This is a genomic window from Variovorax guangxiensis (assembly GCF_003952165.1).
Taxonomy (GTDB): Bacteria; Pseudomonadota; Gammaproteobacteria; order Burkholderiales; family Burkholderiaceae_C; genus Variovorax; species Variovorax guangxiensis.
Map to the genome: position 1 here is coordinate 167967 of NZ_RXFT01000005.1, position 56980 is coordinate 224946.

Consider the following 56980-nt stretch of genomic DNA (forward strand, 5'->3'; position numbering starts at 1 on the left):
GCGATTCGAATTCCTGCAGCGGCAGGCTGTCCTGCGATGCCTCCGAGGGTTCGGCCAGCGGCAGCACGAGACGGAAGCGCGTGCCGCGCCCGGGGCGCGAGCGCAGTTCGACCCCGTGGCCGAGCAGGCGGCCGAGGCGCCGCACGATCGACAGCCCGATGCCCAGGCCGCGCGAGCGGTCGCGCCCCGGGTTGTTCACCTGGTAGAACTCCTCGAAGATGCGCTCCGCCTGCTCGGGGGCGATGCCGATGCCGGTGTCGCGCACCTCGATCCACACCTGCTCGCCGCGCCTGCGCGCCATCACGGTCACGCCGCCCTGGCGCGTGTACTTCAGCGCGTTGTCAACGAGGTTGGAGAGCATGCGGTACAGCAGCTGCGGGTCGCTGCGCACCCACAGGCCGCTGGCGCGCACGCGCAGCTGCAGCCGCTTGCGCTCGGCCTGCACGGAAAAGGTGTTGTGCAGAGGCAGCAGCAGCTCGTCGAGCCCCAGCGCGATCGGCACGGGCTGCACCACGCCGGCGTCGAGCCGGGAGATGTCGAGCATGGTGTCCAGCGATGCGCCGAGCGCGTTCACCGCGCGCATCAGCCGCTCGACGTTTCGCTCCTCGGGCCGGTGGCGCAGCGTGTTGCCCAAAGCGGCGCCGAACAGCGCGATGGCATGCATGGGCTGACGCAGGTCGTGGCTGGCGGCGGCGAGGAAGTGGGTCTTCTCGGCGCTGGCGCGCTCGGTGGCGGCGATCTGCTCGCGCAGCTGCGCGGCGAGCGCCTCGTTCTCGAACTGCAGGATCAGCGTGGCCGTCAGCCGCTTGTTCTGCTTGACGCCCTCGCTCAGCGTCAGCACGAGGTTGACGAAGGCGAAGCCGGCCAGGAACCAGTTGAGCGCGCCGCCATACCAGGCCAGCGAGATGATGAGCCCGCTCATCATCGGAATGCCGTAGCCGAACATCGCGGTGCGCAGCGGCCAGCGCGCCTGCACCGCGCGGGTCCAGCTGCCCATGATGACCACCGTGACGAAAGTGGTCAGCATCGAGTCCTGGATGCTCACGAGGAAGAGGCTGCTGGGCGCGGTCACGGTGCTGACCGCTGTGACGATGCGGGTGTACTTCTTCGCCCACGCGGGCGTTTCCGACAGCGGCACCTGCGGCGTCCAGCGCGGCGTGACGATGGCGTACAGGTCCACCAGCACGATCGCGGTGATCAGCGCCACGATCAGCAGCCTGAAGGCCGGATCGACGAAGAAGTAGCCGAAGCACCCGATGCCGATGGCGAAGCCCATGTGCGCGACGATGGCCGTGGTGTGGCCCGCGTACAGCGAGGCGACGTGCTCGCGCAGCACGCGCAACTCGAGCGTGGCGTCGACGGGCAAGCGCCCCGGGGCCGGATCGTTCTTCTTCATTTCCCTTGTCTCCCTTCGAGGCCTTCATCGCGCCCCGTTGCCTGCCGCGGCAGGGTCCGGCTCAGCGCAGGCTGCTGATCAACTGCGCGCGCGCGCGCATGCCGAACTGCAGCAGGATGCCCGCGACATAGTTCTTGACCGTGCCTTCGCTGATCTCGGCCAGCAAGGCGATCTCGTGGTTGCTCTTTCCCTCCAGCAGCCAGTTGAGCACCTGCAGCTGCCGCTTCGTGAGCTTGTGCCGGGCGTTGCTGGACGAAGGCGCCACGGCATCGGACGGCGCGGGCATGGCGGGAGGCTGGTAGTTCACCGCGTCGCCGCCCAGCAGGCCGCAGGCGCGGATGAAGCTCACGACTTCGCGCAGCGTGGCCGACTTCGGCAGGTACGCGAAGGCGCCCAGCGTCATCGCTCCCTGCGCGAGCGTGTCTTGCGCGAGCGTCGTGGTGCCGGTGCCCGAGAGCACCACGATGCGCGCCTCGGGATAGCGCGATCGGAATTCCATGAGCCCGCTCAGGCCCTGCGTGTCGGGCAGCGCCAGGTCGAGCAGCACCAGTTCGATCGCTTCCTGGTTGTCCTCGAAGACCGCCATGGCCTCGGCCAGGTTGCCGGCCTCTAGCACCTCGATGGGCGTGGCCGACACGTTGGCCTCCAGCAGCGCGCACACGCCCATGCGCACGAGGTCGTGATCGTCCACGACCAGGATGGCGCGCGGCCGCGCGGGGTCTCGCTGTCGCCGGGTCTCCTCGGCCGGGGATGCGGGCCTGTCGGTCTCTGTCATCCCCCGGATGCTATTTGCGACCCGTGGGGCACCGTAAGTGCCCAAAGTCATGGCCGCGCCCGGCAGGCTCAGAGCGGCTCCAGCCCCACCTTCTTCATCATGGCCTCGGTGAATACCATCTCTTTAGTGAAGCCGGTGGTGTAGGTCGAACCGTCCTGCATGTCGACCCTGCCGCCCTGCTCCTGCAGCGCCGCGACCACCCTGGGCTGCGCCAGCGCCTTTTCGAAGGCGGTGCGGATGCGCTGCACGATGGCGTCGGGTGTGCCAGCCGGCACCGAGATGCCGCCCCACGAGGTGAGCTCGGCCCCCTTCACGCCCTGCTCCGCCAGCGTGGGCACCTGCGGCAGCACGGGGTTGCGCTTCGCTCCCGCCACCGCCAGCGGACGCAGCTTGCCGGCCACGATCTGCGGATAGGCCACGCTGAAGATCGGCATGCCGAACGCGACCTGGTCGCCGAGCACCGCGTTGACCAGCTCGGAGGCGCCCTTGTAGGGCGCATGCAGCGCGGTGACGTTCTCGGCCGAGAGCAGCATCTCCACGCCCAGGTGCGAAGGCGTGCCCACGCCGCCCGAGGCATAGGCCAGCTGCCCGGGCTGCGCCTTGGCCCTGGCCACGAGGTCGGCCAGGCTGCGGACGTCGGAGCTGGCGTTCACGACCAGCACCACGTCGGAGCTGGCCAGCCGCATCACGTGGCGGAAGTCCTTCAGCGCGTCGTAGCCCGGGTTGCGGTACATGCGCATGTTGGCGGCCATGGGCGCGGCCGAGTAGATCCAGGTGTAGCCGTCCGCCGGAGACTTGGCGACGATGCGCGCGCCGATGTTGCCGGCCGCGCCGGCCTTGTTCTCGATCACCACCGGCTGGCCGATGACCGGCGCCACCGCCTCGGCGAGGATGCGCGCGGTGATGTCGGGGCCGGTGCCGGCCAGGTAGGGCAGCACCCACTTGATGGGACGGCTGGGGTAGGCCTCTTCGGCCCGCGCGAGGCCCGTGCCCAGGGGCAGCAGCATGGCGGCCAGGGCGTGCCCAAGCAGCTTGCGGCGATGCGGATCGGTCATTGTCTTGTCTCCTGTCGCTTGTCTCTTTGTGTGCTTCTTCGGAACGCGCAAGGCGTTCTCAACCCGCCTCGGACGCCAGCAGTTCCTTGGCGATGGTGTTGCGCTGGATCTCGCTGGTGCCGGTGAGCACGCGGTACATGCGCAGCAGGCGGAAGAGGAACTCCACGCGCCGGCCCTGCACGATGCCTTCGCCGCCGTGGATCTGTACCGCGCGGTCGGCCACGCGGAAGGCGGTCTCGGAGCAGAACAGCTTGGCCATCGAGGCCTCGGCGCGCGCGTCCGAGCCCGCGTCGATCTGGCGCGCGGTGTGGATCATCAGTGCGCGCGCGGCCGCCAGCTCCGTCGCCATGTCGGCCAGCATGTGCTGGATGGCCTGGAACTGGCCGATGGCGCGGCCGAACTGCCGGCGCCGCAGCGCGTAGTCGCGCGCGTCGCGCAGCGCCACCTGCGCGAGCCCGACCATCGCCGGGCAATGCAGCAGGCGGTTGACGGTGATGCGGCCCAGCGCCAGCGCCAGGCCCCGGCCCTGCTCGCCGATCAGGTTGGCGGCCGGCACGCGCGCGTTCTCGAACACGATGTTGCCGGTGCCCGACTGCCCGGCCATGGTCTTGTAGCCCGATTCCACGCGCACGCCCGGCGCCGCCAGGTCGACGAAGAAGGCCGACACCTCGCGCTGCGCGGGGTCGGTGGCGGTGGCGGTGGAGGCGACCAGCACCGCGAAATCGGCGAAGGGCGCGCCCGAGATGAAGCGCTTGCGGCCGTTGACGACGTACTCGTCGCCGTCGAGCACCGCGTGCGTCTGCACGGCGCCGGCATCGGAGCCGGCCTGCTCTTCCGTCAGCGCGAAGCAGATGGCCTTCTCGGCCTCGGCCACCGGCACGATGAAGTTCCGCATCTGCCACGGCGTCGCGAAGCGTGCCAGCGCGCCCACACGCGGCGGGCCGCTCAGCTCGCCGAACACATGCGGCGCGAAGGGCGAGCCGGTGGCGTAGATCGCTTCCTTGATGAGCGCGTGGTCGAGCACCGAGAGGCCCATGCCGCCCATCTTCTCGGGAAGAGTCATGCCGTAGAAGCCCAGCTCGCGCGAGCGCTTCCACACGCGCTGCAGCAGCTCGCGGGGCGCGCCGCGCTCGCTGTCGATGTCGTGCTCGCGCGCCAGGTCGGCCAGCTCGCCGTTCAGGAAGGCCTGCACGCGGCCGATGACTTCGGCGGCGCGCTCCGAGCCCTCGAAGGGCCCCGCGAAGATCGGTGCCATGTTGTTGATGGCGGGTGTCGTCGTCGCATCCATCTCAGTTCACCATCCTCTCCTGGCCTGCCCAGTACGGCGCCTGCACCGCCTTGCGCATCACCTTGCCGTTGGGGTTCTTCGGCAGCGAGGCCACGAACTCGATGTGGCGCGGGCGCTTGAAGCCCGCCAGCCGCTCGCCGCAGAAAGCGTCGATGGCCGTGCCCTCGGCCGCGCGGCCGGGCTTGAGCACCACGTGCGCCGCCACCGACTCGCCCCACTTGTCGTCGGGAATCGCGAACACGCAGGCTTCCTGCACCGCTTCGTGCTGGAACAGCACCGCCTCTACCTCGGAGGGATAGACGTTGAAGCCGCCGCTGATGACCATGTCCTTCTTGCGGTCGACGATGTAGACGTAGCCCTCCTCGTCCATGCGCGCGAGGTCGCCAGTGTGGTAGCGGCCGTTCTTCAGCACCTCGGCCGTGAGCTCGGGCGCGCGCCAGTAGCCGGCGAAGATGTCCTCGCCGCCGACCACGATCTCGCCGATCTCGCCGGTGGCCACCGGTTGGCCCTCGTCGTCGAGGATGCGCACGTCGCATTCGAGCAATGGGCGCCCGCACGAGGCCAGGCGCTCGGGCCGCGCGGCGCGGGCATGAAGGTGGTCGTGCGTGGTCAGCGCGCACACGCCAGAGGTGGTCTCGCCCGCGCCGTAGCCTTGCGACAGCACGGGGCCGAACACGTCCATGGCCTTGAGGATGCGCGCCGGCGCCATCGGCGCGGCGCCGTAGCCCAGGCGCTGCAGGTCGGGCAGCGGGCGGTATTGGCCCTCGAGCTCGCCCAGCAGCATGTTGATCATGGTCGGCACCATGAAGGTGTGCGTCACGCGGTCGGCGCGCATGTCGGCGATGAAGCGCGCCGGCTCGAAGCCCGAGAACAGGCGGATCGTCACGCCGCTGCACAGCGCCGGCACGATCTGCATGCCCGAGGCATGCGTGACCGGTCCCACCAGGCCGAGGATGTGCCCTTCGTGCATGCCCTCGGAGCGGATCAGGAACTTGCGCAGCTGCGCGAGCCGGTTGCCGAAGGTCTGCATCGCGGCCTTCAGCACGCCCGATGAGCCCGAGGTGTAGTGCAGCACCGCGAGCTCGTCGGCATGCACCTCCACCGGCGCGAAGACATCGCTGGCGCGAGCGAGCGCGGCCTCGTAGTTCGTCGCGGCATCGCCGTCCAGCAGCAGCAGGCGCGGCATCTCGCCGCGGATGTGCGCCCGGAAGCTCTCGGCGCGCTCGCTGGTGGTGACGATGATCGCGGCCTCGCTGTTGGCCGCGATCTCGCCCACCTCGCTCGGTGACAGGCGCGAGTTGAACGGCGCCTTCACCAGGCCGGCCTTGTAGCAGGCGATCTCGATCTCGACGATCTCGGCGCAGTTGGCCAGGTAGATGCCCACGCGGTCGCCGCGCGCGAGGCCGAGGCCCAGCAGCGCGTTGGCGAGGCGGTTGCTGCGCTGTTCCAGTTCGGCGTAGCTGAGCGTGCGCGCGGGGCTCATCACCGCGATGCGCCGGCCGTTGGCACGCGCGCTGCGCGCCACGAGAGCGCCGACATTGGCGACCACGCGCCTTGGGGAAATGGATGGGGGATTGATGCTTGTCTCCTGGGTGCCGCCCTTTGCGGTTCACGGCACTGTTCCAGAAGCGGCGCCGCAGGAGAAATACTGTTTGCTGATCCGCGGCCATCAACGGAATTGATGGCCCGTTGTGCCTCGGCGTGAGCTCAGCCGCGCATCATCCACTCGGCCATCCACTTGCGCTGCCTGATCAGGCTCCGTGCCTCGGAGGTCAGCGCATCCACCACCACCTGCGTGACGGCATCGAGCGGCCGCTCGGCGGTGACCAGCGTGTATGCGCGCGAAAGCTCCGGGTTCACCACGCGCGCGACCAGCCAGCCTTCGCGCGGCGCCGGGCTGTCGTTCAGCGCACAGGCCGGCACGAAGGTGAAGCCGGCGCCGCTGAGGTAGAGCGAGCGGATCACGCGCGCGGAATCGTGCTCGTGGACGATGTTCAGCGGCACGCCGCGAGCGCTCGCAGCGCCCTCCACCGCCTGCCGGATCGCGAAGCGGCGCGACTGCAGCACCAGCGGTTGAGCGGCGGCGTCGGCGAGGTCGATCAGCGGATAGGCGGGCGCACCGGCATCCGGCTTCGTCGCGGAGCGCCGACGGCCCGCGGGCGCCGCGCGCAGCAGCCGGGCGACGCGGCCATCGGTATCGCGTCCGCAGAAGTACATGCCCTCCTGCGCCATCGGCCTGCAGCGCAAGCCTTCGAGAGGCGGCGTGTCGACCAGGATGCCCACGTCGGCGCGGCGCTCGAGCACGGCCTTGCACACCGTCAGGCTCAGGCCGTCGAGCACGAAGACGCGCACGCGCGGGTGCGACTCCTTGAGCGCGGCCAGCACCGGCCCCATCAGCAGCGAGGCGAGCAGGAACGGAATGGCCAGCGTGACCGAGCCTTCGGGCCCCTGCGGCAGGCGCTGGATGCGCTCGCGCATGGCCTCGGCATCGCTCAGCAGGCGGCGGGCGTCGTCATACAGCCGCAGGCCGGCCGACGTGGGCGTGACGCCGGCATGCGAGCGTTCGAAGAGCTGCACGCCGAGCTCGCTTTCCAGCTTCTTGATCTGCGCCGTGAGCGCCGGCTGCGCCACGTAGAGCGCCCCGGCCGCACGGGAGAGGCTGCCGGCTTCGAGCACGGCGATGAAATAGCGGAGTGTGCGCAGGTCCATGCTGGCTACTATGCCTCGCGGCGCCGCAGCGGCTCCGGCGATGGACTTGCGGGCCTGGCAAACCCTGATCGGCCATCAGACATATGTTTGAAAATCAGACACGCCATTTGTCTGAATCGACGACACCATCCGATCAACGGATCGGGAAATCTCTTGTGGATCAACGCGCAGGCGCACTGGCATGCCCCATGCAAAGCACAGCCGATCCGATCCACAACACGCGCGGAATCATCGCGGGCCGCCGCTCTTCCCGTTTCGCGCCTGGAGACACCATGGACACCCTTCTTCAATCTCGCGCGGACGCGCCCCAGGCGCACGACAGCGTCGCCGCGTGGTTCGACCCGCTGCTGTCCGAAAGGCTCGCGCAGGCCGGCTTCGGCACGCTGGAGCAGCTGGCGCAACGCATCAACGATGCCGGCGTGACCTGGTGGTATCCGGTGCGGGGCATCGGCGTGAGACGGGCCGAGCGCGTCGTGCAATGGCTGCACGAGCAGCAGCAGAGCACGGGCATGGAGGTGAACCTGCGCGGCCTGCGCGAACACGGGCGGGCGCGGTCGTCGTCATGCGCAGGCGCGCAGGCTGCGGTGGAGTGCGGCTCGGATAATGCGGGCTTCGTGTCAGCAGCAACAAGGCAAGGATGAGCGCCGCGGATTTTCTTTTTTCTCCCGAAGTACAGAAGCTGCTCACGGTCTTGTACGCGGCACCGGCCGACGAGCAGTTCCCGACCGCCGAACTCGCGCGGCGCGCCAGGCTGGCGGAACCCGAAGCCACGGCCACCGTCGGGCACCTGGTCAGCAGCGGCATCGTGAAGCGCCAGGCAGCGAAGGCCGAGCAGCCCGAGACCATCCGGATCGACCGCTCCTTCGTCTTCCACGACCAGCTGCGCAGCATCGCGCTGCGCTCCTTCGCCGCGGCGGAGCCGATCCGCTCCATGCTGCGGTCCAGGTTCAAGGACTCCGTCGTGCGCGCCTTCGTGCTGGGCGAAGACGAGCAGGGCACCTTGGAACTGCTGGTCGCGCACGGCCAGTTGGTGCCCGACGAAGCCGCCATGACGGCGGCCTGCCAGAAACTGTCGAAATCCATGGGCAGGCATCTGAAGGTGCACGTCGTTCCGCTCACGCGGCTCAACGGCATGCAGCCGCGCGATCCGCTGGCGTCGAAGCTCGCCGCGGCCACGGTGCACGAGATCATCGCGCTGGGGGACACCAAGGCGGCGCTCCCCGTGGAACGTGGCGGGCTGCTGCAGGCGGCGAGGAAGAGGCTGGCGACCCTGGGCAGACCGCCAGCGTGATCCTCAGGAGAAGGACGACACCAGCAAGATGGCCGGCAACCCGGCCTGCCGCCGGGCGTGGCTGCGATCAGAAGACGCCGAAAACCTTCAGCAGGATGATCACGCCGATCGGTACGCCGCACAGCCAGAGGATGATGCTTTTCATGGGGGTCTCCTGTTCATTGGAGCGGCAACCTTAGCGAGCGCCTGGCTGGCGCCGAGACGGAAAAGGACGGACGGCGGGGTAGGCGCACTTCCACGCGCACCTCGCGCGAACTTCACGCGAGCCAATGCACGACGGCACCCGCCGGACTCCGAAATAGAAAGAGCCGCTTTCCCCAAAGGGAAAGCGGCTCTCTATTTGCAAAAACTTGTCCGGATTAGAACGGAATGTCGTCGTCCATGTCATCGAAGCCCGACGACGACTTGGCCGGTGCCTGGCGCGGAGCCGGCGCCGGAGCGCGCGGTGCGGCCGCGGGTGCGCGCGGGGCGTAGCCGCCACCACCACCACCGCCGCCTTGCGAGTAGCCGCCGCCACCGCCGTAGCCGTCGTCGTCGCTGGGACCCGACGGGCCGCCCTGGCCCTGGCGGCTGCCGAGCATCTGCATCTGGTCGGCGCGGATTTCGGTGGTGTACTTTTCGATGCCGTCCTTGTCGGTCCACTTGCGCGTGCGCAGGCTGCCTTCGACATACACCTGCGAGCCCTTGCGCAGGTACTGGCCGGCGATTTCGGCCAGGCGGCCGTTGAAGACGATGCGGTGCCACTCGGTGGCTTCGCGCATTTCGCCGCTTTGCTTGTCCTTCCAGCGATCGGTGGTGGCCACTGTGACGTTCGCGACCTGGTCGCCGCTCGGGAATGTACGCATCTCGGGGTCTCGCCCCAGATTGCCGACGACGATGACTTTATTGACCGATGCCATATGCACTGCCCCTGATAAGTGGATGGAGGAGAAGGTTGAGAAGAACCCTCGATTGTGCCCCAAGGCGACTGCCCGCAATCCCCTGAGGTGCCAGAATGGCCCGGACCGATGAATCGCGAACCCGACTTTTTCGAGCATCTGCGCGCCGAGCTGTCCAGCGGGCGGATCTGGCTCGACCGTGCCATCGTGCTGGGCTACGCCATCGCGGCGGGCCTCTTCGTGGTGGGCTTCACGCTGGCCAGCGACTGGGCCTTCGGCCAGTTCCACCGCTTCTACCGCGCCTGGCCCTGGGCCCTGCTGCTGACCACGCCGCTGATCACGGCCGGCATCGTCTGGTTCACCCTGCGCTTCTTTCCCGGCGCGGGCGGCTCGGGCATCCCGCAGATCAAGGCCGCGCTACACCCGGCCCTGCCCGACGAGCGGCGCTTCGTGTTCGCCTCGCTGCGGCTGACGGTCGCGAAGATCGGGCTGGGCATGGCCGGTTTCGCGGCTGGCCTGTCGATAGGGCGCGAGGGCCCCTCCGTGCAGGTGGCGGCGGGCGTGATGCAGCACGCGCGGCGCTGGCTGTCGCCCAACACGTCCATCGACGGGCGCGCGCTGCTGGTGGCCGGCGGCGCGGCCGGCATCGCGGCGGCCTTCAATGCGCCGCTGGCGGGCGTGGTGTTCGCCATCGAGGAGCTGTCGGGGCGGCTGGAGGCGCGCTCCAGCGGGCTGATCATCACGGCCATCGTGCTGGCGGGCCTGGTGGCTGTGTCCGCCTTCGGCAACGTCAGCTATTTCGGCGTGATCCGTGTGCCGCGGCTGGGCTGGGACGTGCTCGGGCCAGGCCTGCTGGTCACGCTGCTGAGCGGCGCCGCGGGCGGGCTCTTCGCGCGGCTGCTGATCGCCTCGCTCACCGGCACGGCCGGGCGCTTCAACCGCTGGCGGGCGCGCTTTCCGGTGCGCTTCGCGGCGGTCGGCGGGCTGGCTGTGGCCGTCATCGGGCTGGTCACGGGCGGCGTCACCTTCGGCGCTGGCTCGGAGGCGGCCAAGCAGATGCTGCAGGGCCACGACGAGCTGACGCCGCTGTACACCGTGCTCAAGTTCGTCGCCACCTGGCTCACGGCCTGGTGCGGCGTGCCGGGCGGGATCTTCGCGCCCTCGCTGTCCATCGGCGCGGGCATCGGCGACGCGGTGGCCCGGTTCGCAAGCAGCGAGCAGGGGCCGGCGCTCATCGCCATGGGCATGGCCGGCTTCCTCGCGGCGGTGACGCAGGCGCCGCTGACCGCCTTCATCATCGTGATGGAGATGGTCGACGGCCACTCGATGGTGCTGAGCCTGATGGCCGCCGCGATGCTGGCCAGCCTGGTCTCGCGCATGATCAGCCGGCCGCTGTACGACACGCTGGCCGAGCACATGGTGAGCCGTGCGATCAGCACCTCCACCGGCACCGAAGCGGTGCACCCGCCGCCGGCAGAAGCCCCGAAGTCCGAACCGCCGGTTCCCTCCGGCTCGCCATGAAATCGTCGGCGGTCTATCATGTCCGGTTGCCCTCGGACGATCGCCTCCCTTGAATTCAAAAGCCACAGCCCACACCGCAGCCGACGCGGAAAGCGCTCGCGACGCTGAACTCGAACGAAACACCTACCTCGGCGCGGTGCTGGCGCAGCAGCGCATCAGCATCCGGGGTGCGCGCACGCACAACCTGAAGAACGTCGATCTCGACATCCCGCGCAACAAGCTGGTGGTCATCACCGGCCTGTCGGGCTCGGGCAAGTCGAGCCTGGCCTTCGACACGCTCTATGCCGAAGGGCAGCGGCGCTACGTCGAGAGCCTGTCGGCCTATGCGCGGCAGTTCCTGCAGCTCATGGACAAGCCCGACGTCGACGTGATCGAGGGCCTCTCGCCCGCGATCAGCATCGAGCAGAAGGCCACCAGCCACAACCCGCGCTCCACCGTGGGCACGGTGACCGAGATCCACGACTACCTGCGCCTGCTGTACGCGCGCGCCGGCACGCCCTACTGCCCCGACCATCACCTGCCCTTGCAGGCGCAGACCGTGTCGCAGATGGTCGACGCAGTGCTGGCGATTCCCGACGAGCCGCGCCTGATGATCCTGGCGCCCGTGGCGCGCGAGAAGAAGGGCGAGTTCGTCGAGCTCTTCGCCGAGATGCAGGCCTCCGGTTACGTGCGCTTCCGCGTCGACGGGCAGATCTACGAATACAACGACCTGCCCAAGCTCAAGAAGACCGAGAAGCACGACATCGACGTCGTCATCGACCGCCTTCGCGCGCGCCCCGACATGCAGCAGCGCCTGGCCGAGAGCTTCGAGGCCGCGCTGCGCCTGGCCGAGAGCCGCGCGATCGCGCTGGAGCTGGGCTCGGAAGGTGCCCCCGACAAGGAGCACCTGTTCAACGCCAAGTTCGCCTGCCCGATCTGCCACTACTCGCTGTCGGAGCTGGAGCCGCGCCTGTTCTCGTTCAACTCGCCCGTGGGCGCGTGCCCGACCTGCGACGGCCTGGGCAGCCGCGAGGTGTTCGATCCGGCGCGCGTGGTGGCGTTTCCGTCGCTGTCGCTGGCCAGCGGCGCCATCAAGGGCTGGGACCGCCGCAACGGCTACTACTTCAGCATGATCGAGAGCGTCGCCAGGCACTACAAGTTCGACGTCGACGCGCCCTTCGAATCGCTGCCGGCCTCGGTGCAGCAGGTGCTGCTGCACGGCTCGGCGGCCGAGGAGATCAAGTTCAACTACACCATGGAGTCGGGCAACTTCGCGGGCAAGAAGCTCACGAAGAAGCATCCCTTCGAAGGGATCATTCCGAACATGACGCGGCGCTACCGCGAAACCGACTCGGTGATGGTGCGCGAGGACCTCGCGCGCTTCCGCAACATGCAGCCCTGCCCCGACTGCGGCGGCTCGCGCCTTCGCCCCGAGGCGCGCAACGTTTTCCTGGTCGACGAGAGCGGCGCGGACAACGGCGCCGAGCGCCCGCGCATGGCGATCTTCGAGCTCAGCCGCCTCACGCTGCGCGACTCCCTCGACTGGTTCCAGAAGCTCAAGCTGCGCGGCGCCAGGGCAGAGATCGCCGACAAGGTGGTGCGCGAGATCGGCCTGCGCCTGAAGTTCCTCAACGACGTGGGCCTGAACTACCTGAGCCTCGACCGCAGCGCCGAGACGCTGTCGGGCGGCGAGGCGCAGCGCATCCGCCTCGCCTCGCAGATCGGCTCCGGCCTCACCGGCGTGATGTACGTGCTCGACGAGCCCAGCATCGGCCTGCACCAGCGCGACAACGACCGCCTGATCGGCACGCTGAAACACCTGCGCGACATCGGCAACAGCGTGATCGTGGTCGAGCACGACGAGGACATGATCCACGCCGCCGACCACGTGATCGACATGGGCCCCGGCGCCGGCGTGCACGGCGGGCGCGTGATGGCGCAGGGCACGTACGCCGAGGTCTCGTCCAACCCCGACTCGCTCACCGGCCAGTACCTCTCGGGCGCACGAAAAATCGAAGTGCCCAGGCACCGCACCGCCTGGCTGCCGTCGACGAAGCAGCCCGCCTTCCACGAAGGCAAGAAGCCCCCTCGCTTTCCGCCGAGCCCCGCCGCCGAGCGCCGCGCCGCGCGCGAGGCCGCGCATCTCGCCACGCAGACCGACCTGCAGGAAATCCGCGTCGTCGGCGCCACGGGCAACAACCTGAAGAACGTGAGCGTCGCCTTCCCCGTCGGCCTGCTGACCTGCGTGACGGGCGTGTCGGGCTCGGGCAAGTCCACGCTGGTGAACGACACGCTCTATACGTCGGTGGCGCGCACGCTCTACCGCGCGCACGAGGAGCCGGCGGCGCACGAGTCGGTGGAAGGCATCGAGTACTTCGACAAGGTCATCAACGTCGACCAGAGCCCCATCGGCCGCACGCCGCGCAGCAACCCGGCCACCTACACGGGCCTGTTCACGCCCATTCGCGAACTCATGGCCGAGACCAACACCGCGCGCGAACGCGGCTACGGCCCGGGGCGCTTCAGCTTCAACGTGGCGGGCGGGCGCTGCGAGGCCTGCCAGGGCGACGGCGTGGTCAAGGTCGAGATGCACTTCCTGCCCGACGTGTACGTGCCCTGCGAGGTCTGCCATGGCCAGCGCTACAACCGCGAGACGCTGGAAGTGCTCTACAAGGGCAAGAACATCGCGCAGATCCTGGAGATGACGGTCGAGGCCGCGCACGACTTCCTGAAGGCCGTGCCCACCATCGAGCGCAAGCTGCGCACCCTGCTCGACGTGGGCCTGAGCTACATCAAGCTGGGCCAGTCGGCCACCACGCTCTCGGGCGGCGAGGCGCAGCGCGTGAAGCTCGCGCTGGAGCTCAGCAAGCGCGACACCGGCCGCACCCTCTACATCCTCGACGAGCCGACCACCGGCCTGCACTTCGCCGACATCGAGTTGCTGCTGAAGGTACTGCACCAGCTGCGCGACGCGGGCAACACCATCGTCGTGATCGAGCACAACCTCGACGTCATCAAGACCGCCGACTGGCTCATCGACATGGGCCCCGAAGGCGGCGCCGGCGGCGGCACGGTGGTGGGCCAGGGCACGCCGGAGGAGATCGCGGCGAACGAGGCGAGCCATACGGGGCGGTATCTGAAGCGGCTGCTGGCGAACTGATCGAGGGGACGGGCTCGATCATGTCCGATCGTCAGTCCCCCAACAAACCTCGCTGACCGTTCTCGAACCAGGCTGAATCGAAGCCATCCGCCAAAAGGATTGGCTTGACGACGCTGGAACCAGCGTCGTTCAGACGGCGCAAGTACTTCACCAGAGTTTGAGCATCTTCCGTAAGGATGTGCGTCAACGATTCGCAGATCGCCTGGGCGATCAGCTTGATATCGTCCTTTACAGCGCTTCGGTCATCACCGCTATCCCGCTGGAGATCGCGCATGAGCAATCCTGCAGTCATGGCATGGTCGATGTTGAACGGAAGCACTTCGAAATTGCGCAAAGGCAAATCGGTAACCGCCTGCTTGACTTGGAATTCCGATGCCGCAATTGCGGAAAGGTACAACGGAACACCGCGCTTCAGAGCTTCCCTCAAATAGCTGACCGCAGCTTGATGATGAGCACGCGCCGGATCAGCCAGTGAGATCAGATAGCTCGTATCAAGCAGGATTGCACTCACTCCTTGCCTCCCCGGAGTTCGTCAATCCATGCCCCTGCGTCAGGCACGTCACGCCAGGCCTTGGCTCCTCGCTGAGTCAGGCGCTCGAGGTCCTTCTCGTTGAACCGGCTTTCGTGCTCGACGAATTCCAGCAACCTGGCGCCCCGATACTCGCGCGTTATGACGTTGTACTCCGCAACGATCCGGACCATCGCCGGCTTGTAAAGCCGGTTGATCTTTTCGTCGCGCAGCATTTCGCGCGCAGCATCGACCAACAGTATCTTTCCGTCCGGAAGACGAATATGGGCGTTTGGTTTCGACTGCCCACCCATGTCTTCGATCTCGCCACGCACATAGCGTTCGACACGCACCCACTGGTCCGCATCGTCGGCGTGGAAATCGGACTCGGCGCTGATCACAATTGCCGCAGACAGAAAGTCAGCTCCGATGCTCACGCGCCAACGACGACCGCCGCGCGCATTCTTCTGCCATCGCTCGACCACCGCACGCCGCTTCGGCCCGATGTCATCCATCTCCTGACTGTGAGCGAGTTTTCTCAGATCGCTCAACAGAACAGGATTGGCCGTGGGTGCTGTTCGAATGGCAAAGGAGCCCTTTTCGATGGAAACATCGAGTGCGCTGGTATCGACGTCGTTGCCATCCCCCCGAAGAAATTCGTCAACATCTTTTGCAAAATTGCGGAGTATGGACAGGGGCACACGGTCGGGCGAGATCTCATATCCGGCCGACTCATCGTGCAACGCTATCAGCAACTCTTGCGCTTCCATCTGGGCATTCTAGATTCCGAAGCCATTTCCTTGTAGGGGCACCAGCATGCATCGAGCCATCGCAGGCATGAATGCACAGACCGCGCCACAATCGCGCCCCATGCCCTCCTTCACCCCGCGCCAGTTCGTCATCCTCGTTCTCCTGACCCTCGCCTGGGGTTTCAACTGGCCGGTGATGAAGCTCGGCGTGGCCGACTATCCGCCGCTGGGCTTCCGCGCGATCTCGATCTGGCTCGGGCTGCCGGTGCTGGCCGTCGCGCTGGTGTGGCTCAAGGTGCCGTTCCGCGTGCCTCGCAGCGCATGGCCCGAGCTGGTGTGGCTGGGCGCCACCAACATGTTCGTCTGGCACGCCTGCATCATCCTCGCGGTGAAGGCGCTCTCGGGCGGGCGCGCGGCGATCCTGGGCTACACGATGCCGGTGTTCTCCGCCGTCATCGGTGCGCTGCTCTTCTCTGCGGCGCTCACGCGGCGCGCATGGCTGGGCGTGGGTGCCTGCGCGATCGGCGTGGGGCTCTTGCTGTGGCACGAGCTCACGAACCTCTCGGGCCGCCCCGGCTACGTGGCGCTGGCACTGGTGGCCGCAGCCACATGGGCGCTGGGCACGCAGCTTCTGCGCCACACGCGCATCGGCCTGCCTACGCTCACGCTTTCCTTCTGGATGACGGCGATGACTGCGGTGGTGATGACGGTGCTGTCGCTGCTCTTCGAGCGCGACCAGCTCTACTGGCCCAACGGCGTGACGTGGGCTTCCATCGGCTACAACGCGGTGCTCATCTTCGGCTTCGCGCACGCCGCATGGTTCTACCTCGCGCGCGGCCTGCCACCCATCGCTTCGACGCTGAGCGTGATGTTCATTCCGGTGCTCGGCGTGTTCAGCGGCGCGGTGTGGCTGGGCGAGGTCGTGCACTGGCAGGACTGGGTGGCGGTCGCGCTGATGGTGGTCGCCATCGCCTCGGTGCTCTGGCCCTCGCGCAGCGCGGCGAAGGCCTGAGCGCGCCTTCTTTTTTCAGGTCGTCGTCTGCACGTGCAGGCGGCTGGTCTTGCAGCGGTGCAACGCCCGGTAGTGCTCCAGCGGCCTGCCGTTGGCGCCGTAGGCGATCGACTCGATGCGCAGCAGCGGCTCCGGCTGCGGCAGGTTGAGCAGCTCGCAGGTATCGGCATCGGGCAGCACGGCGTCGATCCAGCGCTCGGCGCGCACCAGGCGCAGCCCGTACTGGCGGCGCAGCACGTCGTAGAGCGAGCGGTCGTCCAGGCGCGTGCGGTGCAGGCCGGGCGCGAGGTCGGCGGGCACCACGGTCTCCACCAGCAGTCGCAGTTCGCCGTCGACGCTGCGCAGGCGCTTGAGCGCCACCACCTGCGTGTCGTCGGTCAGGCCGAGCGACGCGGCCTCCTGCTCGGTGGGCGCGCGCAGCTCCTGCGTGAGGATCTGCGTGCGCACCGAGCGGCCCTTGCGCTCCATCTCGTCGGAGAAGCCGAGCACGGTGGAAACGAAATCTTCGTCGCGCTCGCGCGCCGACACGAAGGCGCCGCGGCCCTTGATCTTGTAGATGAGGTTGTTGCGCACCAGGTCGGCCAGCGCCTCGCGCACCACGATGCGCGAGATGCCGAACTGCTCGCCCAGCTCGGCCTCGGACGGCAGCTTGGCGCCGATGGGCAGCACGCCCTGCAGGATCTGCATGCGAAGCGCGTCGCGGAACTGGGCCCACAGCGGGGACTCGGAGTCGCGGTCGAGCACGGTCGAAATTTCGGTCGGAGAGTTCACGTCGAAGCTTGGCCCAGGGCCTGAGGAGTCATCAATGATGCATCGAAAGATGCGGGTGCATCCGCGGCCACCGGCGAAAGCCGCACGCCGTGGCGTTCGCGCAGGGCGGTGGCACAGGCCTGCAGCTCCGCGTGCTGCTGCGCGGCGTCCCAGCCCAGCGCATCGGCGGCGATGCCTGCGATCTCGGCGAGCGCGGCATCGGTGACCAGCCCGCGGATGGCCAGCAGCGTGCGGCGGATCACGAGGTCGTCGAGATGCACTACGCCGGTCTCGAGGCAGAGGTACGAAAGCTCGGCCACCGAATAGCCCGGCGCGTGGCGCAGCGGCATGTCGCCCGATGCGGCGAGGCGCTGCGCCAGCGGCAGGGCCTTCGATCCGTAGCGCTTCAGCAGCACCTGCGCGCGCGTGCGGCTCATGCCCGAGGCGGCGACCAGGCGATCGAGAAAACGCTCGACGGCCTGCGCATCCACCGGCAGCTCGGCGCCGCCGCCGATGGGCAGCATGTCGGTCGAGGCTGTGCGGGGACGGCCAAGTTGCTTCAGCACTTCATTGACCGCCTCTTCCGCGAGCGCGCGGAAGGTCGTCCACTTGCCGCCGACCAGGCCGACCACCGGAATGTCGCGCGTGGCGCTGGGCGGATCGAGCACCACCGAATGGTCGCGCGAGATCTGCCCCGGCTTGTCGGCGTCGGAGCGCGCAAGGGGCCGCACGCCGACGTAGGTGTAGACCACGTCGCCACGTCCGAAGCGCAGGTTGGGAAACACCTCGGCCAGCACTTCGAGCAGGTAGTCGACCTCCTCGGGCTCGGTCTCGATCCTGTCGGGGTCGTCCACCGGGATGTCGGTGGAGCCCACGAGCACGCGGTCGAGGAAGGGATAGACGATGCACACGCGCCCGTCCACCGCCTCGAAGTAGGCCATGCGGCCCTGCAGCGCATCGCGCAGCGCGGGATGGTCGAGCACGAGGTGCGAGCCCTTGGTGCCCATCACGCGCGGGCCGCTGCCGCCGAGCACTGCCGTGCTGCGGTCGAGCCACGCGCCGCTGGCGTTGACCACGGTGTCGGCCGTCACGCGCACCAGCGCGCCGGTGATCTCGTCGCGCAGCGTGATGATGTTGCCGGCGCAGCCCATCACGCGGCAGTAGTTGGCCGCGGCCGAGCGCGGCTGGTCGCGGCAGGCGTCGCCGATGAGCTCGAGGATGAGCCACTCCGGGTGGCTGATCCATGCGTCGAAGAAGGTGGCCGTCCAGCGCACCGCGGAGCGGAACAGGCTGCGGTCGCCAGGGGGCACGCGGCTGATGCGGTGGTTGGGCATCACGCGCTGTCGGCGGCCCAGCAGGTCGTACAGGCGCAGGCCCGCGGCCACCGCCAGCAGGCCGCGCGTGCGCTGCGGCGGCGTGCGGCCGAAGAACTTGAGCGCGCTGCTCATGAGGCCGCCGAAGAAGCTCGACAGCGGCACCACCGTCTTCAGCGGCTGCACCAGGTGCGGCGCGTTGCGCAGCAGCAGGTTGCGCTCGCGCGTGGCCTCGGCCACCAGCGAGAAGCTGCCGTTCTCCAGGTAGCGCAGGCCGCCGTGGATCATGCGCGAGGGCGCGCTGCTGGCGCCCGCGCTGAAGTCGCCCTTGTCGACGATGAGGCAGTCCACGCGCTGCAGGCACAGGTCGCGGAACACGCCCACGCCGTTGATGCCGGCACCGATGATGACGGTGGAGAAATGACGGTCCGCGAGCGATGCAGGGCGCACGAAGGGCAGTTGCCACGCGCTCATCGGGAGACCTCCGCGCTGCGCGCTGCGGTGCTGTCGGCGACGGCCGTCACGCCGCCCGCCAGATGGGAAAACACAGGAGACATGGTGTCGATCAGTTCGTTGAAGCCGGCGCTGAAGTCGGCATGGGCGCGCGCCAGGGCGGCGTCGGGTTCGACGGTGTCGCAGGGCGCGAGCAAGGCGCTGCCCTGCTCCGCGCGGTCGATGCCTTGCGACATGGCGGCATGGATGGCGGCGCCGCGCGCGCCGGTCTCATCGTCGGCGCAGCGCTCGACCGGGTGGCCGAGCAGGCCGGCGAGCAGGCGCACGAGGCGCGTGTCGCTCGCGCCGCCGCCGAGCACGGTGCACGCGGACACCGGCAGTCCGCAGGCCGCGAGCCGCCCGAGGTGGCGCGCATGCAGTGCAGCGACCGCATCGACCACCGCGCGCGCCATGTCGCCGCGCGTGTGATGGCTCTTGAGGCCGACGAAGCCCGCCGTCACTCCGCCACCGCCGTTGACGAAAGGCAGGAAGCGCAGGCCGCCCGCGCCGAGCGGCACCGACATCGCGAGGTCGACCACCGCGCGCGCATCGGGCAGGCCCAGCACGCCGGCCAGCCAGGCGATGTTGGCCATCGACGAGGGGCTGTTCTCCATGTAGAGCCGCTTGTCCTCGCGGCCGAAATTCACGACGGCGGCCACCGCGGGCTTGGGCTCGATCACCGGCCCGATGACGGCGTTGACGCACCAGGTGCCGAAGACCGACACCGCGCGCGAGCGCCCTTCGGCGCAGATCGCGGTCATCGATGCAAGCAGGTCGATGGCGCCCATCGCCACCGGAATGCCCGCTGGCAGGCCACACAGCGCGGCTTCGGAAGGCCGCAGCCTGCCGAGGAGTTCGCCGCTGGGCACCAGCGGGCCGAATACGCGCGGGCCGAGATCGGCGATGCCTGAAGCATCGAAGGCCGCCTGCGACCACGTGCCCGTCGCGATCGACACCAGCCCGGCCGTGCTCGCATCGCTGGCATCGGTGGCGATCTCGCCGGTCAGCAGGAAGCCGAGGTAGTCCTTCGCGAACAGCAGCCGGCGCACCGCGCCGCGCTGCACGGCGTCGGTGCCCAGCAGCTCGGCCGCGATCACGGTGGGCTGGCCGGGCCAGGGCTGGCAGCCCACGTCGGCGAAGAGCGCCGGGCCGTGGCTCAGAGCGAGCGAGCGGGCGCGCGCGTCGGCGCGCTGGTCGGTGGAGGCGATGGCGCGTCCGCCCACGAGCTCGTTGCGTGCATCGAGCGCGTAGAGCCCCGCGCCGTGGCCGGCGCAGCCGATGGCGCGGACCTCCGACACGCGGTCTCCGAGTTGATGGGCGACGTCGCGCAGGACGTGGGTCAGCGCGGCGCGGATCGCCGAGGCCCCCACTTCGCATCCCCCTCCGGGCAGCCGGTCGTGCGGCAATGGCATTCGTGACAGGGCGACGCTGCGGCCACTCCCGGCTTCCAGGGCCAGGGCTTTCAGGCTGCTCGACCCCATGTCGATGCCGATCAGTATGTTTGGCTTCATGTCATAACAGCTTCGGCTGAATAAAAGCGGCCTGCCAGTAGCGTTTCCCCTAGTTATCCCTTCAAATGGCCAGCGCGTACATTCTAGCCTGTCATAACAACTGATGTGACAACAAGGTTCCGAGAGCTGCCCTGAAAAGCGGCATCCACAAGCTGTGCACCCAACGTGAGGAGACAAAGAATGAGGCGTAATTTCCTGAAGTCCGCCGCCGCAGCCGGCATCGGCCTGGCCGGCGCGAGCGCGTTCGCGCAGCAGCAGGCGGCTGCCCCCGCGGCCGGCGGCGGCCTGCGCGGCAACCCCAGCGACGTCTACGTGATGAACGTGATGGTGTCGGGGGTCGAGTACTGGTTTCCGGTCTACGAAATGATGAAGCAGCTCGGCCGCACGCTGGGCGTGAAGACGCGCTACACCGGCACGCCCGAGTACGACGTGAACAAGCAGCTGGCGTCCTTCGAGCAGGAACTGGCGCGCAAGCCCGCGGGCATCCTGCTGCACCCGATGAACCCCGACCCGTTCATCGAGCCGATCAACCGCGCCGCGGCGATGGGCATCCCGGTCGTCACCTTCGCGGCCGACTCGCCCAACTCCAAGCGCACCTCCTTCGTCACTTCCGACAACGACCGCGAGGGCAACCAGGCGGCCGACGCCATCGCTGCATCGCTGGGCGGCAAGGGCGAATACGCGGTGCTGGAGAACCCGGGCCAGGACAACCACGACCGCCGCATCGCCGCCTTCGTCAACCGCATGAAGGCCAAGCACCCCGGCATGAAGCTGGTGGGCCGCGCCGCCAGCAACCAGGACCCGAACAAGGCCTACCAGGCGGTGCTGAGCCTCGCGCAGGCCAACCCGAACCTGGGCGCCCTCTTCATGCCCGAGGCCAACTCGGCCCTCGGCGCGGCGCAGGCCAAGGTGGAGACCAAGAAGAACATCAAGGTGATGTGCTGCGACGTGAACGCCAAGATCCTCGACATGATCAAGTCGGGCGACGTGTTCGGCGCCATCAACCCCAACCAGGGCATGCAGGGCTACATGGGCATGATGATGCTGTTCCTGGCCAAGAACCCCGGCCTCATCGACCCGATGAACGACGCCAAGCGCAACGGCACCAACCCGATGGCCGTGCCCTTCCTGGACAACGGGCTGTCGGTGGTCAGCAAGGCCAACGCCGACGACTTCTACTGGGACAAGTACCTCGCCCGCCGCGGCACCAAGGGAATCGGCGAGTGAACGCAGTGGGCGCATTGCTCGAACTTCGCGGCATCAGCAAGCGCTTCGGCGCTTCGCGCGCGCTCACGGGCGTGGACTTCTCGCTGCGCCGCGGCGAGATCCACGCCCTTTGCGGCGAGAACGGCGCGGGCAAGTCCACGCTGATGAACATCATCGACGGCATCCACCAGCCGGACGAAGGCACCATCTCGCTGGACGGCCAGGCGGTTGTCATCGACGGCCCCGCGCATGCGATGCGCCTGGGCATCGGCCTGGTGCACCAGGAGATCGCCCTGTGCGGCGACGCCACGGTGGCCGAGAACATCTTCATGCCGGAGATCAACGCCGGCAAGAGCGCGTGGATGAACTACGCGAGCCTCAACGAACGCGCCGCCAGGGTACTTGAACGGCTGGGGCAGGACGTCGATCCCGCCGCGCTGGTGAAGGACCTGAGCATCTCCACGCAGCAGCTCATCGAGATCGCGAAGGCGCTCACGCTCGACTGCAAGGTGCTGATCCTCGACGAGCCCACCGCCGCGCTCACCGACAACGAATCGGCCGCGCTCTTCAGGGTGGTGCACGACCTCAAGGCGCAGGGCATCGGCATCATCTACATCAGCCACCGCATGGCGGAGATCTTCGCGAACTGCGACAGCGTCACGGTTCTGCGCGACGGCCGCAACGTACACACGGGCCCGCTGGCCGAGCTCGACGCCGACGGCCTGGTGCGCCGCATGGTCGGGCGCGACCTGGGCAACTACTACCCGCCCAAGCAGGAAGAACCCGCATCGGGCGAGCACGTGCTCGAGGTGATGGACATCGCCGACGGCGAACGCGTGCACGGCGTGTCGTTCAGGCTGAAGCGCGGCGAGATCCTCGGCATCGCGGGCCTCATGGGCGCCGGCCGCAGCGAGCTCGCCGAGACCATCTGCGGCCTGCGCACGGCGCGCGGCGGCAGCGTGCGGCTGCGCGGCAGGCCGCTCGCCATCCGCAAGTACAGCGACGCGCTGCGCGAAGGCATCGCCTACCTCAGCGAAGACCGCAAGGCGGCGGGCGTGTACCTCGATCTGCCCATTGCGCAGAACATCGCCTCGATGGCGCTCGCACGCGTCAGCTCGCGCTTCGGCCTGCTGCAGCGCGCGGCCGAACACAAGCTGGCGGTGAGCCTCGGCGCGCGGCTCAAGCTCAAGTCGGACGGCGTGGACATCGACGTGGCCAGCCTCTCCGGCGGCAACCAGCAGAAGGTGGCCATCGCCAAGCTGCTGGCCACCAACCCCTCGGTGCTGCTGATGGACGAACCCACGCGCGGCGTGGACGTGGGCGCCAAGTCGGAGATCCACCACATCCTGCGCGACCTGGCCAGCCAGGGCGTGGGCGTGATCGTGATCTCCTCGGAGCTGCCCGAGATCATCGGCCTGTGCGACCGCGCGCTGGTGATCCGCGACGGCCGGCTCGCCGGCGAGGTGCAAGACAAGGACATGACGGAAGAGGCCCTGCTGCGGCTGGCCTCGGGACTTTGCGAAGAGGAAACGACAGCATGAACTACCCAGCACAACTGGACGCGGGAGCCGCCGGCCTTGCGCCACGACAGACGACCGAGGGAGGAGGAAAGGGAGGCCCCGTGAAACCCGCCAGCAAGCTCGCCAGCATGCGCGAGCTGGGCCTGTTGATCATCATCGCGGCGCTGTGCGTGGGCATGAGCTTCGCGTCGCCCTACTTCCTCACCTGGGACAACGTGCGCGCGATGCTGCTGTCGTTCTCCATCGAGGGCATCGTGGTGGTGGGCATGACCATCCTGCTGATCGTGGGCGGCATCGACCTCTCGGTGGGCTCGGTGGTGTGCTTCGCGATGGTGGTCACCGGCAAGCTCTTCCTCATGGGCTTCGATCCGTGGACGGCGGGGCTCATCGCCATCGCGGCCAGCGCCATGATCGGCGCGATGATCGGCGGCTGCGTCACGCGCATCGGCCTGAACCACTTCATCGCCTCGCTGGCCTTCATGGTGATCGTGCGCGGCCTGTGCCTGGCGCTCACGCAGGGCACGCCGCAGTCGCTGTTCTCGCTGCCGGCGGAGTTCAAGTTCATCGGCCAGGGCACGCTCTTCGGCGTTCCGGCGGTGATCCTGATCTTCCTGGCCATCGTGGTGGTGAGCGACTTCGTGCTGCGCCGTTCCTCGCTGCTGCGCCGGGTGTTCTACACCGGCAGCAACGAGAAGGCGGCGCTTTACTCCGGCATCCGCGTGGGCCACGTCAAGTTCTGGGTCACGGTGCTGTGCGCGGCATCGGCTGGGCTCGCGGGCGTGATCTACACCGCGCGCTTCGGCGCCGCCACGCCCACCTTCGGCGTGGGCATGGAGCTCAACGTGATCGCAGCCGCGGTGATCGGCGGCGCCAGCCTCAAGGGCGGCTCGGGCACGGTGCTCGGCGCGGTGCTGGGCCTGGCGCTGCTGTCGGTGGTGACCAGCTCGCTGATCCTGCTGGACGTGTCGCCCTACTGGCAGGACGTGATCAAGGGCCTGATCCTGCTCGCGGCCGTGACCATCGACCACCTCATGAACACGAGAAAGACCAAGCGATGAGCAACAGCAGCACCATCAACGCATCGGACATGAAGAAGACCGTTCTCGGCCCCTCGGGCATCGAATGCTCGGCCATCGGCCTGGGCACCTGGGCCATGGGTGGATGGATGTGGGGCGGCGGCGACAACGCGGCCGCCGTGCTCGCCATCCAGGCCTCGCTGGACGCGGGCGTGAACCTGATCGACACCGCGCCGGCCTACGGCCTGGGCCGCTCCGAGAGCATCGTCGGCACCGCGCTCAAAGGCCGCCGCCACGAGGCGGTGATCGCCACCAAGTGCGGGCTGGTGTGGCACACCCAACAAGGAACGCACTTCTTCGAAGAAGACGGCCACCCGGTGTACCGCTACCTCGGGCGCGAGTCGATCATCCATGAGGCCGAAGAGAGCCTGAAGCGCCTGCAGACCGACTACATCGACCTCTACATCACGCACTGGCAGGACGCCACGACGCCCGTGGCCGAGACCATGGACGCGCTGCTCGAGCTCAAGAAGCAGGGAAAGATCCGCGCCATCGGCGTGAGCAACGTGAGCCCCGAGACGTTGGCCGAGTACCTTCGCTACGGCCCCGTCGACGCGGCGCAGGAGCGCTACAGCCTGATCGACCGCGAGATCGAGCAGACGCTGGTGCCGTTGTGCACCGAGCACGACGTGGCGGTGCTGGGCTACTCCTCGCTCGCGCTGGGCCTGCTCGCCGGCCCCATCGACCCCGAGCGCAAATTCACCGGCGACGACCAGCGCGCCACCAACCCGCGCTTCAGCGCGCAGAACCGCGCGAAGCTCGCGGCCTTCTTCGAGGAGCTGGAGCCGCTGCGCAGGCAGCTCGAATGCTCCTTCGGCCAGCTCATGATCGCGTGGACGCTGGCGCGCGGCAGCGTGTCGGTCGCGCTGTGCGGCGCGCGCGCCAGCAAGCAGGCCATCGAGAACGCGGGCGCCGGCTCGGTGCGCCTGCACGACGCCGCGCTGCAGCTGATCGACAGCGCAGCGAGCAGGCACCTGGGCTCGCTCGGCTGAGCCCTCCTCCCTCTTTTCTGTCACACACCAACAAGCAAGGACTCTTTTCGTATGTCGAAGGACAAGACCGCACGCCTGAACCGGCTGCTCAACAACGGGCGCTGCCTGGACATCGCGCTCGACCACGGCGTGTGCAACGAGCCCAGCTTCCTCGACGGGCTGGAAGACATGCCCTCGGTGATGGAGCGTCTGCTGGCCGCGCGCCCCGACGCGATCCAGCTCAACTACGGCCAGTCCGACCTGCTGCAGGACCGCCCGGGCCGCGACAAGCCGGCCCTCGTGATGCGCATCGACATGGGCAACCCCTACAACGCCACGCGGCATCGCGTGATGTGGGCGGTGCTGCAGAACGAGCACGACCCGGTGCTGCCGGCGGTGCAGCAGGACGCCGCCTGCGTGGTGGTCAACCTCTTCATGCTGCCCGACGAGCCCGACCTGTTCCGCCAGTGCGTGCAGAACATCGCCCGCGTGCGCGCCGACTGCGACCGCTACGGCATGCCGCTGATGATCGAGCCGCTGGTGATGCAGGCGCCCTCCGCCGGCAGCCGCTACTCGGTGGACGGCGACGCCGAGAAGATCGTCACGCTGGTGCGCCTGGCGCGCGACATGGGCGCCGACATCGTCAAGGCAGACCCCACCACCGACCCCAGGGACTTCCACCGCGTGGTGCAGGCCGCGCGCTGCCCCGTGCTCGTGCGCGGCGGCGGACGCGAGGACCTGCAGCAGGTGTTCGCGCGCTCGCGCGTGCTGATGGACGAAGGCGCCGTCGGCATGGTGTACGGGCGCAACGTCTACCAGCACGGCAATCCGTCGGCGGTGGTGGACGCGCTGATGGCCATGATCCACCGGGGCGCCAGCGCCAAGGAGGCATGGGACATCTACGAATCGGGTGGCGCGAAATGACATGACGAAGACGCGCCCTCTTTAGGAGGAAGAAAAAAGAAGGAAGAGAGCTCACGGCGGGCGACGGATGCGTCGCCCGCCGGGGTGCGTCCTGCGCGCGCGTTTTCCTGCCACGCGCGCAGGCGGGCAAGGAAGAGACGAGAGAGACAACGAGACAAGACAAACACGGAGTTAGCTGGCCAAGAAGAAAACGGTTCCCCTGCGGACTTCAAACAACCTGGAGGCGACGATGAAAATCCGGTATTACTTGATGGCGTTCCTGCTGCCGTTCGTCACGCTGTTGACGCACGCGGCAATCACCGGGGTCAGTCCGATGACGACCCTGAACAACATGGCGACGGCAGTGGCCGAAGCCGTGGCCGACCCGCTGCCGCTGCAGGGGCCGGGCCTGGGCAATCTCACCTACACATCGGCCGAGCTGTTCAAGCCGGTCTCGATGATCACCAGCGCCGCGCACCCGCTCGACCCCGCGCACAGCAGCGCCTATGAGTCGCGCGAGGTGCCGGCCACCTACCCGGGCCGCAAGGACTACGGCATGAACGCCGGCATCATGGTCAACGGCTACTTCCTGACCTCCTTCGCGCCGGACAGCGGCCTCGGCCCGGGCGGCTTCCTGCTGTACGACATCTCGAACCCGCGGCAGATCAAGCTCGTGAAGAAGATCTACGAGCCCGAAGGCCGCACGCAGGAGTTCCGCGAGACCCACTCCTTCGGCACCGCGAAGATCGGCGGCAAGACGTACGTGGTGCTGCCCAGCATCAACGGCGTGGAGTTCTGGGACTTCACCGACGTCAACGACATCAAGCAGGTCAAGAAGCTCGCGCTGCCCGGCGTCAACGGCGGCGACTACGAGAACGTGGCCTGGCAGCTCTGGTGGCAGGCCCCCTACCTGTACGTGGCCTCGGCCGGCCGCGGCATCTTCATCGTCGATGCCACCGACCCCGCGAACGCCGTGGTGGCGAACCGCGGCGCGGGCAAGCCGAACCCGGTGCCCACCGGGGAACTCGGCGGCTTTCGCATCGGCCCGATCTTCACGATGGGCAACCACATGGTGCTGACCTCGATGGACAACACCGCGGGCTTCTCCAGCCTCGACATATCCGACCCGCTGAACCCCAAGGTGCTGGACGCCATCGGATCGAACCCCAACTACTACGCCACCTGCTTCGACGGCAAGACCCTGCATGCCTCGGCGCGCGGCGGCGGGGCGAAGATGTACAGCTACGACCTGAGCGACCGCTCCAAGTTCGTGGCCGAGGACAACCGCCTCGTCATCGACGAGCAGCTCTATTGCGCCACGCAGGACAACTACGTCATCCAGGGCGCGCAGACGTACATCCACAAGGTCGACGTGAGCAATCCGCTGAACCACGTCGAGGTGGGCCGCGGCAGCATCCTGCGCGAGGACGACCCGAATTTCTCGCACTCCGACAACGGGCAGGTCGCCGCCTTCGGCAACCTGATCTTCGTGGGCAACGACCACGGCTCGGGCAGCGGCTTCGTCGTGCACCAGGTCGACCCCGACACCACCAAGCCGGAGGTGCGGCAGGTCTCGCCCGCCAACAACGCCAAGCAGCAGGCGCTGACCTCGCGCATCGGCCTGGGCATGAGCGACAGCATCCTGCCCGAGAGCGTGAATTCCAACACCTTCATCGTGCGCCCGGTGGGCGGCAACACGCTGGCGGGCACCTACAGCGTGCAGCTGGGCATCATCAACTTCCACCCCGCGCAGCCGCTGCAGCCGGGCACCAGCTATGAAGTGTTCCTGCCGGCCAACGGCGTGAAGGACTATGCGGGCAACGCCATCGGCGCGGACTACAAGTCGGTGTTCCACACCGGCAACGCCGCCGAGATCGGCCTGATGCACTACTGGACGCTGGCGGGCAACCTCTCCGACCAGATCGGCGCCAACAACGGCACGCCCGCCACCGGCGACGCCTTCGAGAGCATCGGCCTGAACTTCGCGAACCGCACCGCCGGCGTGACGCTCAAGAGCGACACCGTGGCCACCGTGCTCGGCGGCAGCGCCTCGGTGAGCTTCTACATGAAGACCACGCAGACCGGCGGCGGCAACTCCTGGACGGCGCCCGGCATCTTCGGCCGCGACCAGGCCTCCGGCACCGACGACGTGTTCTGGGGTTGGCTCGACAACGGCGGGCGCATCAAGCTCTCGGTGGGCAACGACGGCGGCACCACCTCCACGGCGGCGGTGAACGACGGCACCTGGCACCACGTCGTGATGACGCGCGACGCAGCCTCCGGGGCGCAGGCCGTGTACGTCGACGGAGCCAAGACCACATCCACCGGCCCCACAGGCAACAAGGGCCTGTCGAACAAGTTCGCGCTGCTGGGCCAGATCCAGGGCAACGCGGCGCTCTTCAAGGGCACGCTGGCGGAAGTGCGCGTCTACGGCCGCGTGCTCAGCGACACCGACGTGAGCACGCTGCGCAGCCAGGCCATCATCGGCGACCCCGGCATCGGCGGCGGGCCCAAGCTGGTCAACGGCCAGCTGGTGTTCAACCCGGCCACGCTGGGCAGCAGCGGCGCGCAGTACCGCTGGAACTTCGGCGACGGCACGCAGACCGCCTACTCGAACCAGCCGAACTACACCTACACCTACACGCGCCCCGGCCACTTCACGGTGACGCTGACGGTGAAGGACGCCAACGGCCGCGAGACCTTCTACACCTACAACCTCACGGTGATCATGCCGGTGACGGCGAAGGCGCCCACGCACACCACCAACATCGCGGGCGACGCGAACTCGGTGTACTCGGTCAACCCCGACAGCGGCACGGTCGCCGCCATCGACTCGCAGAGCCTGGTCAAGCGCTGGGAAGTGCGCGTGGGCGACGAACCGAAGACGCTGGCCGTCGGCCCCGACGGGCGCATCTGGGTCGCGGTGCAGGGCGAGGACAAGCTGGTGGTGCTCAACGCCGCCGACGGCAGCCTCTCGGCCACCGTGCCGCTGGCCTACGGCAGCGGCCCCTACGGCGTGGCCTTCACGCCCGACGGCACGAAGGGCCTGCTGACGATGGAGAGCAAGTCGGTGCTGATGAGCTTCAACCCGAGCAACGGCACCACCACCGGCGCGGTCGCGCTCGACGGCGCGCTGCGCGGCATCGCGGTCGAGTCGGGCTCTCAGGTGGCCTACGTCACGCGCTTCAAGTCGAAGATGACGGGCGGCCAGCTGCACAAGGTGAACCTGCAGAGCATGAGCGCCATGAGCACCATCGCGCTGCCGGTCGACACCACCACCATCGACACCGAGAACCGCGCGCGTGGCGTGGCCAACTACCTGAGCCAGGTGGTGATCTCGCCCGACGGCGCGCGCGCCGTGCTGCCCTCGAAGAAGGACAACATCGTGCGCGGCAAATTCCGCGACGGCAACAACCTGGTGCACGACCAGACGGTGCGCTCCATCCTGTCGCAGGTCAACCTGCAGACGGCGGCGGAGGAGTTCGGCGAGCAGATCGACTTCGACGACCGGGCGCCGGCACGCGCGGCGCTCTTCTCTCCCTCGGGCGACTACCTGTTCGTCGCGCAGATGGAAGGCAACCGCGTCGCCATCGTCGATCCGTACAGCCGCGCGGTGCGCGGCGAGATCAACGCCAGCAGCGCGCCGCACGGCCTGTACCTCGACACGGTGCGCAAGCGCCTGTTCGTCAACAACTTCCTGGCGCGCTCGGTGACGGTGCACGACGTGGCGACGGTGCTGTCGTCGGAGACCAATGTGCCGACCTTCCTGCAGACCGTGTCGACGGTGGCGGCGGAGCCCATGTCGCCGGCCGCGCTGCGCGGCAAGCAGGTGTTCTACAACGCGTCGGATCGCCGCATGAGCAAGGACAACTACATCTCCTGCGCGAGCTGCCATGCGGACGGCGGCGACGACGGCATGGTGTGGGACTTCACCCAGCGCGGCGAAGGCCTGCGCCGCACCATCAGCCTGCAGGGCCGGCGCGGCCTGGGCCACGGCAAGCTGCACTGGACGGCCAACTTCGACGAGGTGCAGGATTTCGAGAACGACATCCGCAACGAGTTCGGCGGCACCGGCTTCCTGACCAACGCGGACTTCGCGGCCACTTCCGACCCGCTGGGCGCGCCCAAGGCCGGCAAGAGCGCGCAGCTCGACGACCTGGCGGCCTACCTGACCTCGCTGACCAAGTACATGCGCAGCCCGGCGCGTGCGGCGGACGGCAGCCTCAGCGTAGACGCGGCGCGCGGCCAAACCGTGTTCAACACGGCCCAGTGCGCGACCTGCCACACCGGCGCCACCTTCCGCGACGGCGTGCGGCACGACGTGGGCACGATCCAGGCCTCCTCGGGCAAGGGCATGAACCAGCCGCTGGCGGGCGTGGGCTTCGACACGCCGACCCTGCTGGGCACGTGGAACACCACCGCGTTCTTCCACAACGGCCAGGCCGCCACGCTGCAGGACGTTCTCACCGGCGGCCACGGCAACGCCTCCAGCCTGCCGGCCAACGACGTGGTGGCGCTGCGCGAGTACGTGCGCTCGCTCGACAACGACCCGACGCCCGTGGTCACGCGCATCCGCTCCAACCACAGCAACCTGTGCGTGAACGTCAAGGGCGCGGCGACCACGAGCGGCACGACGGTGGTGCAGTGGCCGTGCGGCAACGCCGGCAACGAGCGCTTCACCGTGACGCAGCTCGGCGGCGGCTTCGTGCAGTTCAAGGCGGAGCACAGCGGCCTGTGCCTCGCGCAGAGCGGCACCGCGACGACCAATGCGCCTGTGGTTCAACTGGCCTGCACGGCTGGCGACACGACGCAGTGGAGCCTGGTCGGCGCGGCCCTGCGCAACCGGGCCTCGGGTTCGTGCCTGGACGTACCGAACAATGCGACCGCGCAGGACACGGCGCTGATCACCTGGACCTGCAACGGCGGCAACAACCAGAACTGGACACAGCTGCAGTAAATAGGCAAACCCCCAGGCTTCGCGCACTTCGTGTCGCTGCGCCAACCCCCTTGCAGGGGGCAACACCTGCGGCCCGGCGAAGCCGGTTCCGCGGTGTTCCTCGAAGGAGCCGCCCGTTTCACGGGCGGCTTTTTTTCTTTGTCTTGCATAGGTTGCACCCACCCCATGACCTCACACGTCATGGACCGTGCGCAACTGCTCTGGGAAAGTACGTCCATCGAGGAAGCGATCAGTGCCTCGATTCACCAACCAACCAGGAGAAAACACCATGACCGGCTTCAACATCCTTCCCCTCGCAGTGGCCCTGCTGATCGGCGTCGCCGCCCTCGGCTCCTGCCTCGGCATCGGACTGGTCGGGCAGAAGTTCCTGGAGAGCACGGCGCGCCAGCCCGAGCTGGTCGACACGCTTCAGACCAAGTTCTTCCTGGTGGCGGGCGTGACCGACGGGGCGTTCATCATCGCGACCGGCATCGGCCTGTGGTTCGCGACGGCCAATCCCTTCGGCTGAGCGGGAACGAGACGACGCGCTCGCCGGTTCAGGGCTGCTGCGGGCGGCGTGCGAGGAAGTAGACCCACGCCTCGTCGTTGCGGCCGATGCGCTCCATCTCCCAGCAGGGGTGCAGGCCGGCCGCCACGAGCTCCGCGGCGAACCGGTCCTTCTCCCAGCACACCGTGTGGTAGTCGCCGTTCTTCTCGCCTTCGCCGACGCGCATTGACACCAGGAAGACGCCGCCGGGCCGGAGCGCGTCGAAGATCTTGCGCAGCACCGCGGCGATCTGCGCGCGATCGACATGGATCAGCACGCACATCGCGAGGACGGCGTCGTAGGGCCCGCCCAGCGCATCGGTCACGACGTCGAGCAGCTCGCCCTTCTTGCCTCGCTGCGCCTGCAGATCGAGAAATGCCTGCGCCGCGTCGGTGCGCCGGACCACGCCGCCCAGGGACTCGACGAAGTCGGCGTCGCGCCCCGGACCGGAACCGACCTCGAGCACGCTGCCGCCCGCGGGCACGTACTCCATCATCCGCCGCATCGAATCCGCGATTTCGGGCTGCAGCGGATGCCCGGCCACGATCGCGTTGTACTCGCGGGCATGCGTGTCGTAGGACTGGACTGTGCGGCGCGAATTCTCCAGCGCCTGCGCCGGGGTCTTCATGCAGGCCTCACACCGACCGCGTGATGCCACCATCCACGCGCAGGTTCTGTCCGGTGATGTAGCCCGCGCCTTCCGACGCGAGGAAGCCGATGACGGCTGCGATCTCGCTGCTCTTGCCGTAGCGGCCCATCGGAATGCGCGAGCGGAACTCGGCCTTCTCGGGCAGGCTGTCGATGAAGCCGGGCAGCACGTTGTTCATGCGCACGTTCTTCGCCGCGTAGGTGTCGGCGAAGAGCTTGGTGAAGGCCGCGAGCCCGGCACGGAACACGCCCGACGTGGGGAACACCGGATCGGGCTCGAAGGCCGCGAAGGTGGAGATGTTGATGATGGCGCCACCGCCTTGCTGCACCATCAGCGGCGCGACCAGCCGCGCCGGACGCACCGCGCTCAGCAGGTACACGTCCATGCCGCGGTGCCAGTCTTCGTCGGTGATGTCGAGGATGGGCGCGCGCGGACCGTGGCCGGCGCTGTTGACCAGCACGTCGACACGGCCCCACTGGGCCACCACCTTGTCGACGAGGCGTTTCAGGTCGTCGTTCGACTGGTTCGAGCCCGTCACGCCGATGCCGCCGAGTTCCGCCGCGAGCGCCTCCCCCTTGCCCGACGACGAGAGGATGGCCACGCGGAAGCCGTCCTCCGCGAGCTTGCGTGCCGCGGCGGCACCCATGCCGCTGCCGCCGGCGGTGACGATGGCTACTTTTTTCTGGTCTTCAGAAGACATTCGGGATTCCTTGGTTCATGCGAGAGCTCGCATTTAGCCAAGGATTCGGATCTCCTGCCAAGTGGAGACTTGCGGCCATGTCCGGGGTGCATGCGCAGGCCGCCGGGTACTCCCCTGCGCGAATGTCCGCCGTCGGCGTGATCGCACGCCGAACGAAAAAAGACTCAGGCAGTGGGCAGGGTCGCCTGCATGGAAGCCCGCTGGTTGAAAGCCTTGAACCACTTCGCGCTGTTAGGTGCTTCGGCGCGCCAGTCCACCGAGGGAAAGCGGAAGTCCATGTAGCCCAGCGCGCAACCGAAGGCGATGGTGCCGATGTCCACGCGGTCGCCGAAGGACGGCGCGGCGGTTTCCAGCCATTCGAGGCCGGTGCGCACCTTGGCGAGCTGGCCGTCGGTCCAGTCGGACCAGCGCAGTTCCTCGGGGCGCAGCACGTTCTCGTAGCGCGCGAGCAGCGCGGCTCCGGTCATGCCGTCGGCCAGCGCCAGTTCGGTGAGGCGGGCCCAGCGCTCCTTGCCGCCGGACGGGAAGAGCTTGCCCGACTGCATGGCATCGAGGTACTCGCAGATCACGCGGCTGTCGAACAGCACCTGGCCATCGTCGGTGATGAAGGTGGGCACCTGGCCCAGCGGGTTCTTCGGGATGATGGTGGCGTCGCGCTTCACCGGGCCGGCCGCGCTGGGCAGCTTCTCGATGCGGTCGGCAACGCCGAGCTCGTGCGCCACGACCATGCACTTGCGCACGAAGGGGGAAGCGGGGGAGAAGAAGATTTTCATGGTGGAGGCCTTGTTTCAGCTGAATCGCCAGAACGCACTATGCGCGAGCCGCCGGCTTTCTGATGCGCAGCATGCCTTCCTGCGCAGCCGAGGCCACGAGCCGCCCATCGCGCGCGTAGAGGCTGCCACGGCACAGGCCGCGCGCGCCGCCCGCGCTGGGCGAATCGAGCACGTACAGCAGCCAGTCGTCCATGCGGAAGTCGCGGTGGAACCACATCGCGTGGTCGAGGCTGGCGGGGCGCACCTGCCCGCTCATGAAGCTCAGGCCGTGCGGCAGCATCGCGGCGCGCAGCAGACCGTGGTCGGAGGCGTAGGCCAGCAGCGCGCGGTGCACCATCGGGTCGTCGGGCAGCGGCGCGATGGCGCGCATCCAGATCGCGCTCTGCGCCGAGGTCGGACGCACCTGCGGCGCGATCAGGTCCTCGGGGTCGACGCGGCGGTACTCGATGCCGTGCGGCTGGATCGCCTTGGTGCGCCAGGGCTCGGGCAGGCGGTCGCCGAGTGCGATGCGCTGGTCGAGCTCGCTGATGAGCCCGTCGGGGCCATCCACCTCGGGCATGTCGAACTGGTGCTCGACGCCTTCGTCCACGGTCTGGAAGGAGGCCGACATCTCGAAGATGATGCGCTCCTGCTGGCGCGCCACCACGTGGCGGGTGGTGAAGCTGCGGCCGTCGCGCACGCGGTCGACGCTGTACTCGATGGGCGCATGCTCGCCCGGCAGCAGGAAGTAGGCGTGCATCGAATGCACCGGGCGCTCGGCCCCCACCGTGAGGCTCGCAGCCATCAGCGACTGGCCCAGCACCTGGCCGCCGAACACGGCCGGCGTGCCGATGTCCTCGCTCTGGGCACGGAAGCGGTCGCCGCCCAGGGGCTCGAGCTGCATGAGCGCGACGAGTTCGTTGACGAGGCGGGAGGCGGTGGCGGGATCGGTGGTCATCGGAGGGGAAAAGCGGTCGGAAAGCGACCCTCGACCATAGCAAAGCCCGCGCCCGCCGGCTGTCGCGGGCCTGTCAGCAGGCCTCCTCTTCTCCCTCTTCTCCCTCTTCTTCTACTTGTAGAAGCACATGCCCATGAAGCCCGCACGGCAGCTGTAGTCCGTACCGCCCTGCACGACGCGCACCGGCACGCCGCCCAGCAGCATCGAGCCGTCGTCGGCATACACCAGCGGCGAGGGCGCGGCCTTGCTGAAAGGAGCGCTGAGCGTTTCCTGCTCGACGTAGTTCAGGTACTGGCGCCTGGAGAAATCGACCTTGTCGCCCGACTTCAGCGGCACCGCCTCGTAGCGCTTGCCGTAGACGGTGCCGAAGTAGCGCAGCGCGGGGCCCGTACGGTCGCCGTACTTCACCTCGGTCTTCGCGAAACCGGTCTGGATGAGGAAGGTGCGGTCCTCGGGTGTCAGGTCGGCGTCGAAGGCCAGCAGCACGTACTGGCCCTCGAAGCTCTGGTTGCGCGCCACCCTGAACTCGCCGAGCAGCGCGGGTGTGACCTTGGTGCGCCCGTCCCAGCGCAGCAGCGCAGCCACGGAGGGATCGCCGTCGAACACGTAGTGGTAGTTCTCGCCGACGATGGCGACCTTGCGGCCATCCTTGGCTGCCAGGAAGCTCAGCAGCCGGTCCTTGCCGTGGACGGGTTCGCCTTCGGGGGTACTGGCGCAGCCGGCCAGCGAGAGGCCGATGGCGGCGCAGGTCAGCGCCAGGAGGGTGCGACGCGCGGGTGTCGACAGCGAAGGGAAGTGCACGTTGGGTCCGGGGTTCGAGTTCATCAAGCCCCGGACTCTAGCGCCATCCCGCACGCCGCGGGCCTTCAGCGGTCGAGGTCGACGCCGTCGGCGGCCAGCTTCTTCTGCAGCGCGGGGATGTCCACCGCGGCGAACGCCCCGCCGCCCAGCGACGCCGCCGCCGTGCCCGCCGCCTGCCCCATGACGAAGCAGCCGCCGCTGGCGCGCGCGGCCGACTGGCCCTCGTGCGTCATCGACGCGCAGCGGCCTGCCACCAGCAGGTTGTCGAGCGTCTGCGGCACCAGCATGCGCCAGGGCAGGTGGTTGTAGGCATTGTCCTCGTCGCGCGGGAAGGCCCATTCGATGCGGCCGTCGGCATGCATCTCCATCGGCCAGGCGTTCAGGCCGATGTTGTCGTCGAACTTCGCCGAGCCCAGGATGTCCTCGCGCCCGAGCGCGTAGAGCCCCTGGATGCGCCGCGTCTCGCGGATGCCGACCTGCGGCGCGATCTCCACGATGGCCGACTGGGCGAAGCCCGGCACCTCGGCCTTCAGGAACCTGAAGTACTCGGTGATCTGGCGGCGGCCCTCGAGCTCGCCCTCGGTCAGCTCGCGCGCGTCGACGCCGTTCATCGCGCGGCCCTGCGAGTTGCGGATCTGCGTGACGTTGGCGCGCCACTCGCGCGGGTCCTTGTTGGGCCGCAGGATCGCACCCTCGCGCGGGAACCTGTAGACGCCCGGCTTCTGCTGCTCGGCGCGCGCCATGAAGTCGTTGATGGCCTTGAACTCGCCCACCGCCTCCAGCGCAGCCGGCGCGTCCACCTGGCCGATGCGGAACATGGTGGTCGGAAAGAGCCCGCTGCCGTGGCCGTCGCCCACCTCGAAGGGCACGCCCGCGAAGGCGGCCACGTCCGCGTCGCCGCTGGCGTCGATGAAGGCGTTGGCGCGGATCGCCTGGCGGCCCGACTTGGTCTCGACCACCAGCGCCGCTATGCGCTTGCCGTCGAGCACCACGGCTGCGGCCAGCGCATGGAACAGCAGCTTCACGCCCGCGTCGCCCAGCAGTTGGTCGGCGGCCAGCTTGTAGGCCGAGGTGTCGTACGAGCGCACGCAGATGCGCCCGCCCATGCCGTTCTGCGGCTGGTTCATGCCGTTGAGCGCGGCGATGCGCCCGATGAGCTCGTCGACCACACCGCGCACCAGCTGCGTCATCTCGCCCTTGCGCTTGCCGTACAGGCCCGCGAAGTTGGTGACGCCGCCGGCCGTGCCCATGCCGCCGAGAAAGCCGTAGCGTTCCACCAGCAGCGTGTTCGCACCGTGGCGCGCGGCGCTCACGGCGGCCGCGATGCCGGCGGGGCCGCCGCCGACCACCACCACGTCGTACTCGCCGAACACCGGCAGCGCGCGCGCCGGTTCATGCAATGTGGAAGTCATTCAAATAGGTCCATGGATGTCTGTTCGGGAAACACCACGGATCCGGCTTTGCCGGTCTGTCGGTGTTGCCCCCTGCAAGGGGGAAGGCGCGCGCGACACGAAGTGCGCGCAGCCTTGGGGGGTGGTTATTGCAACTTGATGCCGCGGGCCGAGATGATCTTGGTCATGATCGCGGCCTCTTCATTGACGCGCGTGCGCATGCCGTCCGGCGAGGTGCCCACGGCCTGCCAGCCCTGCTCGAAGAGCTTGCGGCGCACGTCGGGGTTCTTCATCACGGTCTCGAGTTCGCGGCTGATGCGCGCCTGCGCCACCTTCGACAGGTTGGACGGGCCCAGCAGCGCCACCCAAACCTCGAGGTTGAAATCCTTCACGCCGGCCTCGGCGAGCGGCGGGATCTCGGGCACCAGCGCGCTGCGCCCACCGGTCAGGCCGATGGCCTTGAGCTTGCCGGCCTTGATCTGCGGCATGGCCACGCCCGGCGGGATCAGGCCCATCTGCACCTGGTCGCCCAGCATCGCGGTGATGACCTGCGGGTTGCCCTGGTAGGGCACGTGCTCGGGCTTGAAGCCGGGCACGCGGGTCTTGAGCAGTTCCATGCCCAGGTGGCCGACGGAGCCGATGCCCACCGAGCCGTAGTTCCACTTGTCGCCGGCCTTGCGGCCTTCGTCGAAGAAGGCCGCGCCCGAGGGCAGGTTGTTCTGCGCCACCAGCACCAGCGGCGCGGTCGCGATCAGCGAGAGGTACGTGAAGTCCTTGACCGGGTCGTAGGGCAGCTTGGGGTACAGCATCTTCGACGACGTGAGATTGCCGTTGATGACGATGCCCAGCGTGTGGTCGTCGGTGGCCTTGGCCACCTGGTCGGCCGCGATGTTGCCCGAGGCGCCGGCCTTGTTGTCGACCACGATCGGCTGGCCCAGCGCCTTCGACAGCGGCTCGGCGATGGTGCGCGCGGCGATGTCGGGCGTGGAGCCGCCCGGGAAGCCCACGAGCAGGCGGATCGGCTTGGTCGGCCAGGCGGCGTTGTCTGCGTTGGCGCTCAGGGGCAGCATGGCGGCGGCGGCCAGGCCGCAGGCGATCAGAAGGGCTCTCTTGGTGGCGTGCATGGAGAAAAAGTGTGAAAAAGTCGTCAAAAAACCAAAGAGGGCCAGCTTAACTGCCGAGCAAGACACCGGGCAAGGCCGGGGCCTGGCGCGCCCTCGCTATTCGAGGCTGATGTTGCCCCTGCGCACCAGCTCGCCGTACACCTTCGACTTGGCCTCGGCATTGCGCTCGATTTCCTCGGGCGACCAGGCCAGCGGCTCGAAGGCGAAGGTGTCGAAGCGGGCACGGATCTCGGGATCGGCGATGACCTTGGCCACGTCGGCATTGATCTTCGCCTTGATGGCCGCCGGCACGCCCTTGGGCGCGAGCAGCGACACGAATGAATTGACCTCCAGCGAGGCCGGGCCGCCCGCCTCGGCCATGGTGGGCACCTCGGGCATCTGCGGGATTCGCCTGGCCGCCGCGACTGCGATGTAGCGCAGCTTGCCGGCCTTGTAGATGCCCTGGCTCGACGGGATGCTCGCGAAGGCCCACGGCACCTCGCCGGTGCCCACGTTCGAGTAGAGCTGCGACACCTCGCGATAAGGCGCGTGGCGCATGCGGATGCCGGTGAGCGCCTCCAGCTGCTGCGCACCCAGGTGGCCCGGGCTGCCCACGCCCCACGAGCCGTAGACGATGCCGTCGGGGTTGGCCTTGGCGGCGGCGATCAGGTCGCTCATGTTCTTCCATTTCGAGTCGGTGCCCACCGCCACGAAGAAGGGCGTGCGGAAGAGCGATGCCACCGGATCGAAATGCTGCAGCGTCACGAAGTTGCGCGACTTGTACAGGTGCGGCAGCGCGGCGACGTGCTCGCTGTCGAGCTGCAGCAGCGTGTAGCCGTCGGGCGCGGCGCGGCGGGCCTGGTCGATGGCGATGAAGCCGCCGCCGCCGGGCCGGTTGTCGATGACCACGCGCTGGTTCCACAGGCGCGATAGCTTGTCGGAGACGAGGCGCAGCACCGCGTCGGGGCCGCTGCCGGCGGCGAAGGGCGTGACCAGGGTCACGGGCTTGCTCGGGTAGTCGCCGGACTGGGCCAGCACGCCTGAAGCGGCCGTGAAGGCGAGGACGCCTGCGAGCAGGGCGCGCGAAAAATTCATGTCTTTGTCTCCTGGGCCTTCGGCCTCGATGGTTATGAATGATGAAAGAAACGGACCTCAGAGCGGCGAAAGCACGGCGGCGCCCTCGGCCCGGATCACGGGCGAAGGCCGCAGCGCCTCGGGCGCATCGTCCAGGCAGCGCTCGGGCCGCCAGGCGTAGAGCCATTCGACCGCATCGTAGAAGCGTTCGGGCGTGCGGCCCGGCCACAGGCTGTTGCGCACCAGGCGCTCAACGCCCTTGGCGTGATAGAGCCGCCCCATCTCGCGCACCGACAGCACCACGCGCGCGGTGCGGGCTACGCGCGCCGCCTCGTAGAGCTTGAAGGCGGCAGGCATGTCGAAGCCGCAGGCCTTCACTGCCTCGCCGAGCGTCACGGCGTCTTCCAGCGCCATGCACGCGCCCTGCGCGAGGTACTGCATCATGGGATGCGCGGCGTCGCCCAGCAGCGTGGCGGCGCCTTCGCTCCAGCGCTCGACCGGGTCGCGGTCGGCGGTGCTCCAGCGGCGCCACGAGGTCGGACGGTCGAGCAGCTGGCGCGGGCGCGCGTGCACGCCCTCGAAGTACGAGAGCACTTCTTCCTTGCTGCCGTCGGTCACGCCCCACTCTTCCTTCTCGCGGCTGTGGAAGGTGACGACCAGGTTGTATTGCTCGCCATGGCGCAGCGGATAGTGCACCAGGTGGCAGTTGGGGCCGGCCCAGACCACGGGCGCGTTCCAGCGCAGGTCGGCGGGCATGTCGGCCGCCGGCACCACGGCGCGGTAGACCACGTGGCCCGAGACGCGCGGCGCGTCGCCGATGAGCCTGCCGCGCACCACCGACTTCACGCCGTCGCAGCCGACGATGGCGTCGGCCTTGAAGCTGCGGCCGTCGCGGGTGACGGCGGTGACTCCCTGGCCGCCCAGGTCGATGGACTCGACCTGCGCCGAGGTGTGGAAGCGGATCAGCGGATGCTGCTTCACCGCCTCGTGGATCGCGCCATGCAGGTCGGCGCGGTGGCTCACCGCATAAGGATTTTTGAAGCGCGCGCGGAAGGCTTCGCCGACCGGCACCGAGGCCACTTCGCCGCAGTCGACGGCGTCCATCATCACCAGCCGGTCGGTGAACACCGAGCCCCGGCGCACCGCCTCGCCCACGCCCAGCGCGTCGAGCGCCGCGAAGGCATTGGGCCCGAGCTGCAGGCCGGCGCCGATCTCGCCGATGGTGGCGCTCTGCTCGAGCAGGTCGATGGAAACACCCAGCCGCGCGAGCGCCAGCGCGGCGGCCATGCCGCCGATGCCGCCGCCGACCAGCAGCACTGTGGGAGGGTTCTTCGAAAGGGTCATGGCGCGGCCTGTGCGGTCGGAAAAAACTTACTCGATGTGCACCGTCAACGACGGCAGTCGCTCGATGCTCACCTTGATGGTCTGGCCCGGCTTCACCGCGCCCACGCCCTCGGGCGTGCCGGTGAAGATCAGGTCGCCGGGCTGCAGCGTGAAGAGCGTCGAGAGGTTGGCGATGACTTCGTTCACCGACCAGATCAGGTGCGTGATGTCGCTCTTCTGGCGCACTTCGCCGTCCACTTCGAGCACGATGGCGCCGGCATTGATCTCGCCCACGTCGGCCAGGGTGCGCAGCGGCGCGATGGGCGCGGAGAAGTCGAAGGCCTTGCCGATCTCCCAGGGGCGGCCCTGCTCGCGCATCTTCATCTGCAGGTCGCGGCGGGTCATGTCCAGGCCCACGGCGTAGCTGTGGATGTGGCTGGCGGCCTGCTCGACCGGAATGTTGGCGCCGCCCTTGCCGATGGCGACCACCAGCTCGGCCTCGTAGTGGTAGTTGCTGGTGAGCGGCGGGTAGGGAATCGAGACGCCCTTGCCGTCGGCCACCGGCACCACCGAGGCGTCGTCGTTGGGCTTGCAGAAGAAGAAAGGCGGCTCGCGGTCGGGGTCGAAGCCCATCTCGCGCGCATGGGCGGCGTAGTTGCGGCCCACGCAGTAGACGCGGCGCACGGGAAACTGCTGGTCGGAACCCACGATGGGCAGGCCGACGATGGAAGGAGGCGTGAAGGCGAAGGACATGGGAGGCTCCTGCCGCTCGGGGCGGCACTTGGTCAGACGGAAAACGGGACGATCGCCTGTGGCTTCAGGCGTCTTCGAGAAAGGCTTCGCGCAGGATGCCCATGGCCTGCTGCACGGGGCGGTCGGAAAAGCTGAAGAGCACGGCGTCTTCGGCCGGCGACGACAGCTTCAGCGTCGCCCACGAGGGCACCACGAAGGTGTCGCGCGGGCCGAACACGAAGCGCTGGCCGGCGATCTCGGCCGTGCCGTGGCCCTCGACCACGCTGTAGACGGCGCCGTCGGTCGCGCGATGCGCCTTGCCCGCGAAGCCCTTTGGCAGCAGCTGCAGGTTGGTGGCGATGGTCGGCATCGGCGAGCCGCCCGTCAGCGGGTTGATGTAGCGCAGCTTGTGGCCCATCCAGGCATCGGGCGCTTCCTGCTTCTGCAGCTGGGCCAGCGCCTCGCGGCTGCGCGCATAGGGGTAGTTGAAGATCGGCGAGGTGGCCGAGGCGTGGTCGTGGCGCACCGGCACCATGTTGTGGCCGAAGCGCGCGAGGCTGTTGCCTTCGGGGCGCGAGACGTGCTGCACCTTGGAGTCGTCGTTCTCGGCGAAGCCGGCGTCGAAGAAGCGCAGCATCGGGATGTCGAGGCCGTCCAGCCACACCACCGGCTCCACGCTGCCGCCGATGCCTTCGTTGCCATGGTCGTGCCAGGCCCACGAGGGCGTGATGATGAAGTCGCCCGGGTACATGGTGGTGCGCTCGCCGCCCACCGTGGTGTAGGCCCCCTTGCCGTCGACGATGAAGCGCAGCGCCGACTGCACATGGCGGTGCGAGGGCGCGACCTCGCCCGGCATGATGAGCTGCAGCCCGGCGTAGAGCGACTGCGTGATCGACGAATTGCCGGGCAGCGCCGGGTTCTCCAGCACCAGCACGCGGCGCACGGCCTCCTCGGCGGTGATGAGGTCGGCCGACTCCATCAGCAGCGGGCGGATCTCGTCGTAGCGCCACAGGGCGGGCACGCACGGCGTCTGCGGCTCGCGCGGCACCAGCGCGTGCAGCGACTCCCACAGCGGCGTGAGATGCAGCGGGCGGATGCGGTCGTAGTAGTCGCGGCGCTCGGCCGCATTCGAGGGGGCGGGTTTCATGGGGCGGTTGTCTCCGTTGGCGGCATTGTTGGCCCGCACCACTATTTCCTCAAGACCGGCAGCCAATACACGGAATTCGAAATTTCGATAATGGTGCCTTTCGCCGTAAGCAGGAGGCCCGCATGTCGAAGCTCGATCTCGAATGGCTCGCCGTATTCGACGAGGTCTACAAGACCGGCAACGTCTCGAAGGCGGCCGAGCGGCTGGGCATGGCGCAGGCCGCCGCCAGCACCGCGCTGAACAAGCTGCGCGCGCACTTCGACGACCGCCTGTTCACCCGCACCGCGCAGGGCATGCAGCCCACGCCGCACGCCGAGCGCATCTACCCGAACCTGCGCGAGGCGCTGGCGCAGATCGCGCAGGCGCAAGGCAACCGCAGCAGCTTCGACCCCGCGCAGGCGCAGCGGCGCTTCCGCATCTGCATGACCGACATCAGCGAGGTGGTGCTGCTGCCGGGCCTGCTCGACCACCTGCGGCATGCGGCGCCGGGGGTGCACATCGAGACGGAGATCATCTCCACGATCAGCGGCCGCCGGCTGCAGGACGGCGAGGTCGACCTCGCCGTGGGCTTCATGCCGCAGCTGGACGCGGGCTTCTACCAGCAGACGCTCTTCATGCAGAACTTCGTCTGCCTGGCGGCGAGGAACCACCCGCGCATCGGCACGAAGCTCACGCGCAGGCGCTTCGAGGCGGAGGCGCACGCGGTGGTGTCGACCTCGGGCACGGGGCACGCCATCGTCGACACCACGCTCGCGCGGCTGGGGCTGAAGCGCAACGTGGTGGTGCGGCTGTCGAGCTTCCTGAGCGTGGCGCGCATCGTGGCGCAGACCGAGCTGCTGGTGGTGGTGCCGCGCATCCTCGGCAAGGTGCTGGCCACGCAGGAGCCGGTGAAGCTGCTGGAGCCGCCCTTCGCGCTGTCGGACTACGCGGTGAAGCAGCACTGGCACGAGCGCTTCCATGCCGACCCGGGCAATGCCTGGCTGAGGCGCACGCTGGCGCAGCTGTTCAGCGGCAGCTGAGCGTGCGCGCCGGGACGACCGGCGGCGTCCGCAAGCGGGCGCCCGCTCGCATAATCGCGGCTCCCCACTCCATAGTCACAGCCACATTCACCAAAGGCGGCCTCCCATGTCCTCGATCACCCTGCGTTTTCTCGCCGAGCCCAGCACCGTCAACTTCGGCGGCAAGGTCCACGGCGGCACCGTCATGAAGTGGATCGACGAGGCAGGCTACGCCTGCGCGACGAGCTGGGCCAAGCGCTACTGCGTCACCGCCTTCATCGGCAGCATCCGCTTCCACCGGCCGATCATGATCGGCGACCTCGTCGAGGTGGAGGCCCGCCTCGCCTACACCGGCAATACCAGCATGAACATCTCGGTCGAGGTGCGCAGCGGCGACATGAAGGGCGGCTCGATGGAGAAGACCACCGAATGCCTGATCGTGTTCGTCTCGGTCGATTCGCACGGCCGTCCGCTGCCCGTCGTACCCTACGTGCCCGGCACCCCCGGCGAAATGGCGCTGGCCGAGCGCGCCAAGGCCCACCTGGACGCGAGCCGCGCGGCCGGCACCTCGGCCTGAGCCTCTGCCGGGGAGCTTCACCCCATAGACGCGAAGCTCTAATGAAGAGGCCGCCGGGCGGCTAGAGTCAGGCGATTGTTTGCAGGCAAAGGAAAAGGAACGAATCGCATGGCTACCCAGGACGACGACAGCAACGGCAAGGCCGCCGACCGCATCAAGGACTCCGCCCAGCAGATCTGGCTTGCCGGCCTCGGTGCCTTCGCCAAGATGCAGCAGGAAGGCAGCAAGGCCTTCGAGGCGCTGGTGCGCGACGGCGCCGGCATGCAGAAGAAGACCCAGCAGGCCGCCGAGGAGACCCTGGCCCAGGCACAGCAGCGCATGGCGGGCTTCGCCAGCGAGTTCGGCACCAAGGCCGCAGGCCAGTGGGGCAAGCTGGAGAACATCTTCGAGGAGCGCGTGGCGCGCGCGATGGAGAAGCTGGGCGCGCCCAGCGCCGCCGACATGGCCGCGCTGCAGGCGCGCGTCGAGGCGCTCGAAGCCCAACTGAAGAAGGCGCAGCAGGGCACCGCTACCGCCACCGCCGCGCGCAAGACCGCGGCCCGCAAGGCGGCCGCGCCCGCCGCCAAGAAAACCTTGCGCCGCAGCAAGGCCGGCTGACCCCGCGCAGGCCGCCGCGCCGGGCGGCCGCGATTGCGGCACTGCACAAGAAAGCCGGTGCGGCAAAACATGGCCCGTGCCTTCATGGTGCGGTGCACATACGCTAGAGTGTCCCCAAGAGAGACGAACGAGACATCGGGGGCACGACATGGCAAAGAAGGCGCCACGCCGCACCGCGCAACGCATCCTCGAAGCCGCATTGGACCTGTTCAACCGCTTCGGGGAGCCGAACGTCTCGACCACGCTGGTGGCGAGCGAGCTCAACATCAGCCCGGGCAATCTCTACTACCACTACCCGGCCAAGGAAGAGCTGATCAACAAGCTCTACGAGGCCTACGAAGCCGAGCTCGACGAGCTGCTGCACGCCAGCGAGGGCGTGCACGACGTGGAGGACGCCTGGTTCTTCATGCACAGCCTGTTCGAGTTGATCTGGCGCTACCGCTTTCTCTACCGCGACCTCAACGACCTGCTCAGCAAGAACCGCAGGCTGGAGACCCAGTTCCAGCTGGTGCTGAAGAACAAGGCGCGCGCCATCCGCCAGCTCATCGCCGGCCTGAGCCGCGCCGGCCACCTGGAGATCGACGTGCACGAGGTCGACACGCTCGCGCAGAGCATGGTGGTGGTGCTGACCTACTGGCTGAGCTACGAATACGTGCGCAACCCGCGCGAGGCACTGGAACCCGAACATGCGCAAGGCGCGCTGATGCGCGGCGGCCTCCATGCATTGCACCTGCTCGCGCCCTACCTCGGGCCCGAACAGCGGCGCCACCTGCTGGCGCTCGGCAATGCCTACAACGGCGAAGACTCCGGCAACAACGGGACCGGCGCCTCGGCTTCTCCTGTCGATATGGCGGTCTAGAACATGCCCCACCACGATTTCAAACCGCTTTCGCTGATGTCCGCCGGCGCCCCCGGCACCAATGCCGGCACCGAACCCTGGACTCCCCTGCCCTGGGCCGACTCTCCCCGCTACGACGCGCGCAGCGTTCTGCCTCACTGGGCGCGCCTGCATGCCGGCCACGAACTGCCGGTGCCCGCCGAGGGCTCGGCGCTCGCCGAGGGCTGGGCGCTGTATCACAGCGGCGAGTTCGAGCGCGCCGCGGCCATCGGGCTGCTGCAGGGCGCCGAGGGAATGGCGCTGGCCAATCAGGCGACCGCGATCTACGCCAACTACCTGGAGCCGCGCGAATCGGTGCGGCTCGCGATGTTCCGCCAGGTCATCGAACGCGCCGGCGCGCAGGCCGACTCCGAGCCCGACAACTGCCAGGCGCTCTACTGGCAGTCATATGCGCTGGGCCGCTACAGCCAGGGCATCAGCGTGGCGCGCGCGCTGGCGCAGGGCCTGGGCAGCAAGCTCAAGGGCGCGCTGGAGCGGGTGATCGAGCTGCAGCCCCGACACGCGGACGCGCACCTCGCACTGGCCTCGTTCCACGCCGAAGTGATCGACAAGGTCGGCGCGCTGGTCGGGCGCATGACCTACGGCGTGCGCTCCGAAACCTCGCTGGAGCTGTTCGAGCGCGGGCTCGAACTGCATCCCCATTCGGCCGCCGGAATGATGGAATACGCCCGCGCGCAGCTGATGCTCCACGGCGAATCGCGCATGGGCGAGGCGACGCGGCTGTACGAAAAGGCGGCGGCGCTGAAGCCCGCGGATGCGCGGGAGCGGCTGGACGTGGAACTGGCAAGGGCCGGGCTGCGGGACTGAACCGCGTCGGTACGGTCGTGTACCGCAGGATTTAAGATGCGGGCTTTCCGCTTTATATCCCCCTGACCGACATGTCCGACCTCAACGCCCTGTTCGAAGCCGCCCAGGCCAATTCCAAGCTGCTCGCCGAGCGCCCCGACAACCCGACGCTGCTGAAGATCTACGCCCTGTTCAAGCAGGCCACCGAGGGCGACAACACCGCCAAGAAGCCCAGCTTCAGCGACATCGTCGCCCGTGCCAAGTGGGACGCGTGGACGGCCCAGAAGGGCCTGGGCGCCGACGAAGCCAAGCAGAAGTACATCGACCTGATCGAATCGCTGCGCGGCTGAACGCCGACTCGCGGCCCGCTCAGCCCGGCAGCTTCGTATCGGCGAAGCGCCGGATGGGCTGCACGAAGGCGAGGTCCGCGCCGTCGAGCACGTCGCGGCCTTCCAGGCTTTCGAAGCGCAGCCCGGTTTCGGCCTCGATGAAGGCCAGCGGGCGCTGCGAGGTGCCGAAGTCTTCCAGGTCGCGGGCCACGCCCGAATCCAGGTAAGTGCCCTGGCTCATCAGGTAGGCGATGGCGCTGAGTTCGCCGGTCGCTTCGCTGATGAAGGCGACCACCTTCCAGAAGTCGCGCGGAATGCGGATGCCGAATCTCTCCGGGTCGTCCTGCCGCAGGATCGGGCCGGTGAAGACGCTGATTCGCTTGTCGTCGCCCTGGGCGTTGCCGAGGACGTAGTCCTCCAGGTCGCCCCAGAGCCCGTCGTTGAAGGGCTGCCACTGGGGGCAGGCGTTGGTGGCGAAGAAGGTGTCGATGTTGGCCCTCTGCGCCGTCGCCAGCGGGCCCCAGTTCGGGTCCTGCCTGCGCGTCATGTGCCCGCGAGAGAACTTGCCTTCCTGCCCGGGGCCGTAGGCCTCGCGCAGCATCTGGTATTCCTTTTTGATGCGGCCGTCGTAGTTCCAGGTGTCGTGGCGCGGGACGTTCTTCGACTTCGAGCCATCGATGTTGCAGGCAGAGTAGAGCGGCACGCGCCGCGAGATGCACTGCACCGTGCTGAAGTGCTGGTACTTGAGCTCGAAGGAGCCGTCCTCGAGCGTGGCGATGTCGTCCGTGGAAATGGATTCGCCGATGGCCGGCAGTTCCACGTGCCAGTCATCCCCCAGGAAGCCAGGTGCATAGCCTTTGCGGCCCTTGAAGAACTCCGGCGGCTTCGGCGTCGCGGCGACGCGCTGGATGCCGGCCCACGAACTGCTCACGACCTGGATGTCTGCGTCGGACATGGAAAGCCTCCTCCTGAAAAAAACCGGGGCCGAAAACGGCCCCGTTGGATGCGTGCACGCTGCGCGGCTACTTCGCGAGCTTGGCCCGTGCGTTTTTCAGATTGAAGACAGGCTTGCGGATTTCCGCGAAGGTGGGCTGGGAGACGGCCCATTCGGGGTTCTGCTCGAGGGCGGCGAGCTGCTCCTCGTCGACCTGGGCTTCCATCAGGGTGCTGGTCTTGGCCGTCAGCACCACGCCCGGCACGCAGCGGCGCAGCCGTGCTTCCGCCGACAATTTCTTGCGGGGACTGCCTGTGTAGGTCAACACGATGCTGGTCACTTCAGAACTCCAAAACCTTCGTACTCGGCCTGCCAACCCACCTTTTTCGCTGCCTTGGACAGCATCCTGACGATGGCGTCGGCCTTTTCAGGGCCTCCCGGCATGTTAAGCAGCTTGTTATCCCCTGACAACAAACGGGCCGCCATTCCCGAGGAGTACGGCGTGGCCATCGAAGTTCCGGACATCATGGCGTACCTGTCGCCCGGAAAAGCCGACAGCACCGCCACGCCGGGGCCGATGAAATCGGTGGAAAGCCCGTAGTTCGAGAACTCGGCGACGAATTCCTTGCGGCGGCGAATCTCGCTTTCCTGGAAGCTCTCGGGGCAGTCCGCCGGAAAGGTCCCGTCGCGCCCCAGCGCGCCCACCGCCAGGGTGTGGCTGTAGCGGGCGGGGTAGCGCAGGAGCGACTGGCCGTCGTTGCCGGTGGCGGCGAACACCACCACGCCCGCGTTGCGCGCCTTCTCGAGGATGTCGGGCATCTCCGGCATCGGCTCCAGGCTGCCCATGCTGATGTTGACGATATGGCAGCCGTCGGCGATCGCCCGGTCGAGCGCGCTCGCGATGTCGGTCGACTTGGCGCGCCCGCGCTCGCCGCTCTTCGGACAGACGCGGTAGGCCATCAGCCGGCAGGCGGGCGCGAGGCCGTAGATGCCGGTGTCCGCCGCCATCCGGCCCGCGATGATGCCGGCGACATGGGTGCCGTGCCCGATGCCGTTGTCCAGGAAATCCGCCGGGTTCTCGCCGGTGACGAAGCAGCCTCCGCCCGCCACCGCGATGCCGGCGTGCGGCCCGACGCCGCTGTCGATCACGCCCACCGTCACGCCCTCGCCCGCCTGCGCATCGTAGGGCGCGTAGTTCGCCAGCAGCTGAAAACTGTCGGGCGACAGCGGCGCGGCCAGCACGTTCAGGCGCTTGGGCGCATCGACCCGCTCGAAGCCCTTCACGAACACCGACCAGTGCGTGTGCTCCGGCTCGACCAGGATCATTTCCACGCGCCGGTAGAGCACCGGAATCCCCAGGCTCGCGATGCCGTCGCCGTCGGTCACGGCCGGCACGTGCGCGCCGTCCCAGTCCACCAGCGCCTTCATCCGCACGCCCGCCACCGGCTTGCCCTGCGCGTCGGCAAAACGCACTTCGAAGCGCTTGACCTTGGTGCCCGCGGCGACCTGGATCGCGCTCGCCTCCAGTTCGTCGCCCAGCGGGCGGATGTATTGCAAATAGGCCCACGCCGCCGGCGCGATCCGCAACCCCGGCGTGTTGCGGCGCATGGCCAGCAGGGCCGACGAATTGGCGCGCATCACCGACACGCCCTCGACCTGCTTGAGCAGCTTCATCCTCGGCGCGCCGCGGCCGCGCACGCCCTCGCCTATCGCATCCGCCGCGTTGCCGAGGTTGATCGCGCTCAGCGTCGCCAGCTCCGCGCCACCGGCCTCCGCCGTGCGGGGCGGCCAGACGATCACGTCGTCGGAGAACTTCGGCTCCAGCGCCATGCGGCGCAGGCGAAGCTCCTGCAGCAGGCGCTCCAGCTTCTTTTCATCCGATTCCGAAAGCTCGCTCTTCATGGACGGAAGATTGCCGTTGTTGTCGCGCCTGTGGACTTTCCGTCGCTCGTTCGCTGCTGCAGCCATGGACTCTCTCTCCTTTGCCGCTTTATCGCACGAGGACGGTTTCGCGCCCGTGAATCGCCCCGTGGCGAACTAGCCCACGATGCCCCGCTCGTGCAGCGCCGCGATCTGCTGCGTGCTCAACCCGATCTCCTTCAGCACCGCGTCGGTGTCCGCCCCCAGCGCGGGCGCGTTGCGCCGGTGGCTGGCCGGCGTGAGCGACAGCTTCGGTACGAAGCCGGGCACCGCGAGATCGCTGCCGTCGGACATGCACACCTGCTGCAGCATGCCGCGCGCGGCGTAGTGCGGATCGGCCGCAATGTCGGCGATGGTGTAGATGCGCCCGGCCGGCACATGCGCCGCGTCGAGCGCGGCCAGCACCTGGCTCACCGTGCGCTGCGCGGCCCAGTCGCCGATGGCGGCGTCCAGCATTTCCACCTGCGCCACACGGCCCGTATTGCCGGCCAGCGCCGGGTCGGCCGCGAGGTCGGGCCGGCCGATGCATTCCATGAGCCGGCGGAAGATGCTGTCGCCGTTGCCCGCGACGATGGCGTAGCCGCCGTCCGCGCAGCGGTAGGCATTGGTCGGTGCGATGCCCGGCAAGGCGCTGCCGGCCGCCTCGCGCACCGCGCCGAAGGCGCCGTACTCGGGCAGCAGGCTTTCCATGCAGTTGAAGACAGCCTCGTACAGCGCCACGTCGACCACCTGCCCGCGCCCTTTTGGGAATTCCGCGCTCACCGTCGCATGCCGGTGCTGCATCGCCATCAGCACGCCGATCACGCCGTGCAGCGAGGCCAGCGTGTCGCCGATCGAGACGCCCACGCGCACCGGCACCCGGCCAGGCTCGCCTGTGAGGTGGCGCAGCCCGCCCATGGCCTCGGCCACCACGCCGAAGCCGGGGCGGTCGCGGTAGGGCCCGGTCTGGCCGTAGCCGCTGATGCGCAGCATCACCAGCGCGGGGTTGGCGGCCAGCAGCTCGTCGGGGCCGAGGCCCCAGCCTTCCATCGCGCCGGGGCGGAAGTTCTCGATCAGCACGTCGGCCTCGGCAGCGAGCTGCCGCACGATGGCCTGCGCCTCCGCCTCGCGCAGGTCCAGCGCCAGCGAGCGCTTGTTGCGCGACTGCACCTGCCACCAGACGGAGGTGCCGTCCTTCAGCAGCCGCCAGGTGCGCAGCGGGTCGCCCGCGCCCGGCGGCTCGATCTTGATGACCTCGGCACCGAAGTCGGCCAGCGTGCGCGCGGCGAAAGGCCCGGCGATGAGCTGCCCGAGCTCGATGACCTTGAGGCCGGCCAGCGGGCCGGCCGGCGAAGCGGATGCGGTGTTGGTTGAAGCGGTCGTCGTCATGCGCCCGAGTGTGCCGCGCCGCCGCAGCCACCCGCCGGGGCGGGAAAACACCTATGAATTCTTGACACCGCAGGCCGCGCCGATTCCGCAGTGCAGCAACGACAGCCCCGTCCGGCCCGCTCCCCCGGGGAGAAAGGCCCTTGCTGCGGCGCAATGAGGGCCGGCAGGGCGGCCTCCAGCGGCCCTTCCAGGGTCAAGAAAGTATCAATTCAGGGCGCTATCTCTGGTTGTTGGCATCGGGAGCGATTCGTACAGTCCGCCCCATGCAACCCGACCTGGAAATCGTCGAAGTCCGCGGTGACGAATCGTTCACCTGCTGGGCCCACGGCTACCCGTACCGCACCGTGCGCTGGCACTTCCATCCCGAGTACGAGATCCAGCTGATCGTCGAGACCGAGGGCGTGTATTTCGTGGGCGACCACGTCGGCCACTTCGAGCCGGGCAACCTGGTGCTGATGGGCCCCGACCTGCCCCACAACTGGATCAGCGACGTGCCCGCCGGCCAGAGCGTGGAGCGGCGCGGCATCGTGATCCAGTTCCCGGCCTCGCTGGTGCAGGGCATGGCCGCGGCCTTCCCCGAATTCGAGCGCGTCGCGCCGCTGCTGGCCGAATCGGGCTCGGGCCTGCTGTTTTCGGCCGAAACCGCCGCGGCGGCCAAGCCCATCATGGAATCGCTGCTGCAGGCGCGCGGCCTGCGCCGGGTGATCCTGCTGCTGTCGCTGCTCGAGCTGCTGGCCGACGGCCAGGACCGCCAGCGCCTCGCGAGCCCGGCCTTCAAGCCCGACCCGAAGGCCTTCATGTCGCACGCCATCAACAACGTGCTGGCGCACATCGCCGCCAACCTCGGCGACGAGCTGCGCGAGCCGATGCTGGCCGAGCTGGTGGGCCAGAGCCCGAGCGCGTTCTCGCGCTCCTTCCGCAAGCACACGGGCCAGTCCTTCGTGCGCTACGTGAACCGGCTGCGCATCAGCCGCGCCTGCGAGCTTCTCACCAGCAGCGAGAAGCCCGTGCTCGACGTCTGCATGGACGTGGGCTTCAACAACGTGTCGAACTTCAACCGGCAGTTCCTGCTGCACAAGCGCATGCCGCCGACCAAGTTCCGCAAGTTCCACCGCATGCAGGCAGCCGCCTCGCGTGCCGCCAGCCCGCCGTAGCGCACGGCACCTCACCGAGTTCCCCCGCGTCGTTTCCGGCGCGGCGCAAGAAAGGCGCCGCGCGGGGCGGCCCTTTGCCAGCGTTTTTTCAAACAGCGAGACAACCTCAAGGAGACAGCCACCATGACGAAACTTCTCAAAGCCACCGCCCTCGCCGCATGCATCGCCGCGCTGGTCTGCGGCGCTTCGGCCGCGCAGGCCCAGTCGGCGAAGCAGCCGCTGCGCATCGGCATGACCTTCCAGGAGCTCAACAACCCCTACTTCGTGACCATGAAGCAGGCGCTGGAAGAAGCCGCCGCCAGCATCGGCGCGACCGTGGTCACCACCGACGCGCGGCACGACGTGGCCAAGCAGATCGGCGACGTGGAAGACATGATCCAGAAGAAGGTCGACATCCTCCTGCTGAACCCGACCGACTCCACCGGCGTGCAGTCGGCCGTGCGCTCGGCCAAGAAGGCGAACGTGGTGGTGGTGGCGGTGGACGCCAACGCGCAGGGCCCGGTCGATTCCTTCGTGGGCTCCAAGAACACCGACGCCGGCCGCCTGGCCTGCGACTACCTCGCGAAGAACATCGGCGAGAAGGGCGACGTGGCCATCCTCGACGGCATTCCGGTGGTGCCCATCCTGGAGCGCGTGAAGGGCTGCCGCGAGGCGCTTGCCAGGTACCCCGGCATCAAGGTGGTGAGCACGCAGAACGGCAAGCAGGAGCGCGCCACCGCGCTCACCGTGACCGAGAACATCCTGCAGGCCAACAAGGACCTGAAGGGCATCTTCAGCGTGAACGACGGCGGCTCGATGGGCGCGCTCGCGGCCATCGAGGCGAGCGGCAAGGACGTGAAGCTCGCCAGCGTGGACGGCGCGCCCGAGGCCATCAAGGCGATGCAGAAGCCGGGCTCGAAGTTCATCGCGACCACCGCGCAGTACCCGCGCGACCAGATCCGCCTGGCCATCGGCATCGCGCTGGCGAAGAAGTGGGGCGCCAACGTGCCGGCCGCCGTGCCGGTGGACGTGAAGCTGATCGACGCCGAAGGCGCGAAGACCTTCACTTGGTAACCCACGCCCGAAGCAGCGCACGGCCATGAACGACACCGCCGAAATCCTCCGGCTCGAAGGCGTCTCGAAGAGCTTTCCCGGCGTGAAGGCGCTCTCGGGCATCGACCTGTCGATCCGCAAGGGCGAGGTGCACGCGCTGCTCGGCGAGAACGGCGCGGGCAAGTCGACGCTGATGAAGATCCTCGGCGGCATCCACCAGGCCGACGAGGGACGCATCATCATCGACGGCGGCGAATGCAGGTTCGCGGGCTACAACGACGCGATCGCGGCGGGCATCGGCATCATCTTCCAGGAATTCAGCCTCGTTCCGTACCTGAACGCGGTGGAGAACATCTTCCTGGGCCGCTACCTGAAGAACCGCTTCGGGCTGATGGACCGGGCAGCGATGAAGCGCTCGGCGCAAGAGCTCTTCGACGAACTGGGCGTGCAGATCGATCTCGACGCCCCGATCTGCCGGCTCTCGGTGGCGCAGCAGCAGTTCGTGGAGATCGGCAAGGCGCTGTCGCTGAAGGCGCGCCTGCTGGTGCTCGACGAGCCGACCGCCACGCTCACGCCGAACGAGGCCGGGCACCTGTTCAAGATCATGCGGGAGCTGCGCGCCAGGGGCGTGGCGATGATCTTCATCTCGCACCACCTCGACGAGATCTTCGAGGTGTGCGACCGCATCAGCGTGCTGCGCGACGGCGCCAACGCGGGTCATGCCGACGTGGGCGAGACGAACGTGGACGCGCTGGTCGAGATGATGGTGGGCCGGCGCATCGAGCACAGCTTTCCGCCGAAACCGCAGCCCGCGCCGCGCGGGCGCAAGGTGCTGGAGGTGCCGCACATCCAGCTCGCCAGGGGCGGGCCGGTCAACGCCTTCGAGCTGCACGAGGGCGAGATCCTGGGCTTCGCAGGGCTGGTCGGATCGGGCCGCACCGAGCTGGCGCTGGGCATGATGGGCGCCGATCGCGCCCATCGCAAGACGGTGCTGCGCAACGGCGTGCCCGTGCGGCTGAACGACCCGACGCAGGCGCTGGACAACGGCATCGGCCTGCTGCCCGAGAGCCGCAAGGCCGAGGGGCTCATCACCGACTTCACGATCCGCTTCAACATCTCGCTGAACAACCTGGGCAGGCACCGCCGCGCGGGACTGGTCGGCCGGGCCTCGGAGGAGCGCTCGGCGAACGAACTCTCGCGCCGCGTGGGCGTGAAGGCGCCAGGCATCGAGACGCGCGTGGCCACGCTCTCGGGCGGCAACCAGCAGAAGGTGGTGATCGCGCGCTGGCTCGGTCATGACTGCGAAGTGCTGATCTTCGACGAGCCCACGCGCGGCATCGACGTGGGTGCCAAGGCCGAGATCTACGGGCTCATGCGCGAGCTCACCAGGCAGGGCAAGTCGATCGTGATGATTTCCAGCGAACTGCCCGAGATCGTCGGCATGTGCGACCGCGTCGCGGTGTTCTCCGGCGGCTCCATCGTCGCCACGCTCGAGGGCGACTCCATCAACTCCGGCGACATCATGCGCCACGCAACCAAAGGGGGCCTGCAATGAACGCCACCGCCAGCCATCACCCCGTGCCTCCGGTTCCCGCGGGCGGCCTCTTCACCCAGCTGCGCCGCTCCACGGCCTTCCTGCCGCTGGTGGGGCTGGTCGCGATCTCGGTCTTCATGATCGTCGCGACCGACAACTTCCTCTCGTGGAGCAACCTGCAGAACATCGCGCTGCAGTCGTCCATCAACGCGATCATCGCGGTGGGCATGACGGCCGCGATCCTCACCGGCGGCATCGATCTTTCGGTAGGCGCGGTGGTGGCGCTGTCGGGCACGCTGGCCTCGGGGCTGATGGTGCAGTTCGGCCTGCCGCCAGTGCTGGCGGTGCCTCTCGGCCTTGGCGTGGGCGTGGTGATCGGCCTGTTCAACGGCTACTGCGTGGCCTACCTGCGCATGCCGCCCATCATCGTGACGCTGGCCACCATGGGCATCGCGCGCGGCATCGCGCTGATCTACACCGGCGGCTACCCCATCGACGGGCTGCCCGATTCCTTCGCCTTCCTCGGCGGCGGCGTGCTGGCGGGCATCAAGGTGCCGATCCTCATCATGCTGGCGACGTATCTGGCGGCCTACGTGCTGCTGAACATGGCGCCCTTCGGCCGCTACGTGTACGCCATCGGCGGCAACGAGGAGGCTACGCGGCTCTCGGGCGTTCGGGTGTCGCGCTACAAGCTGCTGGTGTATGCGCTCAGCGGCTTCACCGCCGCGGTGGCCGGCATCGTGCAGGCCTCGCGCGTGACCAGCGGGCAGCCCGGCGTGGGCGTGGGCTTCGAGCTCGACGCCATCGCGGCCGTGGTGATGGGCGGCACCTCCATCGCTGGCGGGCGCGGCGCCATCGTGGGCACGCTGGTCGGCGCGCTGCTGCTGGGCGTGCTGAACAACGGGCTCAACATGATCGGCGTGTCGCCGTACCTGCAATTGATCATCAAGGGCGGCATCGTGCTCCTGGCGATCTTCATCAGCCGGGAAGCCAAACGATGAGCTCGCCCCCAGGCTTCGCGCACTTCGTGTCGCTACGCCAACCCCCTACCGGGGGCAACACCAGCGGCCCGGCGAAGCCGGTTCCGCGGTGTTCCGCGAAAGAACCGCAACCCTTCGAACAGAAAGAACCATGAGCTATCAGAAACTCCAGCCCGGCACCTCGGGCGCCATCTCCCAGCTCGCCTCCATGCAGGCCGTGGTGTGCCACGGCCCCAAGGACTACCGGCTGGAGACCGTCGACATGCCGGTCATCGGCGCCAACGAGCTGCTGATCTCCATCGCCGCCTGCGGCATCTGCGCTTCCGACTGCAAGTGCCATTCGGGCGCGAAGATGTTCTGGGGCGGCGACGGCCAGCCCTCGTGGGTGAAGGCGCCCGTCATTCCGGGCCATGAGTTCTTCGGCTACGTCGAGGCGCTGGGCGAAGGCGCGGCCGAACACTTCGGCGTGGAGAAAGGCGACCGCGTGATCGCCGAGCAGATCGTGCCCTGCGGCAAGTGCCGCTTCTGCACCTCGGGCAAGTACTGGATGTGCGAGGTGCACAACATCTTCGGCTTCCAGCGCATCGTGGCCGACGGCGGCATGGCCGACTACATGCGGCTGCCGCCCACCGCGCGCGTGCACAGGATTCCCGACGGCATCTCGCTGGAGGACGCGGCCATCATCGAGCCGCTCTCGTGCGCGATCCACACGGTGAACCGCGGCGACATCCAGCTCGACGACGTGGTGGTGATCGCGGGCGCCGGCCCGCTGGGGCTGATGATGGTGCAGGTGGCGGCGCTGAAGACGCCGAAGAAGCTGGTCGTGATCGACCTCGTGCCCGAGCGCCTCGCGCTCGCGAAGCAATATGGCGCCGACGTGGTCATCAACCCCAAGACTGAGAACGCCGACGCCATCGTCAAGGGGCTGACCGAAGGCTACGGCTGCGACGTGTACATCGAGACCACCGGCGCGCCCATCGGCGTGACGCAAGGGCTGGAGATGATCCGCAAGCTCGGCCGCTTCGTGGAGTTCAGCGTGTTCGGCTCCGAGACCAGCGCCGACTGGTCGATCATCGGCGACCGCAAGGAGCTCGACGTGCGCGGCGCGCACCTGGGGCCGTACTGCTACCCCGTGGCCATCGACCTGCTGGCGCGCGGGCTGGTCACCTCGAAGGGCATCGTCACGCACGACTTTCCGCTGACCGAATGGGAGCGCGCCTTCGCGCTGGCAAACTCGCTGGATTCCATCAAGGTGCTGCTGAAACCGCAGCCCCGATCCCGAGAGACAACCAGCCAGGGGACAACATGAAATACGTGATCGGCGTCGACATCGGCACGCAAAGCACCAAGTGCCTGCTGGTCGGCATCGACGGCAAGGTGCATGCTCAGGCGAGCGTGGCCTACCAGCCCGAGACGCCGAAGCCGCTGTGGGCGCAGCAGGACTGCGAAGTGTGGTTCGAGGCGGTGTGCGAGAGCGTGCGCGCCTGCGTGGCGAAAAGCGGCGTCGCGCCGGCCGACATCGCCGCGATGTGCGTGAGCAGCCTCTACGGCGGCGCGGGCATCCCGGTCGACGAGGCCATGCGCCCGCTGCACCCCTGCCTGATCTGGATGGACCGCCGCGCCACCGCCGAGGTCGACTCGGTGAACGAGAACGTCGACGTGGCGCGGCTGCAGGCCATCACTGGCAACGGCGTGGA

51 protein-coding genes (2 of these 51 only partly in view) are annotated in these 56980 nt (G+C 68.3%); 24 read left to right on the plus strand and 27 right to left on the minus strand.

All coding sequences use genetic code 11. The features are described from left to right. From EJP67_RS13825 to EJP67_RS13850, 6 genes are all read right to left on the minus strand, one after another. Positions 1–1396, minus strand: the 5' portion of a protein-coding gene (locus EJP67_RS13825) for an ATP-binding response regulator (RefSeq protein ID WP_126022289.1). Its footprint begins 431 nt before the window's first position; 1396 of the gene's 1827 nt are visible here — the first part of the coding sequence; the start codon lies at positions 1394–1396; the stop codon falls past the left edge of the window. Between the two features lie 61 nt (positions 1397–1457). Then, positions 1458–2171, minus strand: coding sequence for a response regulator transcription factor (locus tag EJP67_RS13830; protein WP_126022290.1), 714 nt, complete (start codon positions 2169–2171; stop codon positions 1458–1460). A 68-nt stretch (positions 2172–2239) separates the two neighbouring features. Beyond that, on the minus strand, positions 2240–3226 hold the full coding sequence (locus EJP67_RS13835) for a Bug family tripartite tricarboxylate transporter substrate binding protein (protein ID WP_126022291.1): 987 nt from the start codon (positions 3224–3226) through the stop codon (positions 2240–2242). A 58-nt stretch (positions 3227–3284) separates the two neighbouring features. Then, positions 3285–4514, minus strand: coding sequence for an acyl-CoA dehydrogenase family protein (locus EJP67_RS13840; RefSeq protein ID WP_126022292.1), 1230 nt, complete (start codon positions 4512–4514; stop codon positions 3285–3287). Position 4515: 1 nt separating this feature from the next. Beyond that, positions 4516–6063, minus strand: a complete 1548-nt coding sequence (locus EJP67_RS13845; protein WP_206169496.1) for an AMP-binding protein — start codon at positions 6061–6063, stop codon at positions 4516–4518. A gap of 158 nt (positions 6064–6221) precedes the next feature. Further along, positions 6222–7223 carry a LysR family transcriptional regulator gene (locus EJP67_RS13850; RefSeq protein WP_126022294.1) on the minus strand — a complete coding sequence of 334 codons (1002 nt, stop codon included), beginning with the start codon at positions 7221–7223 and terminating at the stop codon, positions 6222–6224. A 272-nt stretch (positions 7224–7495) separates the two neighbouring features. On the opposite strand from EJP67_RS13850, the gene EJP67_RS13855 reads away from it, so the two are divergent. Together EJP67_RS13855 and EJP67_RS13860 are read left to right on the plus strand one after the other, a co-directional pair. After that, a complete protein-coding gene (locus tag EJP67_RS13855; protein ID WP_126022295.1) occupies positions 7496–7864 on the plus strand; it encodes a phage integrase family protein in 369 nt (122 codons plus the stop codon). After that, positions 7861–8514, plus strand: coding sequence for a hypothetical protein (locus EJP67_RS13860; protein ID WP_126022296.1), 654 nt, complete (start codon positions 7861–7863; stop codon positions 8512–8514). Before EJP67_RS13855 ends, EJP67_RS13860 begins: the two co-directional genes overlap by 4 nt. A gap of 359 nt (positions 8515–8873) precedes the next feature. Here EJP67_RS13860 and ssb read toward each other — a convergent pair whose 3' ends face one another. Continuing rightward, the gene (ssb, locus tag EJP67_RS13865; RefSeq protein ID WP_126022297.1) at positions 8874–9413 is read right to left on the minus strand and encodes a single-stranded DNA-binding protein; all 540 of its coding nucleotides are present in this window, start codon (positions 9411–9413) and stop codon (positions 8874–8876) included. A 108-nt stretch (positions 9414–9521) separates the two neighbouring features. Between ssb and EJP67_RS13870 the strand changes: the two genes are divergently transcribed. Together EJP67_RS13870 and uvrA are read left to right on the plus strand one after the other, a co-directional pair. Further along, positions 9522–10913, plus strand: a complete 1392-nt coding sequence (locus EJP67_RS13870; protein ID WP_126022298.1) for a chloride channel protein — start codon at positions 9522–9524, stop codon at positions 10911–10913. A 49-nt stretch (positions 10914–10962) separates the two neighbouring features. Continuing rightward, positions 10963–14052 (plus strand): excinuclease ABC subunit UvrA, encoded by a 3090-nt coding sequence (gene uvrA, locus EJP67_RS13875; RefSeq protein ID WP_126022299.1) that lies wholly within the window; start codon positions 10963–10965, stop codon positions 14050–14052. A 31-nt stretch (positions 14053–14083) separates the two neighbouring features. Here uvrA and EJP67_RS13880 read toward each other — a convergent pair whose 3' ends face one another. Next, on the minus strand, positions 14084–14563 hold the full coding sequence (locus EJP67_RS13880; protein WP_126022300.1) for a type II toxin-antitoxin system VapC family toxin: 480 nt from the start codon (positions 14561–14563) through the stop codon (positions 14084–14086). Continuing rightward, complete coding sequence (locus EJP67_RS13885) at positions 14560–15330, minus strand: hypothetical protein (RefSeq protein WP_126022301.1); 771 nt, start codon at positions 15328–15330, stop codon at positions 14560–14562. The genes EJP67_RS13880 and EJP67_RS13885 overlap by 4 nt, the downstream gene beginning before the upstream one ends. Before the next feature lie 100 nt (positions 15331–15430). On the opposite strand from EJP67_RS13885, the gene EJP67_RS13890 reads away from it, so the two are divergent. Continuing rightward, positions 15431–16321 carry a DMT family transporter gene (locus EJP67_RS13890; RefSeq protein ID WP_126022302.1) on the plus strand — a complete coding sequence of 297 codons (891 nt, stop codon included), beginning with the start codon at positions 15431–15433 and terminating at the stop codon, positions 16319–16321. Positions 16322–16336: 15 nt separating this feature from the next. Here the strand turns inward: EJP67_RS13890 and EJP67_RS13895 are convergent, their stop codons facing one another. Genes EJP67_RS13895 through EJP67_RS13905 form a run of 3 tightly spaced genes read right to left on the minus strand, consistent with a single transcriptional unit; the run spans position 16337 to position 20387 of the window. Further along, entirely contained in the window at positions 16337–17092 is a 756-nt protein-coding gene (locus EJP67_RS13895; RefSeq protein ID WP_126022303.1) for a GntR family transcriptional regulator, read from the minus strand. Then, complete coding sequence (locus EJP67_RS13900) at positions 17089–18858, minus strand: glycerol-3-phosphate dehydrogenase/oxidase (RefSeq protein WP_126022304.1); 1770 nt, start codon at positions 18856–18858, stop codon at positions 17089–17091. The genes EJP67_RS13895 and EJP67_RS13900 overlap by 4 nt, the downstream gene beginning before the upstream one ends. Continuing rightward, positions 18855–20387, minus strand: coding sequence for an FGGY family carbohydrate kinase (locus EJP67_RS13905; protein ID WP_126022305.1), 1533 nt, complete (start codon positions 20385–20387; stop codon positions 18855–18857). Before EJP67_RS13905 ends, EJP67_RS13900 begins: the two co-directional genes overlap by 4 nt. A gap of 180 nt (positions 20388–20567) precedes the next feature. Here EJP67_RS13905 and EJP67_RS13910 point away from each other — a divergent pair, with 180 nt between their 5' ends. From EJP67_RS13910 to atpE, 7 genes are all read left to right on the plus strand, one after another. Then, positions 20568–21614: a substrate-binding domain-containing protein gene (locus EJP67_RS13910; RefSeq protein WP_126022306.1), complete on the plus strand. Its 1047-nt coding sequence runs from the start codon at positions 20568–20570 to the stop codon at positions 21612–21614. Then, the gene (locus EJP67_RS13915; RefSeq protein WP_420824267.1) at positions 21611–23134 is read left to right on the plus strand and encodes a sugar ABC transporter ATP-binding protein; all 1524 of its coding nucleotides are present in this window, start codon (positions 21611–21613) and stop codon (positions 23132–23134) included. The genes EJP67_RS13910 and EJP67_RS13915 overlap by 4 nt, the downstream gene beginning before the upstream one ends. After that, on the plus strand, positions 23131–24171 hold the full coding sequence (locus EJP67_RS13920; protein ID WP_126022307.1) for an ABC transporter permease: 1041 nt from the start codon (positions 23131–23133) through the stop codon (positions 24169–24171). The genes EJP67_RS13915 and EJP67_RS13920 overlap by 4 nt, the downstream gene beginning before the upstream one ends. Beyond that, positions 24168–25181, plus strand: coding sequence for an aldo/keto reductase (locus EJP67_RS13925; protein ID WP_240650653.1), 1014 nt, complete (start codon positions 24168–24170; stop codon positions 25179–25181). The genes EJP67_RS13920 and EJP67_RS13925 overlap by 4 nt, the downstream gene beginning before the upstream one ends. Positions 25182–25232: 51 nt before the next feature. Further along, entirely contained in the window at positions 25233–26084 is an 852-nt protein-coding gene (locus tag EJP67_RS13930; RefSeq protein WP_126022308.1) for a class I fructose-bisphosphate aldolase, read from the plus strand. 229 nt (positions 26085–26313) lie between these two features. After that, positions 26314–31020, plus strand: coding sequence for a ricin-type beta-trefoil lectin domain protein (locus EJP67_RS13935; protein ID WP_126022309.1), 4707 nt, complete (start codon positions 26314–26316; stop codon positions 31018–31020). A 268-nt stretch (positions 31021–31288) separates the two neighbouring features. Next, positions 31289–31528, plus strand: coding sequence for a F0F1 ATP synthase subunit C (gene atpE, locus EJP67_RS13945; protein ID WP_012745530.1), 240 nt, complete (start codon positions 31289–31291; stop codon positions 31526–31528). 28 nt (positions 31529–31556) lie between these two features. Here atpE and EJP67_RS13950 read toward each other — a convergent pair whose 3' ends face one another. The 11 genes from EJP67_RS13950 to gtdA form a co-directional block, all read right to left on the minus strand. Beyond that, entirely contained in the window at positions 31557–32174 is a 618-nt protein-coding gene (locus EJP67_RS13950) for a class I SAM-dependent DNA methyltransferase (protein ID WP_126022310.1), read from the minus strand. A 7-nt stretch (positions 32175–32181) separates the two neighbouring features. Continuing rightward, a complete protein-coding gene (locus EJP67_RS13955; protein ID WP_126022311.1) occupies positions 32182–32895 on the minus strand; it encodes an SDR family oxidoreductase in 714 nt (237 codons plus the stop codon). 164 nt (positions 32896–33059) lie between these two features. Then, positions 33060–33668, minus strand: coding sequence for a glutathione S-transferase (locus EJP67_RS13960; RefSeq protein ID WP_126022312.1), 609 nt, complete (start codon positions 33666–33668; stop codon positions 33060–33062). Between the two features lie 37 nt (positions 33669–33705). Beyond that, complete coding sequence (locus EJP67_RS13965; protein WP_126022313.1) at positions 33706–34605, minus strand: acyl-CoA thioesterase; 900 nt, start codon at positions 34603–34605, stop codon at positions 33706–33708. A gap of 111 nt (positions 34606–34716) precedes the next feature. Next, positions 34717–35430, minus strand: coding sequence for a hypothetical protein (locus tag EJP67_RS13970; protein ID WP_126022314.1), 714 nt, complete (start codon positions 35428–35430; stop codon positions 34717–34719). 41 nt (positions 35431–35471) lie between these two features. Then, positions 35472–36818, minus strand: a complete 1347-nt coding sequence (locus EJP67_RS13975) for an FAD-dependent oxidoreductase (RefSeq protein ID WP_126022315.1) — start codon at positions 36816–36818, stop codon at positions 35472–35474. A 125-nt stretch (positions 36819–36943) separates the two neighbouring features. After that, entirely contained in the window at positions 36944–37921 is a 978-nt protein-coding gene (locus EJP67_RS13980; RefSeq protein ID WP_126022316.1) for a Bug family tripartite tricarboxylate transporter substrate binding protein, read from the minus strand. 96 nt (positions 37922–38017) lie between these two features. Next, positions 38018–38995, minus strand: a complete 978-nt coding sequence (locus EJP67_RS13985) for a Bug family tripartite tricarboxylate transporter substrate binding protein (RefSeq protein ID WP_126022317.1) — start codon at positions 38993–38995, stop codon at positions 38018–38020. 57 nt (positions 38996–39052) lie between these two features. After that, complete coding sequence (locus tag EJP67_RS13990; protein ID WP_126022318.1) at positions 39053–40318, minus strand: 3-hydroxybenzoate 6-monooxygenase; 1266 nt, start codon at positions 40316–40318, stop codon at positions 39053–39055. Between the two features lie 27 nt (positions 40319–40345). Next, entirely contained in the window at positions 40346–41050 is a 705-nt protein-coding gene (locus tag EJP67_RS13995) for a fumarylacetoacetate hydrolase family protein (protein ID WP_126022319.1), read from the minus strand. Between the two features lie 64 nt (positions 41051–41114). Then, positions 41115–42176 carry a gentisate 1,2-dioxygenase gene (gtdA, locus tag EJP67_RS14000; RefSeq protein ID WP_126022320.1) on the minus strand — a complete coding sequence of 354 codons (1062 nt, stop codon included), beginning with the start codon at positions 42174–42176 and terminating at the stop codon, positions 41115–41117. A gap of 122 nt (positions 42177–42298) precedes the next feature. Here gtdA and EJP67_RS14005 point away from each other — a divergent pair, with 122 nt between their 5' ends. The 6 genes from EJP67_RS14005 (at position 42299) to EJP67_RS14030 (ending at position 46382) form a co-directional block, all read left to right on the plus strand. Further along, a complete protein-coding gene (locus tag EJP67_RS14005; protein WP_126022321.1) occupies positions 42299–43195 on the plus strand; it encodes a LysR family transcriptional regulator in 897 nt (298 codons plus the stop codon). A gap of 106 nt (positions 43196–43301) precedes the next feature. Then, entirely contained in the window at positions 43302–43751 is a 450-nt protein-coding gene (locus EJP67_RS14010) for an acyl-CoA thioesterase (protein ID WP_126022322.1), read from the plus strand. Positions 43752–43859: 108 nt separating this feature from the next. Continuing rightward, the gene (locus EJP67_RS14015) at positions 43860–44348 is read left to right on the plus strand and encodes a phasin family protein (protein WP_126022323.1); all 489 of its coding nucleotides are present in this window, start codon (positions 43860–43862) and stop codon (positions 44346–44348) included. Between the two features lie 148 nt (positions 44349–44496). Continuing rightward, on the plus strand, positions 44497–45207 hold the full coding sequence (locus EJP67_RS14020) for a TetR/AcrR family transcriptional regulator (RefSeq protein ID WP_126022324.1): 711 nt from the start codon (positions 44497–44499) through the stop codon (positions 45205–45207). Between the two features lie 3 nt (positions 45208–45210). After that, positions 45211–46053, plus strand: a complete 843-nt coding sequence (locus EJP67_RS14025) for a tetratricopeptide repeat protein (protein WP_184640213.1) — start codon at positions 45211–45213, stop codon at positions 46051–46053. Between the two features lie 71 nt (positions 46054–46124). Next, the gene (locus EJP67_RS14030) at positions 46125–46382 is read left to right on the plus strand and encodes an acyl-CoA-binding protein (protein ID WP_126022325.1); all 258 of its coding nucleotides are present in this window, start codon (positions 46125–46127) and stop codon (positions 46380–46382) included. Positions 46383–46401: 19 nt separating this feature from the next. Here the strand turns inward: EJP67_RS14030 and EJP67_RS14035 are convergent, their stop codons facing one another. From EJP67_RS14035 to EJP67_RS14050, 4 genes are all read right to left on the minus strand, one after another. Then, on the minus strand, positions 46402–47316 hold the full coding sequence (locus EJP67_RS14035; RefSeq protein WP_126022326.1) for a DNA/RNA non-specific endonuclease: 915 nt from the start codon (positions 47314–47316) through the stop codon (positions 46402–46404). Between the two features lie 67 nt (positions 47317–47383). Next, the gene (locus tag EJP67_RS14040) at positions 47384–47635 is read right to left on the minus strand and encodes a hypothetical protein (protein ID WP_126022327.1); all 252 of its coding nucleotides are present in this window, start codon (positions 47633–47635) and stop codon (positions 47384–47386) included. Further along, on the minus strand, positions 47632–49263 hold the full coding sequence (locus EJP67_RS14045; RefSeq protein WP_126022328.1) for a S8 family peptidase: 1632 nt from the start codon (positions 49261–49263) through the stop codon (positions 47632–47634). The genes EJP67_RS14040 and EJP67_RS14045 overlap by 4 nt, the downstream gene beginning before the upstream one ends. Before the next feature lie 69 nt (positions 49264–49332). After that, positions 49333–50583, minus strand: coding sequence for a CaiB/BaiF CoA transferase family protein (locus tag EJP67_RS14050; RefSeq protein ID WP_126022329.1), 1251 nt, complete (start codon positions 50581–50583; stop codon positions 49333–49335). Between the two features lie 263 nt (positions 50584–50846). Here EJP67_RS14050 and EJP67_RS14055 point away from each other — a divergent pair, with 263 nt between their 5' ends. The 6 genes from EJP67_RS14055 to EJP67_RS14080 form a co-directional block, all read left to right on the plus strand. After that, positions 50847–51737 carry a helix-turn-helix domain-containing protein gene (locus EJP67_RS14055; protein ID WP_126022330.1) on the plus strand — a complete coding sequence of 297 codons (891 nt, stop codon included), beginning with the start codon at positions 50847–50849 and terminating at the stop codon, positions 51735–51737. Positions 51738–51860: 123 nt separating this feature from the next. After that, entirely contained in the window at positions 51861–52790 is a 930-nt protein-coding gene (locus EJP67_RS14060; RefSeq protein ID WP_126022331.1) for a substrate-binding domain-containing protein, read from the plus strand. Positions 52791–52815: 25 nt separating this feature from the next. Next, the gene (locus EJP67_RS14065) at positions 52816–54324 is read left to right on the plus strand and encodes a sugar ABC transporter ATP-binding protein (protein WP_126022332.1); all 1509 of its coding nucleotides are present in this window, start codon (positions 52816–52818) and stop codon (positions 54322–54324) included. Beyond that, positions 54321–55304: an ABC transporter permease gene (locus tag EJP67_RS14070; RefSeq protein WP_126022333.1), complete on the plus strand. Its 984-nt coding sequence runs from the start codon at positions 54321–54323 to the stop codon at positions 55302–55304. The genes EJP67_RS14065 and EJP67_RS14070 overlap by 4 nt, the downstream gene beginning before the upstream one ends. 130 nt (positions 55305–55434) lie before the next feature. Continuing rightward, positions 55435–56592 (plus strand): alcohol dehydrogenase catalytic domain-containing protein, encoded by a 1158-nt coding sequence (locus tag EJP67_RS14075; protein WP_126022334.1) that lies wholly within the window; start codon positions 55435–55437, stop codon positions 56590–56592. Then, positions 56589–56980: the beginning of an FGGY-family carbohydrate kinase gene (locus EJP67_RS14080; RefSeq protein WP_126022335.1), read on the plus strand. 1135 nt of this gene lie beyond the right edge of the window; 392 of the gene's 1527 nt are visible here — the first part of the coding sequence; the start codon lies at positions 56589–56591; the stop codon falls past the right edge of the window. The genes EJP67_RS14075 and EJP67_RS14080 overlap by 4 nt, the downstream gene beginning before the upstream one ends.

Excerpts from the sequence above, each read along its gene's own strand:
- EJP67_RS13830 (WP_126022290.1), bottom strand. The coding sequence starts at position 2,171 with ATGACAGAGACCGACAGGCCCGCATCCCCGGCCGAGGAGACCCGGCGA.
- EJP67_RS13835 (WP_126022291.1), bottom strand. The coding sequence starts at position 3,226 with ATGACCGATCCGCATCGCCGCAAGCTGCTTGGGCACGCCCTGGCCGCC.
- EJP67_RS13840 (WP_126022292.1), bottom strand. The coding sequence starts at position 4,514 with ATGGATGCGACGACGACACCCGCCATCAACAACATGGCACCGATCTTC.
- EJP67_RS13850 (WP_126022294.1), bottom strand. The coding sequence starts at position 7,223 with ATGGACCTGCGCACACTCCGCTATTTCATCGCCGTGCTCGAAGCCGGC.
- EJP67_RS13855 (WP_126022295.1), top strand. The coding sequence starts at position 7,496 with ATGGACACCCTTCTTCAATCTCGCGCGGACGCGCCCCAGGCGCACGAC.
- EJP67_RS13860 (WP_126022296.1), top strand. The coding sequence starts at position 7,861 with ATGAGCGCCGCGGATTTTCTTTTTTCTCCCGAAGTACAGAAGCTGCTC.
- ssb (WP_126022297.1), bottom strand. The coding sequence starts at position 9,413 with ATGGCATCGGTCAATAAAGTCATCGTCGTCGGCAATCTGGGGCGAGAC.
- EJP67_RS13870 (WP_126022298.1), top strand. The coding sequence starts at position 9,522 with ATGAATCGCGAACCCGACTTTTTCGAGCATCTGCGCGCCGAGCTGTCC.
- EJP67_RS13885 (WP_126022301.1), bottom strand. The coding sequence starts at position 15,330 with ATGGAAGCGCAAGAGTTGCTGATAGCGTTGCACGATGAGTCGGCCGGA.
- EJP67_RS13890 (WP_126022302.1), top strand. The coding sequence starts at position 15,431 with ATGCCCTCCTTCACCCCGCGCCAGTTCGTCATCCTCGTTCTCCTGACC.
- EJP67_RS13900 (WP_126022304.1), bottom strand. The coding sequence starts at position 18,858 with ATGAGCGCGTGGCAACTGCCCTTCGTGCGCCCTGCATCGCTCGCGGAC.
- EJP67_RS13905 (WP_126022305.1), bottom strand. The coding sequence starts at position 20,387 with ATGAAGCCAAACATACTGATCGGCATCGACATGGGGTCGAGCAGCCTG.
- EJP67_RS13910 (WP_126022306.1), top strand. The coding sequence starts at position 20,568 with ATGAGGCGTAATTTCCTGAAGTCCGCCGCCGCAGCCGGCATCGGCCTG.
- EJP67_RS13920 (WP_126022307.1), top strand. The coding sequence starts at position 23,131 with ATGAACTACCCAGCACAACTGGACGCGGGAGCCGCCGGCCTTGCGCCA.
- EJP67_RS13925 (WP_240650653.1), top strand. The coding sequence starts at position 24,168 with ATGAGCAACAGCAGCACCATCAACGCATCGGACATGAAGAAGACCGTT.
- EJP67_RS13930 (WP_126022308.1), top strand. The coding sequence starts at position 25,233 with ATGTCGAAGGACAAGACCGCACGCCTGAACCGGCTGCTCAACAACGGG.
- EJP67_RS13935 (WP_126022309.1), top strand. The coding sequence starts at position 26,314 with ATGAAAATCCGGTATTACTTGATGGCGTTCCTGCTGCCGTTCGTCACG.
- atpE (WP_012745530.1), top strand. The coding sequence starts at position 31,289 with ATGACCGGCTTCAACATCCTTCCCCTCGCAGTGGCCCTGCTGATCGGC.
- EJP67_RS13950 (WP_126022310.1), bottom strand. The coding sequence starts at position 32,174 with ATGAAGACCCCGGCGCAGGCGCTGGAGAATTCGCGCCGCACAGTCCAG.
- EJP67_RS13955 (WP_126022311.1), bottom strand. The coding sequence starts at position 32,895 with ATGTCTTCTGAAGACCAGAAAAAAGTAGCCATCGTCACCGCCGGCGGC.
- EJP67_RS13960 (WP_126022312.1), bottom strand. The coding sequence starts at position 33,668 with ATGAAAATCTTCTTCTCCCCCGCTTCCCCCTTCGTGCGCAAGTGCATG.
- EJP67_RS13965 (WP_126022313.1), bottom strand. The coding sequence starts at position 34,605 with ATGACCACCGATCCCGCCACCGCCTCCCGCCTCGTCAACGAACTCGTC.
- EJP67_RS13970 (WP_126022314.1), bottom strand. The coding sequence starts at position 35,430 with ATGAACTCGAACCCCGGACCCAACGTGCACTTCCCTTCGCTGTCGACA.
- EJP67_RS13975 (WP_126022315.1), bottom strand. The coding sequence starts at position 36,818 with ATGACTTCCACATTGCATGAACCGGCGCGCGCGCTGCCGGTGTTCGGC.
- EJP67_RS13980 (WP_126022316.1), bottom strand. The coding sequence starts at position 37,921 with ATGCACGCCACCAAGAGAGCCCTTCTGATCGCCTGCGGCCTGGCCGCC.
- EJP67_RS13985 (WP_126022317.1), bottom strand. The coding sequence starts at position 38,995 with ATGAATTTTTCGCGCGCCCTGCTCGCAGGCGTCCTCGCCTTCACGGCC.
- EJP67_RS13990 (WP_126022318.1), bottom strand. The coding sequence starts at position 40,318 with ATGACCCTTTCGAAGAACCCTCCCACAGTGCTGCTGGTCGGCGGCGGC.
- EJP67_RS13995 (WP_126022319.1), bottom strand. The coding sequence starts at position 41,050 with ATGTCCTTCGCCTTCACGCCTCCTTCCATCGTCGGCCTGCCCATCGTG.
- gtdA (WP_126022320.1), bottom strand. The coding sequence starts at position 42,176 with ATGAAACCCGCCCCCTCGAATGCGGCCGAGCGCCGCGACTACTACGAC.
- EJP67_RS14005 (WP_126022321.1), top strand. The coding sequence starts at position 42,299 with ATGTCGAAGCTCGATCTCGAATGGCTCGCCGTATTCGACGAGGTCTAC.
- EJP67_RS14010 (WP_126022322.1), top strand. The coding sequence starts at position 43,302 with ATGTCCTCGATCACCCTGCGTTTTCTCGCCGAGCCCAGCACCGTCAAC.
- EJP67_RS14015 (WP_126022323.1), top strand. The coding sequence starts at position 43,860 with ATGGCTACCCAGGACGACGACAGCAACGGCAAGGCCGCCGACCGCATC.
- EJP67_RS14020 (WP_126022324.1), top strand. The coding sequence starts at position 44,497 with ATGGCAAAGAAGGCGCCACGCCGCACCGCGCAACGCATCCTCGAAGCC.
- EJP67_RS14025 (WP_184640213.1), top strand. The coding sequence starts at position 45,211 with ATGCCCCACCACGATTTCAAACCGCTTTCGCTGATGTCCGCCGGCGCC.
- EJP67_RS14030 (WP_126022325.1), top strand. The coding sequence starts at position 46,125 with ATGTCCGACCTCAACGCCCTGTTCGAAGCCGCCCAGGCCAATTCCAAG.
- EJP67_RS14035 (WP_126022326.1), bottom strand. The coding sequence starts at position 47,316 with ATGTCCGACGCAGACATCCAGGTCGTGAGCAGTTCGTGGGCCGGCATC.
- EJP67_RS14045 (WP_126022328.1), bottom strand. The coding sequence starts at position 49,263 with ATGGCTGCAGCAGCGAACGAGCGACGGAAAGTCCACAGGCGCGACAAC.
- EJP67_RS14050 (WP_126022329.1), bottom strand. The coding sequence starts at position 50,583 with ATGACGACGACCGCTTCAACCAACACCGCATCCGCTTCGCCGGCCGGC.
- EJP67_RS14055 (WP_126022330.1), top strand. The coding sequence starts at position 50,847 with ATGCAACCCGACCTGGAAATCGTCGAAGTCCGCGGTGACGAATCGTTC.
- EJP67_RS14060 (WP_126022331.1), top strand. The coding sequence starts at position 51,861 with ATGACGAAACTTCTCAAAGCCACCGCCCTCGCCGCATGCATCGCCGCG.
- EJP67_RS14065 (WP_126022332.1), top strand. The coding sequence starts at position 52,816 with ATGAACGACACCGCCGAAATCCTCCGGCTCGAAGGCGTCTCGAAGAGC.
- EJP67_RS14070 (WP_126022333.1), top strand. The coding sequence starts at position 54,321 with ATGAACGCCACCGCCAGCCATCACCCCGTGCCTCCGGTTCCCGCGGGC.
- EJP67_RS14075 (WP_126022334.1), top strand. The coding sequence starts at position 55,435 with ATGAGCTATCAGAAACTCCAGCCCGGCACCTCGGGCGCCATCTCCCAG.